The following is a 56,065-nucleotide window of genomic DNA, read 5'->3' as shown; positions in this document are numbered from 1 at the left end:
CAGGTCAAATTTACCAACATCACGACATCCCCTAACGATATCGTGATCACCACGCCGTTCCAGGTAGAGATTGGCAACCTGGTGGGTGAGTTCAATATCTGCATCCCGTTCAGCATGATTGAGCCGCTGCGCGAAACGCTGGTGAACCCGCCGCTGGAGAACTCCCGTCAGGAGGACCAGAACTGGCGCGACACGCTGGTGAAGCAGGTTCAGCACTCCGAACTGGAGCTGATTGCCAACTTCGGCGAAGTGTCGATGCGTATTTCACGTCTGCTGGCCCTGAAGCCGGGTGACGTATTACCGATTGAAAAACCGGACCGTATTATCGCTCATGTCGATGGCGTGCCGGTATTAACCAGCCAGTACGGCACCCTGAACGGGCAGTATGCGCTGCGAGTGGAACATCTGATTAACCCGATTTTGAATTCGATGAACGAGGAACAGCCCGATGAGTGACACCAAGAAGCCGTCCGAAGACGACATCTCCGCGGACGACCTGTGGGCTGACGCGATGAACGAACAGACCACTGCCTCATCCGAAGGGGTGTTTAAGGCGCTGGAGAGCAATGATATTGCCGGGTCGCTGCAGGATATCGACCTGATTATGGATATTCCGGTTAAGCTGACCGTAGAGCTGGGCCGTACCAAGATGACCATTAAAGAACTGCTGCGGCTGACGCAGGGTTCCGTGGTGGCGCTGGAAGGGCTGGCCGGGGAGCCGCTGGATATTCTGATCAACGGCTACCTGATTGCACAGGGTGAAGTTGTGGTCGTGGCCGATAAATATGGCGTGCGTATCACCGATATCATCACTCCTTCCGAACGTATGCGTCGTCTGAGTCGCTAAATGAACACAGCCCAGGTACAGTCACAGCCGGTGGGTCAGCCCGCGGTTTCTACAGGATCGATGCTGACCCAGGTCAGCAGCGTATTAGCCGTTATCATTCTACTTATCCTGGCCTGTGCCTGGCTGGCAAAACGTCTCGGCTTTACGCCAAAACGGGGCGTACGTGGCAGCGACCTGACCGTCAGCGCCAGTTGCCAGGTTGGGCAGCGCGAACGCGTGGTGATTGTCGATGTAGAGGATGCCCGCCTGGTGCTGGGTGTGACCGGACAGCAGATCACCCATTTGCATACCCTGCCGCCTAAACCGCAGCAGGAGAATCCGGAACTTCCGGCTGCGACGGCAGATTTCCGTCAGGTGCTGCAAACGTTACTCAAACGCCCCGGTAAGCCAAAATGAAACGCTTTCTTCCCTTGCTGACGCTGTTTCTGCTGATTGCGCCCGATGTCCATGCTCAGCTTCCAGGCCTGATGAGCCATCCGACCGCCAATGGTGGCCAGAGCTGGTCACTGCCGGTACAGACTTTAGTCTTTCTGACCTCGCTGACGTTCCTGCCGGCGATCCTGCTGATGATGACCAGCTTCACCCGCATCATTATTGTATTTGGATTACTGCGAAATGCGCTGGGCACCCCTTCCGCACCGCCAAACCAGGTACTGTTAGGCCTGGCGCTGTTTCTGACCTTCTTTATTATGGGGCCGGTGTTCGACAAAATTTATCAGGATGCTTATCTGCCGTTCAGTGAGGATAAAATCAGCATGCAGGAGGCGATTGATAAAGGCGCCCAGCCGCTGCGCGAGTTTATGCTTCGCCAGACGCGTGAAGCTGACCTGGCATTGTTCGCCCGTCTTTCCAACTCCCCGCCTTTGCAGGGACCAGAAGCGGTGCCGATGCGTATTTTGTTACCGGCCTACGTCACCAGCGAACTGAAAACGGCGTTTCAGATTGGCTTTACCGTGTTTATTCCGTTTTTGATTATTGACCTGGTGGTAGCCAGCGTATTAATGGCGCTGGGGATGATGATGGTGCCGCCAGCGACTATCTCACTGCCCTTTAAGCTGATGCTGTTTGTGCTGGTTGATGGCTGGCAACTGCTGGTGAGTTCGCTGGCGCAAAGTTTTTATACCTAGATCCGAGGGCGAACCTCATTCGCCCCGAAAAAATAACATCTCTTCTCTTTTTCTCCGGAGTCACTATGACACCTGAATCGGTTATGGTTATCGGGCACGACGCTATGCAGGTCGCCCTGGCAGTTGCTGCCCCGCTGTTGCTCGCGGCTCTGGCTAGCGGGCTGGTTATCAGCCTGCTGCAGGCAGCTACGCAGATCAATGAACAAACGCTTTCCTTTATTCCCAAAATCCTCGCCGTGGTCGCCACTATGGTTATCGCCGGTCCGTGGATGCTGAATCTGGTACTCGACTATATGCGTACCCTGTTTACTAACCTGCCTTACATGATCGGTTAATGATTAACGTCGACAGCAGTCAACTGGTGTTCTGGATCAGCCAACTTTTCTGGCCGCTGGCGCGCGTGCTGGCGCTGATCATGACTGCGCCTCTGTTAAGTGAAAAGGCAATCAGTAAAAAAGTCAAAATCGGCCTGGGCGTGATGATCACCTACGCGCTGGTACCCTCTTTGCCACCCACAAATGTGACGTTGTTCTCGGTTGGTGGCTTCTGGCTGCTGATTCAGCAAATTCTGATTGGCATCGCTATAGGTTTTACGATGCAATTCGCTTTCGCTGCGGTAAGAACAGCGGGGGAAGTGATTGGCTTGCAGATGGGACTCTCTTTTGCCACCTTCTTTGATCCCGCCAGCCGACTGAACATGCCGGTACTGGCCAGATTTTTAGATATGCTGGCTATGTTACTGTTTCTCTCCTTTAACGGTCACCTGTGGTTAATTTCCATGGTGGCGGACAGTTTTCATACTTTACCTATCGGTGGCGATCCGGTAAACGGCAACGCTTTCCTGGCTCTGACCAAAGCCGCCAGTCTGATTTTCCTTAATGGTCTGCGATTAGCGCTACCGTTGATCACTTTGCTGCTCACCCTTAATTTGGCCCTGGGTTTGTTAAACCGTGTTTCACCTCAGCTCTCCGTTTTTGCCATCGGCTTCCCTGTCACCTTATCGATAGGGATCATCTTCATTAGCCTGATGATGCCCCTGTTAGCCCCTTTCTGTGAGCATTTGTTTAGCGAAGTATTTGATTTACTCGCCAGCGTGCTTAGTGAAATGCCCGCAAGATAAACTTAACTATTGGTTGAATGTAAGATCACCATTGTTAAGCATACGAAATCTTTCAGTGCATTTTTCGAACCAAATTTATCAGAATTTCATTAAGGAAATTCTGATAAATGCGACGAGACGATGAAAATTATTCTTATTAAATCCCAGTTAGCGTATTTTGATTCCTGAAATGGAAGGAATGTTGCGTGAACGTTAATGTTCACAAAACAAACAACCAACTGTTTTTAATGGAATTTTTATTTTTTCTGGTTTATCTTGTGCTTCACCGCATTTTACGGCATTGTCAACACGCCGCAGAGAGGCACACATTCGTGTAATGAATGTTTTTTAGGAATCGTCCTATCAGACTTTTCTGTGTTTTGCGCGATAGTGGCGTAGCTCACAAAAAGTACGCTGTAAGCTATGCTAAGACAATTTGCCAGTGAGTTACGCTGAAAGCCCGTTTTAAGCGTTTATTAACCGGTCATTATATCGACCAAACTCAAATAACCCTTCGGGCATGGATAAGTCTGACCGGGCGTCTCCCGCTCTTGCAGATTAAATGCCTGATAATAATAAGACACTTATAAGACTACTTTACTCTCGTACTACACAAACGCGTAATTCATCGTTGATTTAAACGGATAACAATTTGGTGAGGGTCGCTACAATGCCAACGATTATTATGGATTCATGCAGCTATACACGGCTTGGGCTTACAGATTATATGACAGTGAAGGGTGTTAAAAAGAAAAACATCACTTCCGTCACTGACATAGATCAATTACAAGCAAAATGCCAGCAGTATCAGCCAGGCGTGGTTTTTATTAACGAAGACTGTTTTATTCATGAAGCAGACGCAAGTCAGCGCATAAGAACCATTATTATGCAGAACCCTGACACGCTGTTTTTCATATTTATGGCCATCTCTAACATCCATTTTGAGGAATATCTCTACGTTCGTAAGAACCTGATTATTACATCAAAATCGATTAAACCGGCCACACTTGATAACTTGCTCGTCTCTTATTTTCAAAAGAAACTCAATGTTTCTCCGCGGTATTCCGCAGGCTTCGACGTTCACCCATTAACGTTAAGCCAAACAGAATCAAACATGTTGAAGATGTGGATGTCTGGCCACGATACGATTCAGATATCGGATAAAATGCAAATTAAGGCCAAGACCGTTTCCTCTCATAAAGGAAACATTAAACGTAAAATTAAGACACACAACAAACAAGTTATTTACCATGTGGTTCGTTTAACGGATAATGTCACCAGTGGCATCTACGTTAACGTGAGATAAGCTCACTCCCGCACTAAGAAAGCCGGCCTTGCCGGCTTTTTTAGTTAAAAGCGTTAAGCAGATCTCACTTTCTCATTAAGCCTTTCTCTTCTGCTGCCGATGTTCTGTAGACAGACCGAAGCTCCCCGCTTCGTTTACCCTACAGAGAGCAAAAGGACATGAAATCATCAAACCTCAATGCCGATCGGATCAGTTTTTGGCAGCATTTACGCCTGGTGCCCCTCTTTTCCGTTATCCTCGGCGGCATTCTGCTGCTGTTTGCCCTTTGTATTGGCATGGCCAGCTATTTTTTAATTCAAAGTAACCAGTCGCTGCAGGACGTGACGGAAGAAATTCAGGTCCGTATGGCTATTTCCAACAGCTCAAACCATTTACGTACTGCCCGCCTGAACGTTATTCACGCCGGGGCCTCTGCACGTATTGGTGAGATGGATGCGTTTAACGATAACCTGAAGCAGACTGAAAAACGTATTAAGCAGGCTACGGCCAGCTTTAACGACTATCTTAATCGTCGGGTAAAAACGCCGGCAGATGTCGCCCTGGATACTGAACTCAAAAGCCGTTTTGATGCTTATGTGACTCAGGGATTGCTGCCCATGGTGAAGAGCGCCAAAGATGGCAGCTTTGAAGGGGTGATTGCTCAGGAGACGGATTATACCCGCAAGTTTGATGATGCTTATAATGCCGTTCTGCTAAAAGCTATTGCGATACGCACTCAGCGTGCCGATGCCATTAATAAAGAGGCGGCAGCACAAACCCGTCTCGGCTTTATTATGATGGCCTGCGCCTTTGCCGCTGCCCTGTTACTGACCCTTGCCACCTTTATTTTCCTGCGCCGGGTGGTTATCACTCCTCTGCGCCAGGCAGTAGAGCGAATTGAACATATTTCTCGTGGCGATCTGACCGCGCCGCTGCAAAGTTGGGGACGGAGTGAAATCGGCACGCTTAGCAGTAATCTGCAAACTATGCAGCAGTCGCTGGTGAAAACGGTGGGAACCGTTCGCGAAGGTGCCGTGGCGATCTACCAGGGCTCCAGTGAAATCTCAGCGGGCAACACTGACCTCTCTTCCCGTACCGAGCAGCAGGCTGCCGCGCTGGAAGAGACCGCTGCCAGCATGGAACAGCTGACCGCTACCGTGAAACAGAACGCCGAAAATGCTCATCATGCCAGCCAGCTGGCGTCTGATGCTTCCGGTAAAGCGCGCCAGGGTGGTGATATCGTAAGTGGCGTAATCAGCACCATGAACAATATTTCCACCAGCTCGAAGAAGATTGCTGAGATTACTACGGTGATCAACAGTATCGCCTTCCAGACCAACATCCTGGCACTGAATGCGGCGGTAGAAGCTGCCAGGGCGGGAGAACAGGGTCGTGGCTTTGCGGTCGTTGCCAGCGAAGTGCGCAATCTGGCGCAGCGCAGTGCCGGTGCGGCGAAAGAGATTGAAGGTTTGATCGCTGAATCGGTCAATCTGATAGGTCAGGGATCGTCTCAGGTTAGCCATGCCGGCGATACCATGACAGGTATTGTGGATGCCGTGCGGCGCGTAACGGATATTATGGCTGAAATTGCCGCCGCGTCAGATGAGCAGAGCCGCGGTATTCAGCAGGTAAGCCTGGCGGTAACAGAGATGGATAACGTGACTCAGCAGAACGCCTCGCTGGTTGAGGAAGCCTCTGCGGCCGCCTCCTCTCTGGAAGAGCAGGCTTCTCGCCTGACCCAGGCCGTTGCCGCTTTCCACTTAAGTGACAGCACGCCACGCCGTGTAGCGGCAGCGCCTGTTCAGGCTAAAGCGCCTGTATTACGCCCTGCCCTTGCTAACAATAGTGAAAACTGGGAAACCTTCTGACCGATAAAAAGGGGCGATTTTCGCCCCTTTATCTTTTCTGCTACTCGCGCTGCATCTGCTTACGGATAAGGTAACAAGCGATCAAATCAGGGGGCCGGATGAGGCTCGACAAAAATGCCGTCATCATGTCCCTGTTCATTAAAGAACCAGATCCCCATCGGGTAATCCTCTAAAGCGACCAGATACATGGTCCCTTCGCTAAAGTCTTCCACCGCCAGTACCGTGCCGGGACGACGAGGCCCTCCATCGGTTTTGACCGTGACCCGTTCATTGACTTTCATGACGCTTCTCCCAGGCTGAATAGTGGGCTAAGTTTACCTTAAAATCCCGCAGACGGAAGAGTACCTAACGGCGGGCAATCACCCAGACAGCATGTACGATACCCGGAATATAGCCACAAAGGGTCAGCAGGATATTCAGCCAGAACGCGCCGCCGAATCCTACCTGCATAAACACGCCTACCGGGGGTAAAATAATAGCAATAATGATGCGTAATAAGTCCATGTCGCCTCCATAGCGTGGAAAAGTGATTATAGTGTAATCAGTTGATAATTATAGCACTGGAGCGCGGAGCACTCCTTGTGCGCTGTGTAAATCCTCGTAATTTCGCCCCGCTACTGGTTTTTCGTTTTCTTAACGTTTCACAGCGAGACTTCTGACATCATCCCCGCTTACACTCTTCCCACTGCACCAACCCCAAAGGCGCAGTCAACCTAAAAAGTAACAAGGATTTTTGCCCGCGCAGCGCGGGCTTTTTTTCGTCCGTTTCCTGCCCGCCAACTTATTTTTCGCCATCTATACTTAGTTCATTTAGTGAACTGGGGAAGGGATTATGGCTACTGCAAAAGAGTACAGCGACATCGTTCAGCGCGAAGTCAGTATCGATATCGAAGCTTTACTGGAAGCTATTCACGATCGATCAACGGGCGAGGTAACAACCTTTACGGATGACAAACAGGCGCATAAGGTTCGGGTAGATGGACGTGAATACCACTCCTATACCGAACTGGCCGATGCTTTTGAACTCGATATCCGGGATTTTACGGTTTCAGAAGTTAATCGCTAAAAAAATCCCGGCGGTTAGCCGGGAATCAAATTTGATTAATGAAATTCGTTACACAGGAAATTCTCTGACCTGCTAATAGTACCCTAAGTTATTGCCAGGAAAAATCCTAACTTGTACCTGAAGTTGTACAGCCCCTGAAAAACTGTACATGCAAATATCACTGAAGCCGCGCTGGCCCTGATGTGAGACAGCAATCTTGTTTTGTCCCCTTGCCCCCCTCTCTCTTATCATTTTAAGAATATTCCTGGCTGTTCCGGGCCGGTTCCGGGCGGTTTAAACGCGGGCAGGCCGTCAGAGTTACAGGGCTTCGTTATACTCTATGATTATGCTGATCTTTTCAGGCAGTCCGAGGAGGAAGAGTCATGCCTACGCTACAAGATCCCCTGATGATAGTGACGGATTTAGACGGTTCCCTGCTCGATCATCATACTTACAGCTGGGAGCCGGCTCAGCCCTGGCTTGAGCGCCTGAACGAAGAAGGCATTCCGGTGGTGATCTGCTCCAGCAAAACGGCGGCTGAGATCCTGCCGCTGCAGCGCCTGTTAGGGATTATCAGCTCACCTTATATTGCTGAAAACGGCGCTGTCGTGCACTGGGAAGAGTTTAACGGATCGGTCGATCGTGCCGCAAATAAGGGCTATACGGAGATTTGTCAGACGTTGCAAAAACTGCGCGATCGTCTCGGCTTCAAATTTATCGGTTTTGCCGATGTTACGGAGAAAGAGGTGGCCGAGTGGACCGGGCTGACGCCACACAACGCCGCCTTAGCCAAAATGCGGGAGGGTTCTGAAAGCCTTATCTGGCGGGATTCCGCCGCCCGGTTCGACGATTTCAGCGAAGCGCTGGCAGCAGAAGAGCTGACGTTGGTTCAGGGTGGACGATTCTGGAGCGTAATGAATCGGGGCGCCGGAAAAGGCGCCGCGTTGGATCTTCTTCTCCGTCACTATACCCATCCTGTGGGGCATAAATGGCTGACCATTGGTCTTGGAGATGGGCCTAACGATGGCCCTATGCTGGATAAAGTCGATTATGCCGTCATTATTAAAGGCTACAGTAAAACGCCCGTCACGCTGCAACGCGAGGGACGGGACGTTGAGGAGAGGGTGTTTCATAGTACCCATTTTGGCCCTGAAGGGTGGAGTGAAGGTTTGTCGCATTTCATCACTCAGGGTTAGGTTGTATTCGGTTGTTGCGTGCCCAAAGGGCAGCAAATAAAGGGGAAGGTAATGAGTGATTTTTTCCAGAACGGCGTGATTACAACTTTTCATAACCTCACCGATCGTCCGGTAGAGGAGCTTGAGAAGGATCTGGTAAGATTTTCCGCGAAGCGCAAGATGGCATTAATTCTGCCATCACTTTTTTCCGAACTGGAAGGTCCCGCTCTTAGCAACATTGTCGATGAGTTGGCAAAAGTGCCCTATCTTGAGGAAATTGTGATTGGTCTCGACAAGGCCGATCGCGACCAGTTCCTCTATGCCCGTGAGTTCTTTTCACGTCTGCCGCAGCGCCACCGGATTTTGTGGAACGATGGCCCGCGTTTAAAAGCGCTGGATGCCGAACTGGATAAAGAGGGTCTCTCCCCTACTCAGCCGGGCAAAGGTCGTAACGTCTGGTTCTGTACCGGCTATACCCTTGCGTCTGATAAATCCTCCTGCGTAGCGCTGCACGACTGCGACATCGTGACTTACGAACGCGGCATGCTGGCCCGACTGCTCTACCCGCTGGCCAATCCCTCGTTCCAGTATGAATTTTGCAAAGGGTTCTATGCGCGCGTGGCGGATAACAAGCTTAACGGCCGGGTTGGCCGGTTGCTGGTTGGGCCATTGCTTCGCTCGCTGCAGAAAGTGTACGGTCATTCGGAGTATCTCGATTACCTCACCAGCTTCCGCTATCCCTTATCCGGAGAGTTTGCGATGCGCACTCACGTCCTGAATGGGATAAAAATACCGGGCGACTGGGGGCTGGAGATCGGTGTTCTTTCAGAGATCTACCGTAATTACACCACACGACAGAGCTGTCAGGTGGAAATTGCCCATAACTATGACCACAAGCATCAGCCCCTTTCGGAAGAGGATGGTACGGGCGGACTCCGCAGGATGAGTAATGATATTGTTCAGTCGCTGCTGCGTAAGATGGCGACAATGGGGGTAAACCTGACCAGCGACTCTTTCCGCGTATTGAAAGCGACCTATTACCGCAACGCGCTGGACATGATGGAATTTTACAGCCATGAGGCCGCGCTTAATGGTCTGAAATTTGACCAGCATGCGGAGGAAGCGGCGGTAGAGATGTTTACCCAGGCCATTCTGGAGGCGGGTGCGTCGTTTATCGAACGTCCGAACGAGAAGCCGTTTATTCCCAGCTGGAGTCGTGTCCAGTCAGCGTTTCCTGACATCCTGCACCGTATTCATGAAGCGGTAGAAGAAGATAACAAAGGAAACGTTTAATCTTCTGCGCAAACCCGATTACGTCCGGCTGTTTTTGCCTGATAAAGCCTGCTGTCGGCCACCGATTGCAGGCTTTCAAACTGATATACCTGCTGCTCCTCGCTGGAAGCCACACCGATTGACACGGTAATGGTCAGCGTCCGCGTAGTGTCAATCAGTACCTCTTTACTGGCCAGCTTTTGCCTGACCCGTTCAGCAATTTCAACGGCTTCTTCCAGTCCCGTTGCAGGCAGCGCCAGGCAAAACTCCTCGCCCCCTATCCGTCCAGCCACATCTTTCGTGCGAATAGCCGACTGGATAGTTGCCGCAGCATGACTTAATACCAGATCGCCAGCCTGATGCCCCCAGGTGTCGTTGACGGATTTGAAGCGGTCCAGATCCATCTGGATCACCGAGAAGGGAAGCTGCGCGTGTTTGCAGTGATGAGCGAGCTGTTCAGCCTTTTCAAAAAAAGCCCCACGGTTCAGCAACCGGGTCAGACTGTCATAGTTGGCCCGCCAGCTTAACGTATCCTGTAATGTCAGCATGCGGTCAAACAGGCGGATAATCAGCTGGTGGCATAAAATCAGCCCAGCCCCAAACAGCAGCCACATCACGATCAACACCATCGACGCCCGCCCGGTTTCCTCTGCGACGCCCTCCTTCAGGGTCTGAATATTGACCAGCACCCAATGGAACTGATGACTGCGGGTCCAGATAACAAAACGTGAGCCAAAGCGCAGCGTACCCTGTTTGCGGTCAGCCACTGCGGAAAGCATTTTCTTGCGCTCCTCCGGCGAAAAAGAGTGGCCAGGGAGCGGCAACCGGTCGCTCTCCACCACCAGCTCCATATTTCTGTTAAAGATCATGACATTGCCGCTTATTCCTGGCGGCAGAGCCTGCTGTAAACAGGCTCTCAGCCGCGCCAGCGAGAAATCCATGGCCAGAACGCCATACCAGTAGCCATGATGATCGAGAGGAATGCTGGTGGTGATCGCTTTTCCCTGATTATTGAGTCCGTCATAGACCCCGGTCCAGAGCATTTTGCGCTCAGGATTTGCCTGCGGCGTCATGCGGGTGAAATAGGGGCGCGACACCATGCGGGCGTAGCTTTCAAGCGTATTGACCCCTGTAGGCGAGGAACTCAGAAAAAAACCTCCGCGTGAGATGTACCATATGCGGGAGTGAAAATTTCTGCGGGGGTCTTCGATTTGCAGCAGCATACTGATGCCAAGCGTCGCGGTCAGTTCATCCTGAAGTCGCAACGCGTCGTCGCGGTTCAGCAAATCATGCTGTTTCACCCATCTGTCAGCCACCCCTTCCACGGGAATTGCCTGCGGATTGCCAGGACTAAGATGCCAGACTTCGTGATCACGCTGCTGCTCAAACTGAGCCAGTAGCTGAGCGATCTCGCTGTTCTTTACCGGGCTTTGCAGCGCCCGCCTCATAAGATTTCGGTAAAAGATTAACTCATCAGTACTGCGCTGACCAAAGCGTTCGAGGGTATTCGAGGTTGTTTCCAGCTGGTCCCGCTTTGTGATCTCATAATCTTCTTTTAAGATCACCGCTTCCCGCCACGTCAGCAGAGTCAGGAGGAGAAAGACCAGCAGGAAACAGCCATGCACCACCCTTTTTGGGGCAGCGGACAAGGCGCGCAATCGAATCAAACAAGCTCTCCGGAGGGTAATCATCCATGCAGAGAGTGTAAAGGTGAGAGGAGGTTCCTGCCATCAACAGGATCAAGAGATGTGAAAGCCACTAAAGAGCAGGACAAAATAAACAGCTGTCCCGCTCTCAGTCATTAACCGGCAAGTTGTCTCTGGCCGGTGAGCAGAGGGGCAAGCTCTTCTTCTCTGAACGCTTCGCGCCGGACGCTGTAGCCGTCATACCAGCGGCATTCAACCATGCCACTTGCATAACCCGTCACCACCATCGCCGGACCACCGTTTTTAAGCTGAACTTCATCACTGACCATGATCATGACACACCTCACCATTTGGGTTAACAGACCCTACACAGGGAACTTCAGGTATAGCAGGCCAGGCCGCGCAATTCTGTTAACGAGTGGTAAAAGTTATGTTAAATAATACTAAGGTATTAAAATATGAAGAAATAAAAAAGCGAGTGAAGTGGCTCACTCGCTTTTAAACAGGAAAAACTGGCGCTCTGGCGTCAGATTTTGCAACCTTCACAATCCGCTTCGTCACCTGACTCGGCAGGCACTTCACTGGCCTTTTTTTCCGCGTTGGCTTCAGCCTGTTCCAGTTCGGCATCAATATCAAATTCAAAAATGTCGTCTTTCATTTTCACTCCAGAGTGCATAGCGTTAACAAGCTGCCTTTATACTTATTTACCGCGCATTTTGGCAATCAAATTTACCCCCAACAGCACAATTGCCCCCACAATCAGTCCCAGAACTAGGTTAGCCAGATTGTTGATCAGCGATGCCATCAGGCCGGAATAGTCCGCACTGTAATGGCTGATAAAGTGGTGAATAGCCGGTACGCCATGGGCAATAATGCCGCCCCCCACCAGGAACATCGCAATGGTGCCCACCACGGTAAGGATCTTCATCATCCAGGGCGCCATCGCCAGCAGCGCGCCGCCAATACCTTTTGCCACTGATGAGGATTTTTCCTGCAGCCACATACCCAGATCGTCAATTTTAACGATACAGGCCACAATGCCGTAAACGCCCACGGTGACCAGGATGGCAATGCCGGCGAGGATCAGCACCTGATTCATCAGAGGCGCTTCGGAGACGATCCCCAGCGTAATGGCCACAATTTCCGCAGAGAGAATAAAGTCAGTGCGTATCGCCCCTTTGACCTTTTTCTTTTCAAATTCAGCGGCGTTTTGTTGTGCCAGACTCTTTATGCGCTTCTCTCTGGCCTCGGGGCTTTGCTCCGCTTTGTCTTTATGCAGACTATGCAGAACTTTCTCGAAGCCCTCATAGCAGAGGTAGGCACCGCCCACCATCAACAATGGGGTAATCGCCCAGGGTGCCCAGGCACTAATCACCAGCGCCAGCGGGACCAGAATCAGCTTATTAAGAAATGAGCCTTTCGCTACGCCCCAGACCACCGGAAGTTCCCGATTCGCTTTTACGCCGCTCACCTGCTGAGCATTTAACGACAGGTCATCGCCCAATACACCTGCGGTCTTTTTTGCCGCAATTTTGCCCATGACGGAAATATCGTCCAGCAGTGTGGCAATGTCATCTAACAGTGTCAGTAAACTCGTTCCCGCCAAAATTCCGTTCCTTATGGTTGTTAATCGTGCTGGCAACAGGGACAAATCTGCACGTCGGTCACCACCATATCGGCAATGCCGTCGCAATCCCACTCAACGCGTATCCTCTGCCCGTCTGCTTCATGATGATGCAGGTATTTACTTACCGGGCTTTCGGTGAGGCCAGCGATCTCTTCAGTAGCAATCAGCTTTTCCCCGACATAAATACGTGCGGTAGCCTGGGTGTTAACCATGCGCTCGCCGCTGATTTTGTAGAGCCGTTTAACGGTGAGTTTGATACTGGCCATGATTTGCCCTGCGCAAAGATGTTAAAGAGTGTGATCTAACCAATTATGAACGAGGAGAGCAAATTGTGTGACCACAATCGTCCTCTTGTGAAAAAAAAGCGTACTTTCATCTGGTTGAAACTTTTTTTTAGCGTTAACTTAACCCAACTTTTACATTTTGCGAGAAAAAACATGTTACGCCGTGCCCCTGCCCTGCTGCCCTTGCTGTCAGCGCTGTTTGCCCTCTATTTTATCTGGGGTTCGACCTACTTCGTTATCAAGCTTGGCGTTGAAAGCTGGCCACCAATGATGCTGGCTGGCCTGCGTTTTCTGCTGGCTGGCACCGTGCTGATGGTCTTTCTGTTACTGCGCGGCGAGCGGCTTCCCGGCTGGCGACCAGCGCTTAATGCAGCGCTGGTAGGCATTATGCTGCTGGCCGTGGGCAACGGTGCCGTTACCGTGGCTGAACATCAGAACGTGCCTTCCGGCATTGCGGCTGTGATGGTCGCGACCGTACCGCTGTTTGCTATGTGCTTCAGCAGACTATTTGGTATTCAGACGCGCTGGATAGAGTGGCTGGGGATCGCTGTCGGGCTGGTGGGGATTATTATGCTAAACAGCGGTGGGCATCTGGGTGGCAACCCTTGGGGAGCGGTGATGATTCTGGTAGGGTCTCTCAGCTGGGCATTTGGCTCCGTCTGGGGTTCACGGATAACCCTTCCGCACGGCATGATGGCAGGGGCCATTGAGATGCTGACAGCCGGTGTGGTGCTGTTGATTGCCAGCACGTTGAGCGGCGAACATCTCACCTCCCGCCCTGGCTTACAGGGCTTACTGGCGCTGGCTTATCTGAGCCTGTTCGGCTCGGTGATTGCCATTAATGCCTACATGTATCTGATCCGTAACGTAACGCCAGCCATTGCTACCAGCTACGCCTATGTCAATCCGATCGTTGCCGTATTGCTGGGTATTAGTTTCGGCGGCGAAAGCCTGACTTCCAGAGAGTGGCTGGCACTGGCGGTGATTATTCTGGCGGTGGTGCTGGTGACGTTAGGTAAGTACCTTTTCCCGGCAAAGCCCTCGGTAAAACCCTGCACGCTGGATGAGTAACAGCGCCGGGTAGCAGCAGTTACAGGGTGCCTGAAACCGTTATCACTCTGTTAAACCAGGCAAATGCGGGCCAGGTCAGGGCGCGGCTCTTAAAGAGAATTAAGAATCATCTTCCGTTGAGATCGGCGCGCCAGCTTGCCTGATGCCCTGATAATCAATCTCTGCGTTTCCCGTGGAGGCACAAATCCACTCTTCCAGCCGGCTGGAGAGGGCTTCCTCTTCCAGCCGTGTTTTACCGCGCAGCGCGCATTCCCATACCAGCAGGACTTTCCATCCCGCTGCCGTAAGTTCGGCGATATAACGCTTATCACGGGCGACATTACTGTCAATTTTCCCCAGCCAGAAGGCGGTGCGGGTGGCCGGAACCTTAAACAGATGGCAATGATGCTTATGCCAGAAACAGCCGTGAACGAAAATAATCGCTTTGTACTGTTCCAGAATAAAATCAGGGCGGCCGGGCAGCGTTTTATCCTGCACGCGATAGCCAAGCCCCAGCTCTGTCAGCAGTTCAGCCAGCCGGGTTTCAATAGCGGTATCACGCGTGCGGATAGCGCGCATGTTTTTACTGCGGATTTCAGAAGAGTGGACGTCAGCCATCGTTATCATCCTTTATGCTTTGGCTAAGTATAGACAACGCTGCTGCAGCCTGGCTCTGTTTTCGTCAGCAACAGCGTGCGCCGGGCGGGTGCTTCTCCCTGAGAACTCCCCCGGCTATCAGGCCTGAGGTTCGCTGCGCGCTTTAACCGCTTTCGCAATCCATGGTTGCAGAAGTTTAGCCACTGCGGCAAAAGCCGGGACTACAACCGAGTTGCCAAACTGTCGGTAAGACTGGGTATCCGAGACGGGAATGCGGAAGCGATACTCGCCGGGCGCTTCGAACCCCATCAGTCTGGCGCACTCTCTTGGCGTCAGGCGGCGTGGCCGTCGCTGCTGATTTTCCGCATGGTCAAAATCAGCTTCGCCCTGCTGGCGATCCCATCCACGGTCGATCAGGATCTCAGATCCATCTTTGTAATAGCGCGCAGAAAGGGTACGCACTACTCCCTTCTCTACCTCAGGATCTACCAGCCCGTAACCAAAACCATTGCCTTTCGCCTGGTGCTTTTTGGCATAGTTATAAAGGTACTTCCACAGCGTGGGGGTAAGAATATATTTTGCATCAACCTCCGGTTCCAGCAGCGCTTTCAGGGGTGTGCGCTGCTGCGGATAGAGGCTTGCCAGAGATTTAAGGGTGAAAGCTGGCAGTTGCAGATCGCGGCGAAAACCGACCAGAACAATACGCTCTCTGTGCTGTGGCAGGAAATATTTGCCATCAACAATCTTCGGGTCCGCCGCACCGCTGACGTCAGCATCCGCCACGTCGTAGCCCAGTTCATCCAGCGTATCCATGATGATGCGGAACGTTTTCCCCTTATCATGGCTTTTGAGGTTTTTGACGTTTTCCAGCACAAAGATCGCCGGTTTTTTGGCGGTGATGATGCGCGCGACGTCAAAAAACAGCGTCCCCTGCGCTTCACACTCAAAGCCGTGCGCCCGGCCAAGCGCATTTTTTTTCGATACGCCCGCCAGCGAGAAGGGCTGACAGGGGAAACCCGCCAGCAGCACATCATGGTCAGGGACCTGCCGATCGATATGTTGATAAGCCTGCTCTTCACTGACTGCCGGATTAGCGCTCAGCGTGACATCGCGGATATCCTGATTGAAAGTATGCGTATCGGGGTCGCAATACCAATTGGCTTTATAGGTGCGTACTGAATACTTATTCCATTCGCTGGTGAAAACGCACTCTCCACCTATCGCCTCAAAGCCGCTACGAATACCGCCGATACCGGCAAACAAATCGACAAAACGAAAGGCATAATGGGGATGATGAGCAGGCGGTTCGGGCAGCATCTTACGCAACGCCTGATGTTCCGCTTCAGTCAGGGGTGATGCGGTACCATCACCCTTCAGCCAACGGTTAAGGGCTGCCCGCGTCCAGGAATGGTGACCGGCCTGCTGTAGCCTGGCCAGCACGCTTTTGTGGTCATAGACTTCCAGTATCTTTTTCACCAGTTGGCAGTCATCACTGTATTTCTGCGCTGCCTGCTGGCCCGCCTGGACTGCCGTCGGCAATGCCATGCTCTCTAACTCGCTCATAATCACCCGACATCAAAAAGGAAACGCGGGCAGTTTATCACTTCACGCTTACCATGCCAGGCCGAATCCAGCAGTAAGGCATGTAATGACTCAGCTGTAATCCACTTCATGCTCTTTTAAAGCCCAGAAACCCGACCCCTCCCTGAATATATCAGCCGCTGTGTGAACTCGTCAGGAAGGTGAAAAAATTACCCACGTTGCATCGCTATTTGTCTTAATAACGGATGTAAAACCATTACTGCTCTGAGGAGAGTTTTGTAACACCACTGAAATAATCCAGGAGAATACTCTCTTTTTTTTGAGGGTAGTTTATGTCGCTGCTTACTATTTTGCCTCTACGTTGGTTTCATCGCCGCCCCCGCTCTTTTGCCCTGCCAGAGTGGCTGTGTTGAAAGCATATGGCTGGGACAGCATAAAAATGAGATCGCGAGAGCCGTTTAAGCTCAATTTGAATAAGTAAATTTTTAGGATGGTCTGCCCCTCACCTGTGTGAGGAGCAGGCAAAAGTCGTTTATTTCTTCTTTTTAGACTTTTTCAACAAAGCCCGGATCTGTTTCAGCTCGCTGGCATTCAGCTGCCCCACCTCTTCCTCCTCACTACTCTGATTATCCAAAACAGAGGGCTGAGGCGTGGTCAGACTCTCCTGCAGACGCTGGCAAACTTCCTGACTTAACGAAATTTGATTTTCAAGGGCCAGCGATTTCAGCGTTTCCTTTAAGGCAGGATCGATCTTTATTGTCAGGCTTACATTGTCGGTCATAGTTGATTCTCCTGAAAAATGTTCCAGACAACCTAGCCTGTTTGGTGCGATTTAACTATCCATTCATAAAAATTTAATATTTCTCTGAAATCGGGCTGAACTCTCGCAACACCTCTTCATCCAGCGCGCAGAAATCCCCTTTCAGTTCAGCGCAGAGCTTAGCCATATAGGTCACGAGGAAACGCGCATTATGCTCGGCCAGACGCTTGCCCTCGGCGGTTTGCATCGTAGCAGGCAGCGTAAGCAGTTTTTTCTGAAAATGGTCCAGCGCCCATTCGGTGTCGTTAAGCTGACGTTCACGCCCCAGCGGATCGGCGCTGTCGAACAGCGAGCGGCCCAGGGCACCAGAGACATAAAACACGCGCGCCAAGCCAATGGCGCCCAGGGATTCAAGCCGATCGGCATCCTGCACGATTTTCGCCTCAAGGGTTTCCGCCGTCACACCTGCGCTAAAACTGTGAGCATGGACGGCATGAGCAACCGCTGCCCGCTTTTCAACCGGGAAATCAGGGAATACCTCCAGCAAGATGCGCTGCGTTTCTACAGCTGCTTTTGCGGAAGCAAGATGTCGTTCCGGATGGTTTTTTGGCAGGTTAACAATATCGTGGAAATAGCAGCCGGAAAGCACAACCAGTTCATCAGCCTCGCTCCCTTTCATTATCCTTTGCGCTGTCTGCCAGACACGGCGCAAGTGGGCAACATCATGCGCTTTATCATCCTGAGGCCAGGTTTCATGTAGCCAGCTTTCAAAACGCATTTGCCAGTTAATAAGCGACATAGACTTCTCCTTATTGTTTGGACTTATCGGGATGTCAGTGGTTCGGGACGCTCCAGTGGGGAGCCATCGGGATGAAATCTTTGGTCAAAATGCGATCCCCATCATGTTTATAGCTTTAATTTTAACGAAATCACAACATTTTTCCCTTTTTCAGCCTTTTGCTATAGAAAAATTTGTGATTAATTTTCAGACAAATGGTTAAACAGAGATAATGAACGCGGTGAAATTAACTTTCAGCTTTTTTAGCCGGAGTAAGATAGAATTACCGACACCCGGTAATCGCTTACCTGACTGCTTTCCAGCCTGTTAAATGCAGCTGGCTTCAGCCCTGTCACTGTAAGAGATTGTAAAGGCAACATATGTCAAATTTGTTAACCCGCTACTATTCAGGGTATATTTAATGGGGAAGGCCGGAAAGGGCCCCCCACTATTTTGGCAGTAAAAGCGGGCCTTACCGGGCCGCAAGATCTACAAGCACAGCTTATGATTAACTAAAATTTTGACGCACATCTTTTTTTTCAGGTTAATGTTCAGATTAATCTGTATTGTCTTTTTAGCGTTGCTGTGATTAGCAGTTTCACATGTAAGTAACAGAGGTCAAACCATGAAAGAACGCCCGATTTTGTTTAGCGATCAACGGGTGCGAGCGCTGCTCTCAGGCCAACAGAGCCAAACTCGGCGCATTATGAAGTCACAACTCTTTGGTCCCGGACAGGACAACCATGAGGGGTGCTATGGTATTGATGTGTTGAATAATCACCTGCAGGGTAACCGCGTGGTGGGGATGGAAAACTTAAGTTACCATTGCCCTTACGGTCAGCCTGGCGATAAATTGTGGGTGAGAGAAACCTGGCGCGGTCCCGTTATCGCTCCGGATCAGATGGCTGAGTATCAGCGCTCACCGGCGCAATTTAAAACGCCTCAATTTTGCCAGTATCGCTCCGATACCAGCCAGTTTTCTACTGCAGAAGATGAAAACGAACAGTTTGGCTGGCAGGCCGGTATTCATATGCCACGCTGGGCAAGCCGCATCGACCTGCTGGTGAAGGGGATCCGGGTGGAGAAAATTCAGGATATCAGCGACGACGATGTGATTGCAGAAGGCGTGCAGACTGACTCCCATTTTCTGAATAACTTCTTTACCATGCACAGTGAAGCCGTCTCCTCCAAGGATGCTTACCGTAAGCAGTGGGCGCTTCAGTATGGCGGCACCAGTTGGGAAGTGAATCCCTGGGTCTGGGTCATTGAATTTGAACGCATCTGAAGTTTGCCGGGCACTTTATGTGCCCGATCACAGACAGCGACAGCATTAACTGGTTGAATACGCTTCTTAAAGCTGGCGCGCCTCCCACTTTATTCCTTCCGCTTGCGCACTGCTGCCAAAAGCAGCAGTTGCGCAATGCTGTGCGCTACGGCATGGTAATGTTCTCTTCAGCGAACAGGGTTGCATGATGATCAAATGGCCGTGGAAAACCGAAGAAGATGCCCGTGAAAGCTTTCCATGGCAGCAGGCGATGGCGATTCCTCTGCTTGGTACGCTTTCAGAAGCGGAGCAGCACTCCCTCATACACCTTGCAACCCGTTTTCTGCAGCAAAAAAGGCTGGTCCCCTTACAAGATTTTGAGCTGGATGACCTGAAGCGTTGCCGGCTGGCGTTAATTTTTTGCCTCCCCGTACTGAATCTTGGCTATGAGTGGCTCGATGGCTTTCATGAAGTGCTGCTCTACCCTACTCCCTTTATGGTGGATGATGAGTGGCAGGATGAGTTTGGCCTGGTTCACCATGAGCGTATGGTGCATTCAGGTCAGAGCTGGCTGCAAGGCCCCGTTGTGCTGAACTGGCTGGATGTGCAGGACTCTTTTGATCTTTCCGGCTATAACCTGATCGTGCATGAAGTGGCCCACAAACTCGACAGCCGTGGCAGCGGCCATACTAACGGCATTCCTTCTGTTTCGTTGCGGGATGTAGCCGGTTGGGAACAGGATCTGCTGAGGGCAATGCAGAATATTCAGGATGAGATAGATGCCGTGGGTGAGAATGCCGCGAGCATTGATGCCTATGCGGCCAGCGATGCCGCCGAGTGTTTTGCGGTGCTTTCAGAATATTTTTTCACGGCCCCCCAGATCCTGCTGGAGCGCTTCCCTGCCCTCTATGCCCGGTTTATGCATTTTTATCGTCAGGACCCTGCCCGGCGTGAAGCCAACGCGCAAACCCGGCTGACGGGCGGCGGGATCGTTCATTAAAACAACGGGTTGATTCAAACGTAGCCAGTTGAAAGCTAGCATGTTTTTTGCTGTTGACAGCATTGGGCGGCATCGCTATTATGCGCCCCATCGAAACCGATTCCTCTGTAGTTCAGTCGGTAGAACGGCGGACTGTTAATCCGTATGTCACTGGTTCGAGTCCAGTCAGAGGAGCCATATTAAAGAAAGCAGACGTCCACGGGCGTCTGCTTTTTTGCATTTTAAACTGTAGTGACTCACTCTTTTCTCCACTGACTCTACTAAAACGCCCTGCTTACCCTAATTCATTGTGATTTATGTTGGCACCATCGGTTCAGGTGTTCTGTCCGAACCTCGCCTGATTGACAGATACGTTATGACTACCAGCCTGCGCTGAAGAGATCCAACATAACGGCCAGTTGGAAATAATTTTCCAGCTGGCCGGAACGCATTATCGAATGATTACTCAGGAATGCGTAAAACCTGACCGGCAACGATTTGATCCGGACTGCTCAATGTCTCTTTATTGGCCTCAAAGATTTTCATATATTCAGCAGAGTCATTGTAAAATTGTTTAGCTATTGCACTTAATGTATCACCCGATTTAACGGTATAAACCCGGCCATCAGCAGAATCTGTTGCTTTTTTATCTTCAACATTATTATCCACAGAATGTAACAACTCGTCACCAATATTTTTAATGTTATCCAGAATGCTCATAATTAACCCTCTGTTGTTTCTGTTACGTTTACTTTGTTTAATTGCCAGATATGCACTGCGTAGCGTACGATACACCTGCTTTTAATCTGTGAATTAAATAAATACTAAACAGCATCGTTATAAAAAAGAGATAAGGAAGGTAACAGATGGGTATATTGTCCTGGGTAATATTTGGTTTGCTTGCTGGCGTTATTGCCAGATGTATTATGCCCGGCAAGGAACATATGGGGATTATTATGACCATCATTCTTGGCATCATCGGCGCCCTGATTGGTGGTGTCGTCAGCACGGCCCTGGGTTTTGGCAAGATTAACGGTTTCAATATTTACAGCATTGCCATTGCCACAGCGGGGTCAATTGTTGTCTTGTTTGCGATTCATAAAATCAGAGCATGTAAAAAGGCCTGAAATAGTTAATTTTAAAGGTTAATGGTATGAGTTTACTGGAAAAAGTATTGGGGATGTGCGGTCTTAACGATCAAACCAGCCAGGAGGTCAAAGGCGTGCTCGAATGGGTTGAGCAGCAAGGAGGCGTGCATGCGATCGTGGAGCATCTCCAGAGTGGTGAGTTTAGTGAAGTGGTTAACTCCTGGCTTGGTGATGAAAAAAATGTTGCCCTCAGCAAGGATATTGTGGAAAAGATGTTTAATTCAGAGGCAATTCAACAATTAGCCAACGGGATGGGCATCAATACCAATGATGCACTGGCTCTGCTGGTAAAATATTTGCCTCAACTGGTTGATAAAGCCTCCCCTGCTGGCACAGTTGATAAACAAGCAGACCTCGCATCCATTGTGAGCCAGTTGGTACACTAAGCATGAATTAATCAAAAGATAAAAGCCTGCTCAATTTATATAAGGCTTTTATCTTTTTAAAACCAACGGATAAAGCGAGGGTGACCATCCAGATGCCACTATTCAACTTTTCCTGTATAAAAATATCCTTTCAAAGAACTCAGATAAGCAGTACGCAGGCGTTAACATTATTATCACCAGGCTTAACCAAAATAGCATAAACGGGTTTATATACTGTTTTACTATATTGCTGTAAGGGAGTGAACGAGAACAGTCAAAATGAATATAACGTAAATTATAGCGCTTAGCTAAACTCAGTCACTATTTTTCTGGTTGCGCAACTCCAGAGTATAGAAGCATCAACCATTGTCCCACCGCCCCTGCCACTCTCTGTTCTATCTTATTTTCCTCCAGCCCGTGCTGCGGCATACAGCATAGCTTCCGGGCAGCGCATTACTTGCAGTAAGAGCCTGGAGCCCTTCTCCCTATTCCACGGCATTGCAGGCTGATAAATAAAGGAAGTCTGCTCAATTTCATTGATTAGCCTGTCCGCAAGTTCGCCGTTTTTCACCGAGGCGCTACGCCACAAACTTTCCCGATTCCTCGATCCGCGAATCGGGAAAGGCCGCTTTGTCCGGTTATTACCGGATGCGATGACCGCCAGAGACAGGCGTGGTCGGCGGCTTGGTCGGTTTCAAAGGATAAACTTTCCTCTCACGTTCTTTGGGTCAGCTTAAATCACCGCCACGCCGCCCGTAACGGCAACCGTAGCGCCAGAGATATAGCTTGCCTCATCGCTCGCCAGCATCACATAGGCGGGTGCCACTTCCGCTGGTTGACCCATGCGTTGCAGCGGGACCTCTTCACCGAAGCTCTCCACCTTTTCCGGCGGCATGGTCGAAGGGATCAGCGGCGTCCAGATAGGGCCGGGTGCAACGGCATTGGCGCGGATACCTTTTTCAGCCAATAGCGCAGCCAGGCTGCCGGAGAAGTTAACAATCGCCGCTTTCGTCGCCGAATAAGCAATCAGTAAAGGCTTCGGCTGGTCAGCATTCACCGAGGCAGTATTGATAATCGAGCCGCCAGCAGGCATATGCGGCACCGCCGCCTTACAGATATGGAACATGGCGTAAAGGTTGGTTTTCATGGTGCGATCGAACTCATCATCGCTGATCTCATCCAGCGAATTGCGCGTCATCTGATACGCCGCGTTATTGACCACGATATCGATTTTGCCAAAACGTTCAGCCGCCTGCGCCACAATGCTGCGGCAGTGATCGGCGTCGGTCACATCGCCTGCAATCAGCAGCGCCTTCTGACCCGCTTCTTCAACCAGCTGCGCTGTATCCCTGGCATCCTCATGCTCATCCAGATAGGAGATCACCACATCTGCCCCTTCACGGGCGTAGGCGATGGCGACGGCGCGGCCAATCCCGGAATCGCCGCCGGTAATCAGTGCCGTTTTCCCTTTCAGGCGGCCAGAGCCTTTATAGCTGGTTTCACCATGATCGGGCTTCGGCTGCATTTGCAGAAAACTGCCGGGCCAGGTTTGCTGTTGCGCCTGCTGCGGATGTTGTGGACGGTCGGTCATACGCTGTCTCCTTTATACAATGCTGTAACGCCAGACTAAATCAGGCGTTTTGACTGGGAAAAGAGCCGAATCGTTATCAGCTGTGTAGAAATAAGTGTAGCAGCCGTCATCAAAGCGCAAGAGAATTTGCCCCAGCCAACACTTTTCAGGAAAGCGTTTTGTAATGTGTATCTTCACTACCTGCATACAAAAACACCGCTTCTGCTTCCATGAAATCGCGCTAATCAGGATAAACCTGCGCAGTAGAGAGGCGGGGTATGGCTTGCCATAAAGTGCATCGATAATGCCATTTTAACCTGCTGATTACGCTGATATTACTGGCATTATCCTGAAAATGGCGTCCGCCTGATTTTCCGCAGGGAAACTTATGCCATACTCATTGCTTCTGTACAGGTTCAATGCACCCTGTCTCCCTCCGATAACGAGAATCCCCATGAGCAATTTCCTCAGCCCTGCCGCAGCTTACCTGAACCGACGCAATGAACTGCTGGCGGAGCGCTCTGTGGTGCAGTCACCAGCGGTTATCCAGACAATCAATAAAGCGTTGCTGGCCAGCGAGATCGCTATGGCAACGTTTCACGATCTCGAGGCGCTTAAAACGTTGCAGCAGCGCAAAGCCCGGCTGATTGAGTGGCATGAACCGGAAAGCCTGCAGGAGCTGCAATCCTTTGAACTGGCGAGTAATAAGCTGGCGTTTACTGACGAAACCGATGAACAGGTTTATCTGCAGTATCACCAGGACTTTGCCCGCCTTGCGTCCTCTTTCACCTGGCAACATGCCAGCCTGGAGATGGTGCAAAACGATCTCTTTACCACCACCTTTAATCTGTGGCTGGAGACGTTAGAAGAGCTGTTTTCAACGCCTGGCAGAAAACAGCTGTTTATTCGTATCGAAAAAATCCTGGCCTTCTCGATTGGCAAGATCCCACTGCTGGGTGACGCTATTGACGTCTACCGCATGTTACTCGCCGTGATGACCTCCAGTCAGGAGAAAGCCGGCAGCAGTGATGACTATTTTCAAACGCTGGAGAGCTATACCGAAGCGGCTAACCTTTGCAGTAAAGGTATTTTGATTTTCTGCTTCACCACCGAAGCCATTCTTCGTGGACGTGAGTTGCCTGGAGAAGCGTTACTGACTGAAAAAATAAAAGGTCATTACGACAGTGTGATTGATGGCACCCACCCCTACTTCTGACCTCATTATTGCTGGCAACCCGATCCGTCACTGATTCTCTTCCCGCCGAAGCCGCAGATTTTCTGTGGTAATATGGTTGATGTTAACCCTGTAAAGGGTCCCTGAGACGATGGATTAATCAATTGCTATGCCCGCTACTGCCAAAAGAAAAAACGACCCGGAAGGGTTGAAGAAACGCATCCTTGCCGGTGCGCTTGCGGTGTTTGCTGAATTTGGCCTGCAGGGCGCGCGCATGGAGCAGATTGCCGACCATGCGCAAACCACTAAACGCATGGTGGTTTATCACTTCAGTAGTAAAGAAAATCTCTATGTTGAGGTGCTGGAACAGGTTTATCAGGCTATCCGTCAGCATGAAACCGGCCTTAACCTGGCAGAGATGCCGCCGGTAATTGCGATGGCGCGTCTGGCTGAAGCCAGCTTTGACTATCACATATCGCATCCCGACTTTATGCGCCTGGTCTGCAGCGAAAACCTGATGCGTGGCCGCTATATCAGTCAGTCAACCCGCATCAAAACGTTGAACCAGAGTGCGCTTGATGTGCTGGCGGATATTCTTCGTCGTGGCAAAGATTCAGGTGTTTTTGACGCTAAAGCTGAGACGGTAGACGTCCATCGCCTGATCAGCAGCATCTGCACGCACAATGTCGCTAATCGTTATACCTTTCACACGCTGTTTGGCGGAAATGAAAACGAGCAGCAAAGTCTCGCCCGTAACCGCCAGCTGGTTGTAGACGCTACGCTACGTTACCTGCGTCCGGTCTGAAGCTTTAATTTGTACAGACCATTAACACCTTGTACAACTTTTTACGCCCCGGAAGCTGTTGTTCTGGGGCGATTCATCTATGCTTAGGGCTAACTACAGAAGCTCAACTCTGCGCTTTCCCCCCTTTTTTGAATTGTTATTGTCCTTTTGGAAGGAGTCGTCGATGACGCGTGAAAATACCGGATACCCCATTCGTGAACCTCAGCCTGATGCCGATGGCAAAGTGTGGAACTGGGCGCAAAATGCCACCCTGGGGAACAAAAATGCGGTGAGCGCGCCGGAAACGGAAGCAGAGCTACAGGCTCTGGTTGCTTCCAGCCAGGGTAAAATCCGCATGATGGGCAGTAAAATGTCCCCGGGCCGGATGATTGAACTGGTTGAAAGAGGCGATACCTTGCTCGATATGAGCCGCCTTCGTGGGCTGCTGGCGATAACGGATGACAGCGCTACCTTTGCTGGCGGCACGCCACTTCATGAGGTGTATGAAATTCTCTCGGGCGTCGGCAGAGTGCTGCCAGCTTCACCCGGTGTTATCGCCTCTCAGTCGCTGGCCGGTGCGCTGGCGACCGGCACCCACGGTCAGGGTTTACAGCAAAGTTCCATTGCCGATGAGGCGTTAAGTATCCGGATGGTGCTGGCAGATGGCAGCATTGAAGAGTTTGACCGTGACCACCGCTGGTTTGCTGCGGTGCAACTTGGCCTGGGATCGCTGGGTGTGGTCACGCAGGTCACTCTGCGTACGCAACCTTCGCTGGTCTATACCTGCTTTAAAAATGCCGTCACCGCCGATACGCTTGAACAGGATCTTATTAACTGGAACAAAAACTATGCATTGAGTAAGGCCTGGTGGTTCCCTGCTGAGAATCAGGTTCATGTCTGGGCGGCCAGGGAAGCGACCTCTGAAGAAGAGGAGCGCTACCACGATAACAATGACGAGTTGGTTAAGCAGGAGGAGACCAGCGACGCGATGAACCAGACCATTGAACAAACCCTGGAGCATATGCGCAACGACACCAAAATCGTGGACGAGGAGGGAAAACCTTTCCGTACCGTCACGCGGTTTAAAGATTTTTCAGATGTGACTGGCGACGTGTATCAGGTCTTCTGCCGCGGTATTGCCACACCGCAAATTAATGTTGAAATTGGTATCCCTCTGGCACGTGCCGGTGAGGTCATTGCTAAAATTAAAGCCTGGCATGCCGATACTCAACCCCATATGCACTATCCCATTATCCTGCGCTGTACGGGCGCCTCTTCCTGCTGGCTTAGCCCGTCTTATGGCGAGGAAACCTGCTACTTTGGTTTTGTTGTTTACTATGCCGAAGACGGCACGCTCTCTGAAGAGGGCGTCAACTTCTTGCGTGCAGTGGAAGAGGTGCTGGTGGCCGAAGGCGGCAGGCCGCACTGGGGAAAATATTTTGAAGCGCCGCTCTATGACTGGGCAGCGCTCTATCCTCACTGGGGCGATTTTGCCGCAGTGCGTGCGGCGCTCGATCCCCAGCATAAATTTGACAATGCGTTTACGGCCGCATTATTTGACTGATTATAAAGGAGATTGCCAATGAAGGCATGGGCCACTCTGCTGACGCAGCCGAACTATCTGCCAGGCGTACAGACACTCAAAAAATCATTAACCCGTGTGGGCAGCGACTGGCCGCTGGTGGTAATGGTAACGGAAAATATTGATAAGGCCGCGCGCCAGACGCTGGAAGCGGAAGGCTGCCTGCTGCGCGACGTGCAGCCGATTAGCCCGGACAGCAACCTGCAGCATAATTACGCCAACGCCCGCTTTTCAGAAGTCTGGACCAAACTTGCCGTCTGGAAGCTGACTGAATTTGAACGCATTGTGTTTCTGGATGCCGATATGCTGGTCACGCAAAACATGGATGAGCTGTTTGAACTGGCGCTTGCAGAAGATGAAATTGCCGCCTGCCATGCCTGCCGCTGTAATCCCAATAAGATCCCGAGTTATCCCAAAAGCTGGCGGCCGGAGAACTGTTTTTACAGCTACTGCCGCGGTGTGGAACACACTCAGGAGCTGGAGGAAGTGGACAACTATCTTAACGGCGGCTTTCTGGTCCTGACGCCGGACCAGGCTGTGTTTGAAGAGATGGTACAACAGCTGGCTGAGCTGGACGATCTCTCACGCTATCTGTTTGCCGAGCAGGACTTCCTGAACGACTTTTTCCATCAGCGCTGGAAACCCCTGCCCTACATCTACAATGCGCTGAAGACGCTGCCTTTCCAGCATGCCGCGATGTGGGATCCTGATGAGGTGAAGAACATTCATTTCATTATCGATAAGCCCTGGGAGAAGGCGCTGGATAAGAACGACAGATACTACGCGTTGAACAAGATGTGGTGGGATATAGCCAAATAACGGCCCGGCTTCTGTTACGCGAGGTGCCGGAGTGTCAGTAGCTCTGCCCCAATGTCGGCTGCTAAGCCAATATTGGGGGAATAATGCGTTTATCGCCTCCGGCAGTGCCGCGTGCTTATCGCTACACCTTTAATAACGTCCGGATGCCCCTTATTCGGACGCCTTGTTACTCTGACGGAAGCGCTGCTTTCTTCCTGCAGCGCTTTACTTTGCAGGGGCTGTTTTGCGCAGCACTTCAAGACAATGCTTTAACTCTTTATCAAGAGGCGCTTCAACCCGCATTACTTCGCCAGTAGCAGGATGAGTAAACTTCAGGGCAGCGGCATGCAGGAACAGTCTCTTCAGACCGGTGCCTGAAAGTTGTGCATCAAAATCCCGTTCGCCGTAACGATCGTCAAACGCAATCGGATGTCCCGCATGTAGCGTGTGAACGCGTATCTGGTGCGTGCGCCCCGTAATCGGGCTGGCTTTGATCAGTGTGGCGTGGGCGTAGCGCTCTTCCACTTTAAAACGTGTTTCTGAAGGCTTACCTTCACTGTTAACCCGCACAATGCGCTCACCGCTCTGAAGGATATTCTTCAGCAAAGGCGCCTGAACCGCTTTGATATGTGAAGGCCACTGCCCACGCACCAGCGCCAGATAATCTTTCTGCATCCCCTTTTCTCGCAACTGTTCATGTAGCGAGCGCAGAGCCGAGCGCTTTTTAGCCACCAGCAGAATGCCGGAGGTATCACGGTCAAGACGGTGAACAAGCTCAAGAAAGCGCGCTTCCGGACGAAGTGCACGAAGCCCTTCAATCACGCCGAAGCTCAATCCGCTTCCGCCGTGCACGGCGGTGCCAGAGGGCTTATTCATCACCAGAATATGGTCATCTTCAAACAGAATGGCATGGGCTAACGCCGCCACTTTATCAAGCTTGGGTGAAACCGCCTCGTCATCACGCTCCGCCACGCGAACCGGGGGAATACGCACTTCGTCGCCGGGTTCAAGCTTATATTCCGGCTTGATGCGGCCTTTATTCACGCGCACTTCACCCTTACGCAAAATGCGATAAATCATGCTTTTCGGCACCCCTTTCAACTGGGTGCGTAAAAAGTTATCGATGCGCTGTCCTGCCTCATCGGCAGAAATCGTCACCATTCGGACTGCAGGAGTATTGGTTTTCATGGTTCGCGATTCTAAATAGAGCGCCAGGATAGCGCCACCTCTTTTTCTGTGCTTAACTGACAGTGACTCGATTGCGTGATGATTAATGTCCAGTTTTTGGGCAATTTGAAGAAATGCGATGCAAATCGCCTTAAAAGGGGCAATAAACTTCACAGAGCAACCAAAGTCACCTTGCTATCACAAGGTTAGCAATGGAATAATGAAACTGTTTTCCACGCTTAACACTTGTGAAACATGGATAAAGCGTAATAAGAAATTTTGCCGGATAGCCCATACACGCAGCAATGGCGTAAGACGTATTGTGAAATCAGGCATTTAGCGGGCTGCGGGTTGCAGCCTGGACGACAAGACGGGATTGGTTCACTCAGGTTTACACTGGCGGTTCCCCCTTTTTTTAAAAGCGCTGTTTTTCCAAATGAAAAACAGGCTACCGAGATTTTGCGCCCCTTAGCAGGCCACAACCGTGAGGTTGACGTCTTTGCGATGAGACTCGGGGCCATCGGTTATTCGCGTCCAGCGTTACTATTGCCCGTAGCTTTGTCACTAATGTAAGAATAATGAGTAAGTTACGATGAAAAGAATGTTGATAAACGCGACTCAGCAGGAGGAGTTGCGTGTCGCCCTTGTGGATGGACAGCGCCTGTACGACCTGGACATTGAAAGCCCTGGACACGAACAGAAAAAAGCCAACATCTATAAAGGCAAGATCACCCGCATTGAACCCAGTCTTGAAGCCGCCTTTGTGGATTATGGTGCTGAAAGACATGGCTTCCTCCCCCTGAAAGAAATCTCCCGCGAATACTTTCCCAGCAACTATTCCAACCACGGTCGCCCGAATATCAAGGACGTACTGCGTGAAGGACAGGAAGTTATCGTTCAGATTGATAAAGAAGAGCGTGGCAATAAAGGCGCAGCCTTAACCACCTTTATCAGCCTGGCGGGCAGCTATCTGGTGCTGATGCCGAACAATCCTCGTGCTGGCGGTATCTCCCGTCGTATCGAAGGTGATGACCGTACTGAGCTGAAAGAAGCGCTCTCCGCACTTGAGTTGCCGGAAGGTATGGGTCTGATCGTTCGTACCGCAGGCGTGGGTAAATCTGCCGAAGCGCTGCAGTGGGATCTCAGCTTCCGTATGAAGCACTGGGAAGCGATTAAGAAAGCCGCCGAGAGCCGCCCTGCTCCGTTCCTGATCCATCAGGAGAGCAACGTCATTGTTCGCGCCTTCCGCGATTATCTGCGTCAGGATATCGGTGAGATCCTTATCGATAACCCGAAAGTTCTGGAGCTGGCGCGTCAGCACATCGCTGCGCTGGGTCGTCCCGATTTCAGCAGTAAAATCAAGCTTTACACCGGCGAAATCCCGCTTTTCAGCCATTATCAAATCGAATCGCAAATTGAATCCGCTTTCCAGCGCGAAGTTCGTCTGCCTTCCGGCGGCTCGATTGTTATCGACACCACCGAAGCGCTGACCGCTATTGATATCAACTCCGCACGGGCAACACGCGGTGGCGATATCGAAGAAACGGCATTCAATACCAACCTTGAAGCGGCCGATGAAATTGCCCGTCAGCTGCGCCTGCGCGATCTCGGCGGCCTGATTGTTATCGACTTTATCGATATGACGCCGGTACGCCACCAGCGCGCGGTGGAAAATCGTCTGCGTGAAGCGGTTCGTCAGGATCGTGCACGTATTCAGATCAGCCATATCTCCCGTTTTGGCCTGCTGGAGATGTCCCGTCAGCGCCTGAGCCCTTCTCTTGGCGAGTCCAGCCATCACGTTTGCCCACGCTGTAGCGGTACCGGCACTATCCGTGATAACGAGTCGCTCTCCCTCTCTATTCTGCGTCTGATTGAAGAAGAAGCGCTGAAAGAGAACACCAAAGAAGTTCACGCTATCGTTCCGGTACAGGTTGCCTCTTACCTGCTGAACGAAAAGCGCGAAGCGGTAAGCGCAATTGAAAAACGCCAGGGCGGCGTGCGGGCGATCATCGTGCCAAACGATCAGATGCAGACCCCACACTACTCTGTGCTGCGCGTGCGCAGCGGCGAAGAGACGCAAACCCTGAGCTACCATCTGCCGAAGTTGCATGAAGCGGAAATGGCGCTGCCTTCTGAAGAAGAGCATGCCGAGCGCAAACGTCCTGAGCAACCTGCTCTGGCCGCGTTTGTGATGCCTGATGCCCCGCCAGCGCCGCAGGAATCTGCCCCTGTTGCCGCCCCTGCTGAAGCTGCTGCGCCTGCCGCGGCGCCTGCACAGGCTCCGGCTGCTGCAGAACCTGGCCTGATGAGCCGCTTCTTCCGTGGTCTGAAGAAAATGTTTGCCGGTGAAGAGAAGCCAGCAGAACAGCCTCAGCCTGCCGTGGTGGAAGAAAAAGCCGCTGAAGCAGCTGCGCCTCGTGGCGAGCGTCGCAACAACCGTCGTCAAAATAACCGTCGCGACCGTAATAACGGTGAACGTGGTGAACGCTATGGCGATCGCAGCGAACGTAATGCCGATCGTGGCGCAGAGCGTAATGACCGCAACGGCGAGCGTAACGGCGAACGCAACGACCGCACTGCAGAACGTGGCGATCGTCAGGAGCGCGGTGCACGCAATGACCGTAACCCGCGTAGCGATCGTAATCCAAACCGCAATGAGCGCATGACTCGCGACCGCGATCCTGCTGCGGAGAGCCGTGAAGAAGACCGCCGTAACAAGCGTAACAATCCTGTTACCCCTGAAGCACGCGATGATCTGCAGCCTGTTGCTGAAGAGATCCAGCAGCAGCCGCGTCGTGAGCGTCAGCCACGTCGTCGTCAGGATGAGAAGCGCCCGCCTGCTCAGGAAGAGAAAGTTGTTGATATCGCGCCAGTAGCGGAAGAAGCGATTGAAAGCGATGAGCATGTGCAGGTGATGCCGCGTCGTAAGCCACGCCAGCTCAATCAGAAAGTGCGTATCGAAACGGCTGAGCAAACGGCTGCCCGCTCCTTCGCTCCGGCAGAAGAGACGGCACCGGTTCAGGAACAGTCTCCTGAATTGCCAACCGCCGATACCCACAGCGAAGCGGAGGAAGGCGAAGATCGTGACAACAACAGCATGCCACGTCGCTCTCGTCGTTCACCTCGTCATCTGCGCGTAAGCGGACAACGCCGTCGTCGCTATCGTGATGAGCGTTACCCTAACCAGTCGCCGATGCCGCTGACCTTTGCAGCTGCCTCGCCGGAAATGGCCTCAGGTAAAGTGTGGATCACCTATCCGGTTGCCCAGGCAACAGATGAGCACGAGCATGAGCAATCCGTGGTGCCTGAGTATGGTCATCAGGATACGGCTGATGCGGTTGCTGTTGCGGCCGCCGCTTCATCTGCCGAAGTTGCAGATGAAGCCCAACCGGTTCACCACGCCGATCCACAACCGGAAAACAGCCCGGAAGTGACGGTGGTCAATACCGATGAGACAGCTGCAATCGAGACGCCGGTAAATCAGGAACCTGCCGTGGTCTCTGCTGCCGATGAGCCTGTGGCCGATGCGGTTGCTCAGCAAGCCGTGCCAGCTAAAGAGAGTCAGCCTGCTGTCGAAGCGGTGAATGAAGTTGAAGAGATCGTGGCACAAGCTAAGCAGGCAGACGACCAGCGCCAGGCAGAAGAGGCGAGCCATCAGGCTGCCGATGCTGCTGCTGATGTCAGCCCGTCAACGGAACAGCAGGTAGAAGAAGTTCTCTCTGCACCTGTTGCAGTAGCCGAACCTGTGGTGACTTCCGAGCCGCATGCACCCGTTCCAGCCCGTGATGAGCCTGTAGAGGCATCAGCTTCAGCTGACCAGGAGTCTACTGTAACTGAAGCTGCGCCAGCACCGGTTGCTCAGACTGCTGTAACTGAAGCTGCGCCAGCACCAGTTGCCCAGCCTGCTGCGACTGAAGTTGCGCCAGCACCGGTTGCCGAGCCTGCTGCACCTGAAGCTGCGCCAGTACCGATTGCCCAGCCTGCTGCGACTGAAGTTGCGCCAGCACCGGTTGCCGAGCCTGCTGCGACTGAAGCTGTGCCAGCACCGGTTGCTCAGACTGCTGCACCTGAAGCTGCGCCAGCACCGATTGCTCAGACTGCTGCACCTGAAGTTGCGCCAGCACCGGTTGCTCAGACCGCTGCGACTGAAGCTGCGCCAGCACCTGTAGCCGCTTCTCACGCTGAGCCGCTCTATAAGCATCACGCCACCGCTCCAATGACTAAAGCGCCTGCGCCGGCTTACCAGCCAGAACCAGCACGCCACAGTGATTGGGTACGTCCTGCCTTCGACTTTGAAGGTCAGGGCTCTGCAGGCGGTCACGCTGCTACCCATCATGCTACTGCTCCGGCTACCCGCCCGGAATAAGTCAGGCCTGACTGAAAAAGCCCTGGTCTTATGACCGGGGCTTTTTTTTATATCCGCTCACAGGTCTACCGTTCTGCCCCAGCATCTCCTGCCTTAATATCCGCATACGGTTCTGCCGTTCCGCTCCAGCCTCTCCTGCCTTATCCGATGTTTACTTTCTTTGACTCTCAGGCGGTTTACCTTCGCTCTGCACCCGATTATTTACCTCTGGTGAACCCAATGCTCTGGCTCCCCGCTGTTACAAGCTGCTGGAGGAGTCTGATTGAGGGTGCTTTTTCAGGATCGACAGGTTTATCCCCTCTCCTCTGCGACGCCATGGGCAGGAGGTCAAAGGAGATATAAAGGAGAAAGAGAGCATGGTGCGAGGACAAAAAAAACCCGCTATCAGAAGGTTAATGCTGATAGCGGGAGAAACTGAACGCACCCGGTTTAAGCGCGTCCAAAAGTAGTAAAGCTTTAAGAATTCATTTTGAACAGTGACATGCCGGACATATCGCTGAAGACCTGGTAAGAAGCCTGAAGCGCTGCCTGCTGCATGGTGTAGGTCGAAATGGCGCTGGTGTAGTCTACATCCACCAGGTTACTCATTTGCGTAGCCTGGTTCAGCTTGGTGTCGTCTCCTTTGGAGTCGAGATTGTCCAGCTCGGTGAGCTGAGTTCCCAGCTCTGAACGGACTTTCAGCACGTTGTTCAGCGAATTTTTCAGGCCACGGTTGGTTTTATCCAGCGCAGCAGACTGCACATCTTTCGCCGCATCATCTGCATCTGCAACCGGCGTATTCAGCGAGTTGATAGCGGTGTTGAGCGTAGTGAAGATATTGCTTTCACTGGCGCTGCCATCCGGCTCGGCCACAGGGTTGCTGGTCAGGGACATAAAGACCTGGCTGCCGGTGTGGTTGGTCGTCATTGTACGGTTGGCATCCACCTTCTGCGAGATGGGTGTTTCCCCCCCGACATAACTCACGTCACCATTGGCATCCTGAACAAAGGGTGCCGTATCCGTCTTATAACCCGCAAACATGTAGCGACCGTTGCCATCGGTGGTATTGGCCAGGTTGAGCAGCTGGTCACGAATACCGGTTAACTGCTGCGCATAAGAGGCTCGGTCATCATCCGATAAGGTGCCGTTCGCGGCAGCAACCACAAGCGTCTGCGCCTGCTGGACGACGCTGGTCACCTGCTGCAGGTTGGTCTCTTCCTGCGAAATATTATTGGTAGCAAACCCGCGTGCCGAGGCGTACTGGCTGGTTTGCGCCTGAGCCTGAGAAAGCACCACCGCCTGCGCTGCCGCGACAGGATCGTCAGAGGGTTTAACCACGCGTTTGCCGGAGGAGAGTTGCTCACCGGCATTCAGCCAGGTTGCCTGGGAATTTGAGATCCCACGCATCTGCTGATCGTAGATTTGAGCGGTACTGAGACGCATTGTGGACTCCTTATTCTGTTATCAGCTGACGGCGCTGATCAGCGCGTTAAAAATGGTGCTCGCGGTCTGGATCACCTGAGCATTTGCCGTGTAATACTGCTGATAACGGGTCAGATTGCCATACTCTTCATCCAGGTTGACCCCGGAGATGGACTGCTGCTGGTTGGTCAGCTGTGTCACCACGTTATTCTGGGTGGTACTGGTAGTTTCCAGATTAGTGGTTTTGTTACCAATGTTGGCTACCATGCTGGCATAGCCTTCAGTCAGCGAGCTGGAGCCGTTAATCACCTTTTTGGTCTGCAAATCCAGCAGCGACTGGGCGTTGGTATTATCACTTACACCATCATCGGCACCGGCGGCGGCAACTTTAGACTCATCGCTGATATTTACGTCCATATTGACGATGGCATCAGAGACGGGTTTGACCAGGAAGCTGTCATTGACATCCGGGGTGCTGCTTAGGGTCACCTTCAGTCCATCAAAGCTTAACGAACCGTCTGCGGCTGCCGTCACGGTGCTTTTGGCATTATCTGAAAGACGCGTAACGTCCCAGCTGGTGCCGTTATAGGTCATTTTGTAGTCGGATGCCTGCACCTTGCTGGTGTCATCCCACACCGCCGTCATGGAAGCGTCGCCGGTATTTTTGGCGTTAGAGATGGTCGCCGGGCTACCCAGGGCAAAGAAGGCTTCACCGGCATCACCGTTACTGTCATAACCGGCTTCATGCTGCGCGTTAAAGCTACTGCCCAGCGCCATTGCCATCTGACCCAGCTGATTACGGGTATTGTCGAGGTCGCTACGGAAGGAAATTAACCCGCCCAGCGAGCCGGTGGTCAGCAGTTTTTCATTAATTTCAGAAGTCGCGCCGGTGGTGGCATTCACTGTTGCAACGGTGGTTCTGCGCGGATCGCTGCTGGAAGGAACGGCGGCGAGCTGGCTGTAGCTGCTGCCCTGCACCAGCGAAATGCCGTTGCCCATACTGATGTTATAGCTGCCGCCATCCTGCTGACTCACGGTCACGCCAACCAGTTTATTCAGGTCGCTGACCAGCTGATCGCGCTGGTCCATCAAATCGTTTGGCTCGGTCCCGCCGCTTGCGCCTTTCAGCTTGGCAATCTGCTGGTTGACGTTAGCAATCTGTTTGGCATAGCCATTGATTTGATCAACGGTTGAAGTAATAGAGGTGTTCAGGCCGCTGTCCAGGTTGCGCAGATAAGTATCCGTCACCTGGAACTGGTTAACCAGGCCATCAGCCTTACCTAACACAGCCTGACGTGCGGAAGCGTCGTCGGCGTTGCTGACCAGCGTCTGGATAGAAGAGAAGAAATCCTGAATGTTGGTCGACAAAGTGTTGGTAGTGCTGGAAAACATGTCATCAATGTTCGACAGCTGATTATACTGCGTGGTCAGCGCGCTGGACTGCGTGCTGGCTGCGCGAAGCTGGTTGGTGATAAACGCGTCATACTCGCGGTTGACGCTGGCGACCGATACGCCGTTACCATAATAATTGGTGCCGCTAAGCGTGCTGTTGGCCTGAGCAAGTACGGTAGTCTGACGGTTATAGCCAGTAACGCTGTAGTTGCTGATGTTGTTACCGGTGGTATTCAACGCCGCCGAAGCCGCATTTATTCCGCTTAACGCGGTATTAATTAAGTTAGACATGTCGGTTCCTTGTTTACCCTGACACAGCACGGGCCGGCATTAAGAGTCTGCCGGCGTGCTTTAACACAAATCCGGCCTGAAAAGGTTATCGGTAAAACCGGGATAAACTTGAGTAAAAATCAGAACAAATCGCCAATATCCTGGGTGTAGGCTTTTACCACTTTTTCACCCATATTTTTAAATTGCTGAATCATCCCCACCAGCTTCTGCGCATACTTAGGGTCCGTTGCGTATCCCGCTTCCTGCAATGCTTTTGCGCCCTGTTCCGGGGTTGTGGCCGTGGTCACCGCGCTGTAGCGCGGATTATTGCTGAGGAGTTTTACGTAGTCGTTCAGGGCGTCGAAATAGGAGTCGTAGACGCGGAACTTAGCCACCACTTTTTTGGCCTGACCATTCTCATACTCGGTGGTCAGCACTTCGGTGGTTTTACCCTGCCAACTACCGGTAGCTTTAATTCCAAAGACGTTATAGCTGGGCTTACCCTGCGAGGTGAGGATCTGCCGCTGACCCCAGCCTGATTCCAGCGCGGCCTGCGCCAGGATCAGATGATGAGGAATACCGCTTTCCGCACTGGCCATTTTGGCTGGCTGGGAAAGCTGCGCGATAAAGTCGCTGCTGTCACCGCTTAACGGCGTATCGGATGAAGGCAGCCGCGGAACTGCCTTACGGATAATCTGTTCCATAGCCAGCGGCGGCAGCGTATTGATAAAGTTTTTGTCCAGCATCATCGGCACGGTGCCCGCTTTTTCATCCAGCGGTGCGGCCTGCTCCATCTGCTTGACCATCATGTCGGCCAGTCCCAGCCCTTTTGACGCGATCTGCTGCCCAATCTGCTGATCGTACATTGAGGTATAAAGCCGCGTTTGTTCCGTGCTCAGCAGACCATCCTGCGGCAGCGCCTGGCGCATGCTTTTCAACATCATCTGTACAAACATCCCTTCGACCTGCTTTGCCACTTCCCGCGCATGCGCTTTCGGGTCGCCGCTGGCCTGGCGTTTCAGGTTGTTCAACGAGCGGCTGTCGTAAGCCGCTCCCATCAGAGATTGGGAATCACTCATCAGATAATTTCCAGTTTGGCGTGCAGACAGCCCGCACTCTGCATTGACTGCAGGATGGACATCAGATCAATCGGCGTTGCGCCCAGCGCATTCAGGGCACGTACCACGCTGTTCAGGTTGGCGCTGGCATTTACGCTCTGCAGCGCACCGCCGCTCTGACGCAGGTCGATTTGCGTCTGCGGGGTAACCACAGTTTGTCCGCCACCAAACGGCGTGTTCGGCTGGCTGACGTTCTGCGACTGGTTAACGGTGACCGAGAGGTTGCCCTGCGCGATGGCACAGCTGCTGAGCTGAACTTCACGGTTCATCACCACCGAGCCGGTACGCGAGTTGATAATCACTTTGGCGTCCATAATCGGTACAGAGACATCAATATTCTGAATATCGGCCAGCAGGCGAACCTGCGAGGTTCCGTTGGCGGAAACCTGCACCTGCACGGTACGGCCATCCAGCGCCTGGGCAGAACCGTAGCCGCTGCGAGCGTTGATTGCGTCGGTGATCCGCTGCGCCATGCTGAAGTCTTCTTCGTTCAGGAACAGATTGATCACGCTTGAAGTACCGAAATTGTTCGGCAATTCGCGCTCAATCGTTGCGCCGCCGGTGATACGTCCACCGTTAACCTGGTTGACCGTCACGCTGCTGCCACCCGCCGAAGCGCCCGCGCCGCCCACCAGGATGTTTCCCTGAGCCAGCGCATAAACCTGGTTATCCACGCCTTTCAGCGGGGTCATCAGCAGCGTACCGCCACGCAGACTTTTGGCATTACCCATCGAGGAAACCACCACGTCGATGACCTGTCCCTGGCGGCCAAATGCCGGAAGCTTACCGGTAACCATTACCGCCGCCACGTTTTTCAGCTGCATGTTGGTGCCCGCAGGCACCGTAATCCCTAACTGGGATAACATGTTGTTCAGACTTTGCGTGGTGAAGGGTGTCTGGGTGGTCTGGTCACCGGAGCCATCCAGCCCCACGACCAGGCCATAGCCGATCAGCTGGTTTTCACGCACGCCACCCACGGTGGTTAAATCGCGAATACGGTCAGCGTGGGCGAAGGCGCTAAGGCCAGCCAGCAGCAGCAGGGTGAAACGAAAAATCATCTTACGCATTGGAACCTCTTAATACGGTGACAGGTTCAGGAAGAACCTTTGCAGCCAGCCCATGGTCTGCGCCTCATTGATATAGCCGTTACCGACATATTCAATGCGGGCATCCGCCACCTGCGTCGACACAACACTGTTGCTGCCGCTGATGGTGCGAGGGTTAACCACGCCCGAGAAGCGAATAAATTCCGTTCCCTGGTTGATCTCAATCTGTTTCTCACCCACGACTTTCAGGTTGCCGTTCGGCAGGACCTGATTCACCGTCACGGTGATGGTGCCGGTAAAGGTGTTATTAGCCGTTGCGCCGCCTTTACCTGCAAAATCGGTCTTGCCGCTGGCATCGATATTGGTTTTATCGCCGCCCAACAGACCGGTCAGCGAGGTTGGCACGGTCAGACCGAGCGTGGTGCTGCCGTCACGTCCTGCGGAGGCAGTCGAGCTTTTGCTCGCACTGACGTTTTCCTGCAGGGTAATGGTCAGCGTATCGCCGATATTACGTGGACGTCGATCCTCAAACAGCGGCTGATAGCCGTAGTTCATCGGCATCACGCCCTGAAAAATGGAGCCGTTAACAACCGGCGGCGAAGCAGGCAGCGGCTGGGCCGTTGTCGAACCTTCAACCAGTGGCGTACGGGGAACTAAAGCACAACCGTTAAGCGTCAGGAGCAGCGTGGCTACCAACAAACGTCCAGGCATTGGGATTTGCTTCGCCATGGAATCACTACCTTTAATAATGAAAGTTTTTTATTCAGGGTCGGGCAAGCCCGACCGCTGTGGTATTACAACTGCGTCAGTTTGGCCAGCATCTGATCGGAGGTGCTGATAGCTTTACTGTTGATCTCGTAGGCGCGCTGGGTCTGGATCATGCTGACCAGCTCTTCGGCCACGTTAACGTTAGAAGTCTCAACATAACCCTGATAGAGCAAACCGGCGCCGTTGTTGCCTGGCGTACTGTCGGTTGGCGCACCAGAAGCCTGGGTTTCCTGATAAAGGTTTTCACCTTTGCTTTCCAGGCCCGCATCGTTAATAAAGGTGCTAAGCGTCAGCTGTCCGACCTGAACCGGCTGAGTCTGACCCTGCTGGGTCACGCTCACCACACCGTCACGACCGATGGTCATGCTCAGAGCGTTGGCTGGAACAGTGATGGCTGGCTGAACCGGGAAACCGCCGTTGGTCACTAACTGGCCATTCTGATCGGTCTGGAACGAGCCGTCACGGGTGTAAGCCAGGGTGCCGTCTGGCATCTGCACCTGGAAGAAGCCCTGGCCGCTGATAGCTACATCTTTCGAGGAGTCGGTTTTGTTCAGGTTACCCTGAGTATGCAGACGCTCGGTAGCTACCGGGCGCGTACCTGTACCCAACTGCATGCCTGAAGGCAGCGTGGTCTGCTCGGAAGACTGCGCGCCTGGCTGGCGGATAGTCTGGTACATCAGATCTTCGAACACCGCACGCTGACGCTTAAAGCCGTTAGTGCTTACGTTGGCAAGGTTGTTCGAGATGACGTCCATATTGGTTTGCTGGGCGTCAAGACCGGTTTTGGCAATCCAGAGAGAGCGGATCATTATAGTTTCCTCTGCACTCAGCTCATCGACAGCAGCTGGTTAGCGCGTTGTTCATTCTCATCGACGCTGGAGATGACTTTCATCTGCATCTCGAAGCGGCGTGCGTTAGCGATCATATCGACCATGGTTTCTACCGGCTTAACGTTGCTGCCTTCCAGCACGCCGGGCATCACCTGAATGGTCGGATCGTTCTGCAAAACGGCACCGCGCTGTGCCTGCGCGGTCGCGTTCAGGCGGAACAAGCCGTCATCTCCGCGCACCACTTCGGAGCCGATGGCTTTCACCAGCTTCAGTCGGCCCAGCTGGACAGTGGCATTCGGCGGATCGCCCGGGTTCAGCGCGGTAATAGAGCCATCAGCGGCGATGGTGACTTCCGAGCCTTGCGGCACGGCAATCGGGCCACCGTCGCCCATCACCAGGTTCCCCTGGATAGTGAGCTGCCCTGCCGGATCGAGTTCCATATTCCCGTTACGGGTGTAGGCCTCGGTACCATCCGGCGCCCGCACGGCCAGCCAGCCGTTTTCACGCACGGCGACGTCCAGCGGGCGCTCGGTATAGTCCAGCGTTCCCTGTGACATGTCTGCGCCAGGCGTTGACGCTGTTACCAGCGTACGGGTAGGCAGTGAAAGACCTTCCACCGGCACGGCGCGCAACGCATTAAGCTGCGCACGGAAGCCCGGCGTGGAGGCGTTGGCGAGGTTGCTCGCCGTCACGGCCTGCTGGTCGAGGGTCTGGCTGGCAGCCCCCATTGCGGTATATATCGCGTGATCCATAAGACGATCCTGTTAGCCGAATTAACGCAGGTTGACCAGGGTGTTGAGGATCTGGTCCTGAGTTTTGATGGTCTGGGCGTTAGACTGGTAGTTACGCTGTGCCACAATCATGTTCACCAGCTCTTTGCTCAGATCCACGTTGGAGGACTCCAGCGCACCTGCGGTCAGAGTACCGAGGTTACCGGTCCCTGCCAGTCCCACCAGCGCCTGGCCGGATGAGCTGGTTGCAGACCAGACGTTGTTACCTTCAGACTTCAGACCTTCCGGGTTAGCAAAGTTAGCCAGCGCGATCTGCCCCAGAACCTGAGTTTTCTCGTTGGAGTAGTTGCCTACCAGGGTGCCGTCATCGTTGATCTGATAGCTGGTCAGCTCGCCAGGCTTATAACCATCCTGCGTCGGGTTACCGAAGGTACTGGTGCCGGTGTTCTGCTGCTGACTGTTCAGCATGCTGATATTGAAGGTGGTAGGCGCAGAACCGTTCAGGGAAGTGAGCGTAACCGGCTGTTCAGCGGTCGAGGTCATCTGGCCATTCTGGTCAAACGTCATGGTGAAGCTGCCGACGTCAGCGGTAGGATCGGCCGCGCTGCCATCTTTAACGTTTACGTTCCAGGTACCGTCTGCTGTTTTACTGAAATAGAGGTTCAGGTTGTGTTCGTTGCCCAATGAGTCATAGGTGGTCATTGAAGCCTTGCTGCTGTAGGTATCGGTATCATTGATATCCAGCGGCGTTTTGGTAATCACAGCATCCGTTGAGTTCAGGTTCGCCACAATGGCCGCTGCACTGGTCGCCCTGGCAGACATCGCGGTAGTAGGAACACTCAGAGCCACTGGGTTAGCACCGGTCTGTACAGTTGGAGGCGTGCCGGTTGCCGGATAGCCGGTCAGCTGCAGGCCGTTGGCGTTAACGATATTACGGTTTGCGTCCAGGGTGAACTGGCCGTTACGGCTGTAGTAGACCGCGCCGCTGGTGTCCGCCATGCGGAAGAAGCCAGACTGGCTGATCGCCACGTCCAGTCCACGGCTGGTAGAGGTGGTGGTACCGTCATTAAAGTCCTGAGTAACCGCAGCCACTTTAACGCCCAGGCCCACTTTGGAATCAGCAAACATATCTGCGAAGGAGACGGTTGCAGACTTAAAGCCTACCGTCGCGGAGTTGGCGATGTTGTTGCCGATTACATCAAGGTTGCTGGACGCGGCGTTTAAGCCACTGACTGCCTGTGAAAATGCCATGTGTTTACTCCTGAAAAAAGTTAGGTGTTAAATAATCTGACGAACATTTGCGAGGGTGGTGCTACCCATCGTGCCGAGGTCTAAAACGGCACCGCTCGTGTCGTTAGTCACCCCATTAACCAGCGCATAATTCAGCGGCTGCGTAACCAGTTGTCCGGTTGCGTTGCTGGCGCTCAGAGAAACGCTGTATTTACCGTCAGCGGCGGTAGTGCCATCGGTGGTGCTGCCATCCCAGGAGAAGGTATGCACACCGGCGCTCAGTCCGCCAAGATTGATGGTTTGCACCACCTTGCCGGTTGAATCTGTGATTGTTGCGGTAGTCGCAGTAGACGCCTGCTCCAGGCTGACGCCAAACGGTGTAGTCTGCCCGCTACCTACCAGAACCTGTGAACCGTCCACCATCACACCATGACCAATCAGCGTGGTCGCCTGCAAAGACTGTCCGCTGTTGATCTGGCCGGAAATCGATCCCAGCGTGGTGTTCAGTTTCTCAATGCCGCTCAGGGTATTGATCTGCGCCAGCTGGGTGGTGAGCTGGCTGTTATCCATTGGATTGGTCGGGTCCTGGTTTTGTAACTGCGTGACTAACAGCGTCAGGAAGTTATTCTGCAGATCCGCAGCCGAGGTATCTGTTGTCGACGAAGCCGCAATGGATGAGTTATCTAGTTTCTCGTTAATGCCTACTGCAATGCCCATCAGCCTGCTCCTTATTGACCCATCGTCAGGGTTTTCATCATCATCTGTTTCACGGTGTTCAACACTTCCACGTTGGCCTGATAGCTGCGCGACGCGGACATGGTGTTAACCGTTTCCCCTACGACATCAACGTTAGGCATTTTCACGTAGCCTTTGGCATCGGCCATGGGATTGCCCGGCTCGTAGACCAATTTGGCTGGCGTAGGGTCGTCAATGACCTGCGCCACACGCACACCACCGGTCGGTGAACCCGGCAGGGCATTGGTCTGAAAGACAACCTGTTTGGCGACGTAAGGCTGACCATCTGGCCCGGTTACGCTGTCGGCGTTGGCCAGGTTACTGGCGCTGACGTTCAGACGCTGAGACTGGGCGTTCATTGCCGATCCGGCGATATCAAAAATATTCAGTAAAGCCATAAATTATTGCCCCTGTAGCACGGACATCATGCCCTTGATCTGACTGCTGATAAGCGTCAGATCGGTCTGGTATTTCAGGCTGTTGTCCGCAAATTGCGTACGTTCACGGTCCATATCGACCGTGTTACCGTCCATCGCTGGCTGATCCGGGATCCGGTACATCAGGTCGATGGACGCTGGCTGCAGCGTTTCCGCGGGAATATGGCGTGCTGACGTCACCGCCAGCGACAGTCCCGATCCTTCCGCCCGCCCCTGCTCCATCACCTTATTCAGCTGACTGGCGAAATCGATATCGCGAGCCTGGTAGCCTGGCGTATCAGCATTGGCGATATTGGATGCCAGGATCTCCTGCCGCTGGGCACGCAGGTTTAAAGCTTCGGTATTAAACCGTAGTGCCGCGTCCAGTTTGTCGAGCATGCTTCCTCCGCAAAATGAAAATTCAGAGCTGACAGCATAATCGGGGCGCGCAATAGTCATCGTCTGAATAGCGCTAAATTTTGTTGCTATTTTGCGCCTTGACCTGAACGCACCAGGAGTAGAATCAGGGCCAGTTTGATTTATGGGAGAATCCCGATGCGGCACATTGTTGTTTTAGTCAGCCTGCTGGCTCTGCTGAGTCTCTCTGCCAGCGCGGCCGATCTCACAGCTCAGCTCAATCAGTTTTTCCAGTCCCGCTATGGAGAAACCGGCCAGAGCGCCGATACTCTTTCCGTGGTGGTGAAAACCCCGCAATCGCAGTGGCCCGAGTGCGAGGCGCCGCAATTCTCGCTGCCCGGCAACAGCCGCATCTGGGGAAACATGAGCGTGGCGGCCAACTGCGACCAGAACCGTCGCTACATCCAGGTTCAGGTGCAGGTCACCGGTGATTACATCGTGGCGGCCCGACCGGTGATGCGCGGCGGCACGATAACGGCAGAGGATATAAAAATTCAGCACGGCAGGCTTGATACCCTGCCAGCGAGAACGGTGATGTCGGCAGAGCAAATTACCGATGCGGTAACGCTAAGAGATATCGTTCCAGGTCAACCCATTACGTTGATGATGGTGCGGCAGCCCTGGCGGGTGAAAGCGGGACAGAACGTGACCGTCACCGCCAGCGGCGGCGGATTTAGCGTCAGCAGCGAAGGCCGGGCGATGAACAATGCCACGACGGCCCAGTTGGTTCGGGTGAGGATGAGCTCTGGTCAGATTGTCAGTGGAAAAGTCGGGGCGGATGGGATAATTCTTATAACGCTATAAAACACTAAAGAAGGGTTCAGTTCTGCCGATAGTGTTAATAACAGACATAGTACACTTAGCTTATCAGGCCGTAATAACGCCTGAGCATACAGGAGCCAGATTATGAGCATTGACAGAACTCAACCGCTGAACCCGGCCAGCACCGTACAGACTCGCGACACCGGCGAAACCGCTGCCCCTAAAGCGCGCCCGGCAGAAAGCAAAACCACGCAGGCCGGTACGCAGGTAGTCCTGAGCGGCGCGCAGTCGCAGCTGACTAAAGCCAGCTCACAAGATATCAACACCGCTCGTGTTGAAGAGTTAAAAACAGCCATTCGTAATGGCGAGCTGAAGATGGATACCGGCAAAATCGCCGATGCTCTGATCCAGCAGGCCAAAGATTCTTTAGAAGGTAACTAAGTAAATGCAAAAGCTGCTGACCGCGCTTAATAAAATGTTGGAAGTGCTGAACAGTCTGGCCGACGTGATGACGGCGGAGCAACAACAGCTCTCAGGCGGTCAGATTAACAGCAGCTTACTGCAACGCATTACCGAAGATAAAAGTTCGCTGCTGGCCACGCTCAATTTTATTGAGCAGATGCGCCGCGATGCAGAAAAAGAGGCGGGGTTGCACGCGCCCTACAGCCTCAATCCTGATATGGCTCGTCGCTGGGCCGCTATCCAGGAGCAGACCGTGAAGCTGCGCGATACCAATTTACATAATGGATTGCTGCTGAATCACCAAATCGGCTTTACCGAGCAGGCGCTGGAAGTGTTGAAGCCGCATCAGACGCAGAAGTTTTATGGCCCGGATGGCCAGGCAACCACCAGCAGTTTTATCAGCCGTAAAGCTTAAGCTCCGCTCGCCCCAGATCCAGCTTCAGTAAGCCCCAATGCGCTCTGCGCCCTGGGGCTTTACCCGATCACGCCAGCGTTTTGCGGGCGAAGTCCTTCACCCGGAAGCCCAGCGCTGCCAGTACGGCAAAGAACACGCCGCCGCCAACCGCACAAACAGCCGCCAGACGCAGCAGACGCCAGACCATATTGCCCGTAGCCCAGTCAGGCATAACCTGTAGCATCCCCACCAGCGCAGCGGCCATTACCGCAACGGCGATAAACAGCCGCACGAGAAATGCGCTCCAGCCAGGCTGCGGATGGAAAATCTGCTGTTTACGCAGCTGCCAATAGAGCAGTGCGGCATTAAGACAGGCACCAAGCCCGATTGAGAGCGACAGCCCGGCATGTTTCAGTGGCCCAATAAAGGCCAGGTTCATCAGCTGCGTCATCACCAGCGTGACGATGGCGATCCTGACCGGCGTTTTAATGTCCTGACGGGAGTAGAATCCTGGCGCCAGCACTTTCACCACAATGATGCCCATCAGCCCCACTGAGTAAGCCACCAGCGCGCGCTGCGTCATCGCCGCGTCAAACGCATTGAATTTACCATACTGGAAAAGCGCCACGGTCAGCGGTTTAGCCAGAATCCCCAGCGCGACGGCGCACGGCAGCGCCAGCAGGAAGCAGAGGCGCAGTCCCCAGTCCATCAGGCGGGAATACTCATCATGGTTGCCGCTGGAAAAGCTTTTTGCCAGCGAAGGCAGCAGAATGGTGCCTAACGCCACGCCGAGCACGCCGGAGGGAAACTCCATCAGGCGGTCAGCATAATACATCCAGGAAACCGAACCGGAGACCAGGAAAGAGGCGAAAATGGTATTGATAATCAATGATATCTGGCTGACCGAGACGCCGAGGATCGCCGGCCCCATTTGCCGCATGACCCGCCAGACGCCTGCGTCTTTCAGGTTCAGCCTGGGCAGTACCAGCATGCCAATCTTTTTCAGATGGGGAAGCTGATAGCCGAGTTGCAGTACGCCACCCGCCACTACCGCCCACGCCAGCGCCATTACCGGCGGATGAAAATGGGGAGCGGCAAACAGCGCAAAGCCAATCATACTGACGTTAAGCAGCGTTGGCGCAAATGCCGGAACGGAGAAGCGGTTCCAGGTATTGAGAATGGCCCCAGCCAGCGAGGCGAGCGAGATCAGGAAAATATAGGGGAAGGTCACGCGTAAAAGCGCAGAGGTAAGCGCAAATTTATCGGCGGTATCCGCAAAGCCGGGAGCCGTAATCATAATCACCCAGGGCGCAGCTAACATGCCCAGAATGGTGATAATCGCCAGCGCCAGCGTCAGCAGACCGGAAACGTAAGCGACAAACACTTTTGTCGCCTCTTCGCCCTGCTTGCTTTTATATTCGGCGAGGATCGGCACAAAAGCCTGAGAAAACGCCCCTTCAGCAAAGATACGGCGCAGCAAATTAGGCAGTTTAAAAGCGACAAAGAAGGCGTCCGTTGCCATCCCGGCCCCAAAAACTCTTGCCACAATGGCATCGCGGGCAAATCCCAGCACGCGCGAAAACAGGGTCATAGAGCTGACCGCTGCCAACGATTTCAACAGGTTCATGTTCTTCCTGACTGTTCTGGCGGTAAAGTGGCGGCACCAGAGGGCCGCCAGGGTGGGCATAGTCTACTGATATAGAATGAAATAACCAGATTCGTTTGTTATAGCCGATTATTCACGCTCGATATCCCGCCAGAGTTTCTCCACTACGCGCTGTGCCAACAGCGCCTGCTCTCCCGAGGTTTGCGGCATTGTCTGATTTTGCACACAGGCAATAAAATGGTGAGCGGCACCGGCAAAGCCTCGCTGTTCCAGCGTGGTTTGCCAGCCGGGGAGCGGGTCCACAATCAGTTTACCGGCAGATTCCTGTTGATAGTCACGCATATCATTCACCTGCAAAAGACGGCCCTCCGTCACGGCGCAAACGGATTCCCGCTGGCTACCCGCACGGCGATGCATGCTGGTGGTGATCTGTATTTCTCCCCGGCAGAAATGGTGTTCGGCGTAGAGCATCTCCCCTGAGTCATTGGTCAGTAGTGTGCCGCTTTGCAGGCTGTCATAACCGCCGCTCAGCCACAGCGCAGTGTCCACCACATGCAGATAATCATCCAGCAGCGTAAAGAAGAGATCGTGAGGCCCGACGCTGTCACTGCGATGCTTATCCATTCGCAGAGAAGCGAGGCGGCCAAGCTCCGCTTTCAACTGAAGATAGCGCGGAGCAAATCGCCGGTTAAAGGCCACCATCAGCTTGCGTCCCAGCTTGTGCGCCAGCTCAACCAGCTGTTCAGCCTCGCTCAGGCGGGCAGCCAGCGGTTTATCCACGCAGACATCCACACCAGCCAGCAGCAGCTCTTTCACAATGGCGAAATGGCTGGCGGTGGAAGTGTGAACAAATACCGCATCGCTCGCAGCGGCAAGCTCCGCCACGCTGGAGAAGAGCGGGATACGATAGCTGTCGCAAATGACCCGCGCTTTTTGCTGATTAGGGGAGAATGCACCGGCGATTTGCCAGCCCTCCGTGCGGGTCACCACGGGCAGCCATGCTTTCTGTGCGATGCTGCCCAGCCCAACGATACCAATGCGTAATACCATCTCAGACGCTCCCGCTCAGCTGGGCCAGTTGTTGTTTGATTTGCGCCATTTCACGTTCCAGTTCAGCCACGCGCGCTGATAAATCATCACTCTCCTGCGTGCTCTCAGCCACGGGCGAAGCGGCTTCATCCACCTCTCCACTGAAAAGGTGCATATAGCGGCTTTCCCGCTTGCCCGACTCACGCGCCAGCCGCACCACAAAGGGTCCATCTTCCCGCGAAGCGAGCGTTTCCAGCGCCTGCTCCACTTCATTCATGTCGGCAAATTCATGCAGACGTGTGCTGCGGGTCCGCAGTTCACCGGGCGTTTGCGCGCCCCGCAGCAACAGCGTGGTTATTAACGCCAGTTCGCCCGCTGAAAATCTGAGCTGGCCGAATTCGGTGTTGCAGAAGCGATGCTCATATTTCACCACGCGGTTGCCAAACCCACTCTGCGACGTTACCAGATGCTTTTTTACCAGTGCATCAAGCGTATTCTGGACCGCAGAGTCGCTCAGCGACAGTACCGGTTCACGGTTCGACTTTTGATTACAGGCTGTTACCACACCGTTCAGCGACATCGGGTACTGTTCGGGAGTGGTGACCTGCTTTTCCAGCAGGCAGCCAACAGTGCGGGCCTCAAGGGCCGAAAGAAGAATTTTCATCAGGTTATGCGCGACGCTCCGGTATCCATTCTTTAGCAGTAAGCGCGGTCAGGACATGATCCTGCCAGCGACCATCAATCAGCAAATACTCTTTGGCATAGCCCTCTTTTTCAAACCCCAGGCGGGCCAGTAAATTGCCGCTTCGTTGGTTATGCGGCATGTAATTAGCCATGATGCGATGGATGCGCTGCTGGCGCTGCATATAACGAATAGCTGACTGCAGGGCTTCAAACATCATGCCCTGCCCCTGCCACTTTTCACCCAGCGAGTAGCCCAGATAGCAGGCGTGAAAGGATCCGCGCACCACGTTACTGAAATTCGCTACGCCACGGATCTCATTTTCATCAGGGTCCATCACCGCGAAATAGAAGGCATTCCCCTGTTTATGCATCTCTGCGATCAGCCCCAGACGCGCCTGCCAGCCGGAGGGATAGCAGTGACTCTCATCGCGGATCGGTTCCCAGGGTTTAAGAAAAAGGCGGTTTTCGCCGTAGTAGTCAGCCAGACGCCAGGCGTCGCGTTCATGGACAAGGCGAACTACCAGCCTGTCAGTAGTCAGGCGGATTTTCGGGACAGCGGAGCGGTAGCCAAACATCTTCTCTCCTGTGTTGGCCGACAAAGAGTAAAACGGATGCGCGTTGACGCTAACGGAGCGACTCCCGGTTAATGTTCGTCAACAGGCGCTTATAAACCACTATAACCGCCTGTACCCCGACGGGTAAAACAGTGCGTTTAAAAATATCATAAATGGCACGCATCTACGTTTTCCCGCTGCGGTTGCCCTGTTGAGCGATCTCTTCCATACTTATTTATGCATTCAAAAAGATTGAGGGTGACACCGTTCACGCTCAGCGCTTTAAGGAGGCGTTCTTGAAACTCTATATCTACGATCACTGCCCGTTCTGCGTTAAAGCCCGTATGATCTTCGGCTTGAAGGATCTGCCAGTCGAACTGGTGGTCATGCTGAATGATGATGAAGCGACCCCCAAAAAGTTAATTGGCCAGAAAATGGCGCCCATTTTGATGAAAGATGATGGCAGCTGTATGCCTGAAAGTCTGGAGATCGTGAACTATGTCGATAAATCAGATCGCAAACCGCTGTTAACCGGCAGAACTAACCCGGCCATTTCTGACTGGCTGCGCCACATCAACGGTTATCTTAATAAGCTGCTGCTTCCCCGCATCGCTCAGGCCTCGTTTGCTGAGTTCGCCACGCCGGAAGCCCGACGCTACTTTAAAGATAAGAAAGAAGCCAATGCAGGCAGTTTTGACGAGCTTAAGCTGCATGCGGAAGGTTACATCAAGAATGTGAATGATGACCTGCGTAAGCTGGATAAACTTATCGTGAAACCCAATGCCGTAAATGGTGAATTGTCGCTGGATGATATTCATCTGTTCCCGGTGCTGCGCTCCCTGACGCTGATCTCCGGCATCGACTATCCCAGCCGCGTTGCCGATTACCGCGACAATATGGCCAAACAGACGCAAATCAATTTATTGTCCTCGATTGCCGTCTGATCCTCTCCGGGCCGCAGCGGCCCGGTTTTATTTCGTCCCGTATGACTCCCTTTCCCGGTTATCCTGGTGACTCTCAGAGCAGAGTCGTGCACTCTATTGCCTCCCGTCAGAAGGGTTACTGACGGAAGATGATAAGAGGAACACGATGAACAAAGTATTTTCCGGGCTTTATGCCCTTCTGCTGGTGGGCTTACTCTCCGGCTGTAATCAGTTAACGCAGTACACTATCAGCGAACAGGAAGTGAATCAGGCGCTGGCAAAACACAACAATTACGAAAAGCAGATTGGCGTCGCAGGTTTAGTGGATGCCCACATTGTTCTGACCGACCTCAGCAGCAAAATTGGTCGTGAAGAGCCGAATAAAGTGACGCTTTCAGGGAATGCGAAGGTCAATATCAGTTCTCTCTTTGGTCCTCAGCAGGCGGATATGAAGCTGACAATGAAGGCCCAGCCGGTGTTTGATAAAGAGAAAGGTGCTATTTTTCTGAGAGATATGGAGCTGTCAGACGTCCAGGTTCAGCCTGAAAAAATGCAGGGGCTGTTAAAAAGCCTGACGCCTTATCTTAATCAGTCACTGAAAGATTATTTTAATCAGAAACCGGCTTACATATTGAGTAGTGACCGCAGTAAAGCCGAATCGCTGGCTAAGCGATTTGCAAAAGGGCTTGAAGTTAAGCCGGGTGAACTGGTGATCCCCTTTACCAATCCTTGATCCTTAGCGCCTTTACCAGGCGTTTTCCCACGGCGGAGAACGCCTGCCATTTACCGCCAGGTTAACAAACCAGGTGCATTCCCGCCGCTTTATCCCTATGCTTAGTACCCGGCTAAATCCCTTAGCGATTTCACTTCTGCCGGAGCACTCAGATGACAGCACAACCTCAGGAACTTCTCATTCGCCGCCCAGACGACTGGCATATCCATCTTCGTGATGATGAGATGCTGAAAACCGTGCTGCCCTTTACCAGTGAGGTTAACGGTCGGGCAATTGTGATGCCGAATCTGGTTCCTCCGGTGACCAGCGTGGCGGCAGCCGTCGCCTATCGTGACCGCATTATGGCCGCTATTCCTGCGGGACATAATTTTACCCCGCTGATGACCTGCTATCTCACCGACTCTTTGGATGCAGATGAAGTGGAAAAGGGATTTACCGCAGGGGTGTTTACGGCCGCAAAACTCTATCCGGCCCATGCCACTACTAACTCCAGTCACGGTGTCACCAATATTGCCAGCATCGCCAGCGTGCTTGAACGCATGCAGAAAATCGGCATGCCGCTGTTGATCCACGGTGAAGTGACTTCAGCAGAGATTGATATCTTTGACCGTGAGGCTCGCTTCATTGAAACCGTGATGGACCCGCTGCGTAAGCGCTATCCTGAGCTGAAGGTAGTATTTGAACATATCACTACCAAAGAAGCGGCAGCCTACGTGGAAGAAGGTAACCATCTGCTGGCGGCGACCGTGACGCCGCAACATCTGATGTTTAACCGCAACCATATGCTGGCAGGCGGTATCCGTCCCCATCTCTACTGCCTGCCGATCCTGAAGCGTAACGTGCATCAGGAGGCGCTGCGTAAAGTCGTGGCTTCCGGCAACAATCGCTTCTTCCTGGGGACGGATACTGCCCCCCACCTGCGGCACTTAAAGGAAGCGAGCTGCGGCTGTGCAGGCGTGTTCAATGCCCCCTCTTCACTGCCAGCGTACGCCACCGTTTTCGAAGAGATGGATGCGTTGCAGCACTTTGAAGCCTTCTGTTCTGAAAATGGCCCGCGCTTTTATGGCCTGCCACTGAACGAAGGCCGGATCAAACTGGTACGCAAGCCCTGGAAAGTGGCTGAAAGCATCACGCTGGGCGAGCACGCCCTGACGCCGTTCCTGGCCGGCGAAACGCTGAACTGGACCGTATCGCTCTGAATCCATCAGGAAAATAACATAAACTGATTGCCTTCGGATCTGACACTGTATATATTCACAGTATCTTATCCGGAGGCTTTTATGCGTATTGAAGTCACTGTAGCAAAAACCACATCCCTGCCCGCTGGCGCTATTGATGCGCTGTCGTCAGAACTCATTAAACGTATTGACCAGCACTTTCCTGAAGTCACTAACAGCGTCTCTGTTCGCTACGCGGCTGCCAATAACCTCACCGTGATGGGAGGTGGCAAAGAAGCCAAAGATCGTATTACCGAGATCCTGCAGGAAACCTGGGAGAGCGCCGACGACTGGTTCATCACGGATTAGCCCGGCGGGTCACTCTTTTTGCCGTTGTTTGCCGGGTTTCGCCACCCGGCTTTTTTGTTTTTGTCACCAGGACTCGCCGATTTCGCGCTGAGGTTGTAGACTGATTGACTTCAGCTATAAGCGGGGACGGCACCATGAACAGTGAAAATCCTGAAGAAGCGATGACGTTTGGGGAACTGCTGGCGCTGATTGCCGATCAGCAACGTCGCCTGAGCGTACTGGAAAGCGCCTTTGCCAACCTCTCTTTCTGTCTGGATGAGAAGGCGGCTTCGTTGCTGATCCACAGCCTGCGGCTGGAAGCGCAAAATCAGGAGCGCGATGAAAATATGCAGCAGCATTTTTCCCATTTAGCCGAGGCGTTGGTAAAACGGCACGGGGTGATTAATATTCAGCCAGACGTTGAGCGCTGACGGAACTTTTCTTTATTCCCTGTGCGTTATTTTTTTGTGCGGCTTACGCTTATTTAAAAACTTTAATCAATCTCTCTTCTCCTGGCCCGCTAAAATTTCGTTCTGCGTCAAGCTAAAATCCTGTTATAATTACTTTGCTCTATGAAAAAAAGGCCGCATTGAACCTCGATAAATCACTTCGTTATCAATATTAATACGAGTAATAAGGGGGTTATAATGGACAGAAACAAAGATGTAATCCAGACACATCCCCTCATCGGGTGGGATATCAGTACTGTAGATACGTATGATGCCATGATGATCCGCCTGCACTCGCTTACGTCTAATGAACAGCAATCTGACGAAGCAGAAGTGGGACAGACGTACTGGTTAACCACTGATGTTGCCAGACAGTTCATCTCGATTCTGGAAGCTGGCATAGCCAAAATAGAAGCAACAGATTACCTGGACAGAGATTACCAGAAGCATTAAGTTCTCACGCTTGAAGGCACCCTTGTGGTGCCTTTTTCATTACCGCGACATTTTGCTATTCTGCACCCTTAACCTGATCAACAAAGGAGCCAGGTGCAGATGGTTTATGACTTAATTGTGGTAGGAAGTGGTTCAGTGGGCGCCGCAGCCGGCTGGTATGCCACTCAGGCTGGCCTGAAGGTGCTGATGATTGACGGCGCCCATCCGCCACATACTCAAGGCAGCCATCATGGGGAAACCCGTCTGATTCGCCATGCCTATGGCGAAGGGGCGCGATATGTCCCGCTGGTGCTTCGGGCACAGGCGCTATGGGACGAGCTGGAAAAACAGTGTGGCGATCGAATTATGCATCGCTGCGGCGTGATTAACCTGGCTCCGGCAACCTCTGAATTTATCCGCAACGTAGAGCAAAGCGCTGAAACCTATGCGCTCCCCGTAGAGAAGCTGAGCGGCGCTGAAGCGAAAGCTCGCTGGCCTCAACTCACTGTTCCCGATGACTATACCGGCATTTTCGAGCCGCAATCCGGCTACCTGAAATCAGAAGTGGCTATCCGGCACTACATCCGTCTGGCTGAAGAGGCGGGATGCGCGCAGCTGTTTAATTGTGCCGTGAGTGCGATTGAAGAGCAGGACGGATTGCAGCTGGTCCAGACGCCGGAAGGCCCCTTCAAAGCCCGTAAGCTTCTGCTGAGTGCCGGAACCTGGGTAAAAACATTGCTGCCTGAGCTGCCCGTTACGCCGGTGCGCAAAGTATTTGCCTGGCATCAGGCGGATGGTCGCTACAGCGAAAATAATAAATTCCCCGCGTTTACCGTAGAGATGACTGACGGATCGCATTTTTATGGCTTTCCGGCGGACAATAACGCCATTAAAATCGGGCGGCATGATGGCGGGCAACCCATTACCTCTCCAGAACAGCGTAAACCCTTTGGTACTGTGGCTGACGATGGCAGCGAGCTTTTTTCTTTCCTGCGGCACGTATTGCCGGGCGTGGGCGTTTGCCTGCGGGGAGAAGCCTGCACTTATGATAATACCAGCGATGAAGATTTTATTATCGATACGCTGCCAGGCTCGCCAGACCGGCTTATTATTACCGGCCTTAGCGGTCACGGTTTTAAATTTGCCAGCGTGCTGGGAGAAATTGCAGCCGGTTTTGCGCAAAATAAAACGGCTGAGTTTGATTTATCTCCGTTCTCACTATCACGGTTTTAATTATTAAGGGCAGAAATAAAAAACCGGGCCTGGCCCGGTTTTTTATTTCAGAAATTTATTCAGGCCTATTTAACGCGGCGGCATCTTTCTTCTGTTGACGGAGCCGTAGCTTTTTCACCAGCTTGTGCGCCTCGGCTTCATTCGCCACCGCGGGTGCAGAACCGGTCAGCGGCTTGCGGGCCGTCTCACGTAACGTGAAGACGGTTATCACTCCGATCACCCCGGCGCCCATCAGATAATAGGCAGGCATCATCAGGTTATGCGTCGTCGCTACCAGCCAGGTGGTGATCAGTGGCGTGGTGCCGCCAAACAGCGAGACCGACAGGTTGAAACCAATCGCCAGCGCGCTGTAGCGAATATCCGTAGCGAACAAAGCGGGCAGCGTGGCAGGCATGGAGCCGCTGAAACAGGTGTGGATCACCCCGAGCACGATCAGGCCAAGGAACACCAGCCACATATTGCCGGAGCCAATCATCATCATGCAGGGAACCGCCAGCACAATAAGGCCAATTGCCCCCGCCCAAATCACCGGACGGCGTCCCAGGCGGTCGTTCCAGTGGCCCCAGAACAGGGTCAGCGGCATCATCACGAACATCACCACCAGAATCAACAGCAGGCTGCTCATCTCGCTGAGGCCCAGTATCCCGGTCAGGTAGCTCGGCATATAGGAGGTCAGCATATAGTTAGAGACGTTAAACAGCAGGACCAGGCCGATACATTTCAGCATCTGCGCACGGTACTTGCTCAGCATCTGGAACAGCGTCAGGCGTGGTTTGCTGTGCTCCAGCGCTTCCTGCTTTTCCATATGCTTCTGAAACGCAGGCGTCTCTTCCAGCTTGAGTCGCACATAAAGCCCGAACAGGCCTAAGGGTGCGGCGATAAAGAAGGGAATACGCCAGCCCCAGCCAAGCAGCGTCTCTTCACTCATCACCGCCGTCAGGATGGTGACCAGACCGGCACCAAGCAGATACCCTCCCAGCGTACCAAACTCCAGGAAGCTGCCCATAAATCCACGACGATTATCTGTGGAATACTCAGCAATGAAGGTAGCAGCACCGCCATACTCACCGCCGGTAGAGAAGCCCTGTACCAGACGAGCAACCAGCAGCAGCACCGGAGCAAATATCCCAATGCTGTCATAGCCGGGAATGATGCCTATACAGAATGTCCCTATCGACATCATGATCATGGTGATCGCCAGCACTTTCTGCCGACCAATCCTGTCGCCTAATGGGCCAAAGACCAGACCGCCGACGGGACGAACCAGAAACGCCGCCGCAAAAGCGCCGAAAGTAGCCAGTAACTGCGCGGCGGCATTACCACCGGGGAAGAAGACTTTCCCCAGCGTGACGGCAAGGTAGCTGTAAACGCCGAAGTCGAACCACTCCATCGCATTGCCTAACGCAGCCGCACCTACGGCGCGCTTCAACATGTCAGCATCAACAATGGTGATATCATCAACGGTGAGTTCTTTCTGTTTTTTACGCCAGAAATGCTTCTTTGGCGGTTGGCTGGACTCTGAATCAGTGCTCATAATTTCTCCGTGGTGCCTGAGGGTAGTGAGCAGCGTCATAGCTTTCGTTGCCAGCGAGGGAAGTAAAGAAGGGAATGAAAGCTATAAAGCAGCAAAATAATCCGGGGATTTACACATTAACAACATCTCTTTACGCTTACTGACTCTATACGACAGTCTGTTAATTATCAAGTTTGTGACAGTTATCGCTTTTATTGCGCATAATTTTTATT

The 56,065-nt window shown here is 52.8% G+C and carries 61 protein-coding genes and 1 tRNA gene (1 of these 62 only partly in view); 32 read left to right on the top strand and 30 right to left on the bottom strand.

What is annotated here, in order from left to right; translation table 11 throughout:
* The 8 genes from fliM to SD961_RS12525 form a co-directional block, all read left to right on the top strand.
* Positions 1–456, top strand: the final stretch of a protein-coding gene (gene fliM / locus SD961_RS12560) for a flagellar motor switch protein FliM (protein WP_318790691.1). It extends 552 nt beyond the left edge of the window; 456 of the gene's 1,008 nt are visible here — the last part of the coding sequence; its start codon lies off the left edge, out of view; the stop codon is at positions 454–456.
* Positions 449–847 (top strand): flagellar motor switch protein FliN, encoded by a 399-nt coding sequence (gene fliN, locus SD961_RS12555; RefSeq protein WP_306206294.1) that lies wholly within the window; start codon positions 449–451, stop codon positions 845–847. The genes fliM and fliN overlap by 8 nt, the downstream gene beginning before the upstream one ends.
* Positions 848–1,243: a flagellar biosynthetic protein FliO gene (gene fliO, locus SD961_RS12550; protein ID WP_318790690.1), complete on the top strand. Its 396-nt coding sequence runs from the start codon at positions 848–850 to the stop codon at positions 1,241–1,243.
* Positions 1,240–1,974, top strand: coding sequence for a flagellar type III secretion system pore protein FliP (fliP, locus tag SD961_RS12545; protein ID WP_318790689.1), 735 nt, complete (start codon positions 1,240–1,242; stop codon positions 1,972–1,974). The genes fliO and fliP overlap by 4 nt, the downstream gene beginning before the upstream one ends.
* Before the next feature lie 65 nt (positions 1,975–2,039).
* The gene (gene fliQ / locus SD961_RS12540) at positions 2,040–2,309 is read left to right on the top strand and encodes a flagellar biosynthesis protein FliQ (protein ID WP_306206301.1); all 270 of its coding nucleotides are present in this window, start codon (positions 2,040–2,042) and stop codon (positions 2,307–2,309) included.
* A complete protein-coding gene (gene fliR / locus SD961_RS12535) occupies positions 2,309–3,094 on the top strand; it encodes a flagellar biosynthetic protein FliR (protein ID WP_306206303.1) in 786 nt (261 codons plus the stop codon). The genes fliQ and fliR overlap by 1 nt, the downstream gene beginning before the upstream one ends.
* Positions 3,095–3,743: 649 nt before the next feature.
* A complete protein-coding gene (gene rcsA, locus SD961_RS12530) occupies positions 3,744–4,379 on the top strand; it encodes a transcriptional regulator RcsA (RefSeq protein WP_318790688.1) in 636 nt (211 codons plus the stop codon).
* A 158-nt stretch (positions 4,380–4,537) separates the two neighbouring features.
* Positions 4,538–6,226, top strand: a complete 1,689-nt coding sequence (locus SD961_RS12525; protein WP_318790687.1) for a methyl-accepting chemotaxis protein — start codon at positions 4,538–4,540, stop codon at positions 6,224–6,226.
* An 86-nt stretch (positions 6,227–6,312) separates the two neighbouring features.
* Here the strand turns inward: SD961_RS12525 and dsrB are convergent, their stop codons facing one another.
* Entirely contained in the window at positions 6,313–6,507 is a 195-nt protein-coding gene (gene dsrB, locus SD961_RS12520; protein WP_318790686.1) for a protein DsrB, read from the bottom strand.
* 64 nt (positions 6,508–6,571) lie between these two features.
* Positions 6,572–6,730: a YqaE/Pmp3 family membrane protein gene (locus SD961_RS12515; RefSeq protein WP_038381456.1), complete on the bottom strand. Its 159-nt coding sequence runs from the start codon at positions 6,728–6,730 to the stop codon at positions 6,572–6,574.
* 328 nt (positions 6,731–7,058) lie between these two features.
* On the opposite strand from SD961_RS12515, the gene yodD reads away from it, so the two are divergent.
* From yodD to SD961_RS12500, 3 genes are all read left to right on the top strand, one after another.
* Positions 7,059–7,292: a YodD family peroxide/acid resistance protein gene (gene yodD, locus SD961_RS12510; protein ID WP_318790685.1), complete on the top strand. Its 234-nt coding sequence runs from the start codon at positions 7,059–7,061 to the stop codon at positions 7,290–7,292.
* 362 nt (positions 7,293–7,654) lie between these two features.
* Positions 7,655–8,467 carry a mannosyl-3-phosphoglycerate phosphatase-related protein gene (locus SD961_RS12505; protein WP_318790684.1) on the top strand — a complete coding sequence of 271 codons (813 nt, stop codon included), beginning with the start codon at positions 7,655–7,657 and terminating at the stop codon, positions 8,465–8,467.
* A gap of 51 nt (positions 8,468–8,518) precedes the next feature.
* Positions 8,519–9,739, top strand: coding sequence for a glycosyl transferase (locus SD961_RS12500; protein WP_318790683.1), 1,221 nt, complete (start codon positions 8,519–8,521; stop codon positions 9,737–9,739).
* Here the strand turns inward: SD961_RS12500 and dgcQ are convergent.
* The 5 genes from dgcQ to SD961_RS12475 all read right to left on the bottom strand — a co-directional run bounded on the left by dgcQ (position 9,736) and on the right by SD961_RS12475 (position 13,257).
* Positions 9,736–11,385, bottom strand: a complete 1,650-nt coding sequence (gene dgcQ, locus SD961_RS12495) for a cellulose biosynthesis regulator diguanylate cyclase DgcQ (RefSeq protein WP_318790682.1) — start codon at positions 11,383–11,385, stop codon at positions 9,736–9,738. The genes SD961_RS12500 and dgcQ overlap by 4 nt on opposite strands.
* Before the next feature lie 134 nt (positions 11,386–11,519).
* Complete coding sequence (locus SD961_RS12490) at positions 11,520–11,699, bottom strand: YodC family protein (RefSeq protein WP_318790681.1); 180 nt, start codon at positions 11,697–11,699, stop codon at positions 11,520–11,522.
* A 191-nt stretch (positions 11,700–11,890) separates the two neighbouring features.
* Positions 11,891–12,022: a hypothetical protein gene (locus tag SD961_RS12485; protein WP_318790680.1), complete on the bottom strand. Its 132-nt coding sequence runs from the start codon at positions 12,020–12,022 to the stop codon at positions 11,891–11,893.
* 42 nt (positions 12,023–12,064) lie between these two features.
* A complete protein-coding gene (locus SD961_RS12480; RefSeq protein WP_318790679.1) occupies positions 12,065–12,970 on the bottom strand; it encodes a DUF808 domain-containing protein in 906 nt (301 codons plus the stop codon).
* 20 nt (positions 12,971–12,990) lie between these two features.
* The gene (locus SD961_RS12475; protein ID WP_318790678.1) at positions 12,991–13,257 is read right to left on the bottom strand and encodes a hypothetical protein; all 267 of its coding nucleotides are present in this window, start codon (positions 13,255–13,257) and stop codon (positions 12,991–12,993) included.
* Positions 13,258–13,428: 171 nt separating this feature from the next.
* Here SD961_RS12475 and yedA point away from each other — a divergent pair, with 171 nt between their 5' ends.
* Positions 13,429–14,346, top strand: coding sequence for a drug/metabolite exporter YedA (gene yedA, locus SD961_RS12470; protein WP_318790677.1), 918 nt, complete (start codon positions 13,429–13,431; stop codon positions 14,344–14,346).
* Between the two features lie 99 nt (positions 14,347–14,445).
* Here the strand turns inward: yedA and SD961_RS12465 are convergent, their stop codons facing one another.
* The 4 genes from SD961_RS12465 to SD961_RS12450 form a co-directional block, all read right to left on the bottom strand.
* Complete coding sequence (locus SD961_RS12465) at positions 14,446–14,943, bottom strand: DNA mismatch endonuclease Vsr (protein ID WP_318790676.1); 498 nt, start codon at positions 14,941–14,943, stop codon at positions 14,446–14,448.
* A gap of 117 nt (positions 14,944–15,060) precedes the next feature.
* Positions 15,061–16,485 (bottom strand): DNA cytosine methyltransferase, encoded by a 1,425-nt coding sequence (locus tag SD961_RS12460; RefSeq protein ID WP_318790675.1) that lies wholly within the window; start codon positions 16,483–16,485, stop codon positions 15,061–15,063.
* 511 nt (positions 16,486–16,996) lie between these two features.
* Complete coding sequence (locus SD961_RS12455; RefSeq protein ID WP_318790674.1) at positions 16,997–17,245, bottom strand: hypothetical protein; 249 nt, start codon at positions 17,243–17,245, stop codon at positions 16,997–16,999.
* Between the two features lie 73 nt (positions 17,246–17,318).
* Positions 17,319–18,023 (bottom strand): phosphohydrolase, encoded by a 705-nt coding sequence (locus SD961_RS12450; protein ID WP_318790673.1) that lies wholly within the window; start codon positions 18,021–18,023, stop codon positions 17,319–17,321.
* A 604-nt stretch (positions 18,024–18,627) separates the two neighbouring features.
* Here SD961_RS12450 and SD961_RS12445 point away from each other — a divergent pair.
* The 3 genes from SD961_RS12445 (at position 18,628) to SD961_RS12435 (ending at position 20,443) form a co-directional block, all read left to right on the top strand.
* The gene (locus SD961_RS12445) at positions 18,628–19,287 is read left to right on the top strand and encodes a hypothetical protein (RefSeq protein WP_318790672.1); all 660 of its coding nucleotides are present in this window, start codon (positions 18,628–18,630) and stop codon (positions 19,285–19,287) included.
* Positions 19,288–19,474: 187 nt separating this feature from the next.
* On the top strand, positions 19,475–20,266 hold the full coding sequence (gene mtfA, locus SD961_RS12440) for a DgsA anti-repressor MtfA (RefSeq protein ID WP_318790742.1): 792 nt from the start codon (positions 19,475–19,477) through the stop codon (positions 20,264–20,266).
* Between the two features lie 101 nt (positions 20,267–20,367).
* Positions 20,368–20,443, top strand: a tRNA-Asn gene (locus SD961_RS12435).
* Between the two features lie 264 nt (positions 20,444–20,707).
* Here the strand turns inward: SD961_RS12435 and SD961_RS21710 are convergent.
* Complete coding sequence (locus tag SD961_RS21710; RefSeq protein ID WP_412916678.1) at positions 20,708–20,965, bottom strand: LysM peptidoglycan-binding domain-containing protein; 258 nt, start codon at positions 20,963–20,965, stop codon at positions 20,708–20,710.
* A gap of 146 nt (positions 20,966–21,111) precedes the next feature.
* Here SD961_RS21710 and SD961_RS12425 point away from each other — a divergent pair, with 146 nt between their 5' ends.
* Entirely contained in the window at positions 21,112–21,372 is a 261-nt protein-coding gene (locus tag SD961_RS12425) for a GlsB/YeaQ/YmgE family stress response membrane protein (RefSeq protein WP_318790671.1), read from the top strand.
* A 26-nt stretch (positions 21,373–21,398) separates the two neighbouring features.
* Positions 21,399–21,779, top strand: coding sequence for a YidB family protein (locus SD961_RS12420; protein WP_318790670.1), 381 nt, complete (start codon positions 21,399–21,401; stop codon positions 21,777–21,779).
* A 712-nt stretch (positions 21,780–22,491) separates the two neighbouring features.
* Here SD961_RS12420 and SD961_RS12415 read toward each other — a convergent pair.
* Positions 22,492–23,349: an SDR family oxidoreductase gene (locus SD961_RS12415; protein ID WP_318790669.1), complete on the bottom strand. Its 858-nt coding sequence runs from the start codon at positions 23,347–23,349 to the stop codon at positions 22,492–22,494.
* 433 nt (positions 23,350–23,782) lie between these two features.
* On the opposite strand from SD961_RS12415, the gene SD961_RS12410 reads away from it, so the two are divergent.
* From SD961_RS12410 to SD961_RS12395, 4 genes are all read left to right on the top strand, one after another.
* Positions 23,783–24,544, top strand: coding sequence for a hypothetical protein (locus SD961_RS12410; protein ID WP_318790668.1), 762 nt, complete (start codon positions 23,783–23,785; stop codon positions 24,542–24,544).
* Between the two features lie 127 nt (positions 24,545–24,671).
* Positions 24,672–25,307 carry a TetR family transcriptional regulator gene (locus SD961_RS12405; protein ID WP_318790667.1) on the top strand — a complete coding sequence of 212 codons (636 nt, stop codon included), beginning with the start codon at positions 24,672–24,674 and terminating at the stop codon, positions 25,305–25,307.
* Between the two features lie 163 nt (positions 25,308–25,470).
* The gene (locus tag SD961_RS12400) at positions 25,471–26,850 is read left to right on the top strand and encodes a D-arabinono-1,4-lactone oxidase (RefSeq protein ID WP_318790666.1); all 1,380 of its coding nucleotides are present in this window, start codon (positions 25,471–25,473) and stop codon (positions 26,848–26,850) included.
* Positions 26,851–26,868: 18 nt separating this feature from the next.
* Positions 26,869–27,687: a glycosyltransferase family 8 protein gene (locus SD961_RS12395; protein ID WP_318790665.1), complete on the top strand. Its 819-nt coding sequence runs from the start codon at positions 26,869–26,871 to the stop codon at positions 27,685–27,687.
* Positions 27,688–27,891: 204 nt separating this feature from the next.
* Here SD961_RS12395 and rluC read toward each other — a convergent pair whose 3' ends face one another.
* The gene (gene rluC / locus SD961_RS12390) at positions 27,892–28,854 is read right to left on the bottom strand and encodes a 23S rRNA pseudouridine(955/2504/2580) synthase RluC (protein ID WP_318790664.1); all 963 of its coding nucleotides are present in this window, start codon (positions 28,852–28,854) and stop codon (positions 27,892–27,894) included.
* Between the two features lie 571 nt (positions 28,855–29,425).
* On the opposite strand from rluC, the gene rne reads away from it, so the two are divergent.
* Positions 29,426–33,199 (top strand): ribonuclease E, encoded by a 3,774-nt coding sequence (gene rne, locus SD961_RS12385; RefSeq protein ID WP_318790663.1) that lies wholly within the window; start codon positions 29,426–29,428, stop codon positions 33,197–33,199.
* Positions 33,200–33,655: 456 nt separating this feature from the next.
* On the opposite strand, the gene flgL is transcribed toward rne, so the two are convergent.
* The 11 genes from flgL to flgB all read right to left on the bottom strand — a co-directional run bounded on the left by flgL (position 33,656) and on the right by flgB (position 43,535).
* A complete protein-coding gene (gene flgL, locus SD961_RS12380) occupies positions 33,656–34,621 on the bottom strand; it encodes a flagellar hook-associated protein FlgL (protein WP_318790662.1) in 966 nt (321 codons plus the stop codon).
* 21 nt (positions 34,622–34,642) lie between these two features.
* Positions 34,643–36,283 (bottom strand): flagellar hook-associated protein FlgK, encoded by a 1,641-nt coding sequence (gene flgK / locus SD961_RS12375; RefSeq protein ID WP_318790661.1) that lies wholly within the window; start codon positions 36,281–36,283, stop codon positions 34,643–34,645.
* Between the two features lie 119 nt (positions 36,284–36,402).
* Positions 36,403–37,341 carry a flagellar assembly peptidoglycan hydrolase FlgJ gene (gene flgJ / locus SD961_RS12370; RefSeq protein ID WP_318790660.1) on the bottom strand — a complete coding sequence of 313 codons (939 nt, stop codon included), beginning with the start codon at positions 37,339–37,341 and terminating at the stop codon, positions 36,403–36,405.
* Positions 37,341–38,447, bottom strand: a complete 1,107-nt coding sequence (locus tag SD961_RS12365) for a flagellar basal body P-ring protein FlgI (protein ID WP_318790659.1) — start codon at positions 38,445–38,447, stop codon at positions 37,341–37,343. The genes flgJ and SD961_RS12365 overlap by 1 nt, the downstream gene beginning before the upstream one ends.
* Positions 38,448–38,456: 9 nt before the next feature.
* On the bottom strand, positions 38,457–39,155 hold the full coding sequence (locus SD961_RS12360; RefSeq protein WP_318790658.1) for a flagellar basal body L-ring protein FlgH: 699 nt from the start codon (positions 39,153–39,155) through the stop codon (positions 38,457–38,459).
* Between the two features lie 65 nt (positions 39,156–39,220).
* Entirely contained in the window at positions 39,221–40,003 is a 783-nt protein-coding gene (flgG, locus tag SD961_RS12355; RefSeq protein ID WP_306206400.1) for a flagellar basal-body rod protein FlgG, read from the bottom strand.
* A 17-nt stretch (positions 40,004–40,020) separates the two neighbouring features.
* Positions 40,021–40,776 carry a flagellar basal body rod protein FlgF gene (locus SD961_RS12350; RefSeq protein WP_306206402.1) on the bottom strand — a complete coding sequence of 252 codons (756 nt, stop codon included), beginning with the start codon at positions 40,774–40,776 and terminating at the stop codon, positions 40,021–40,023.
* Between the two features lie 21 nt (positions 40,777–40,797).
* Entirely contained in the window at positions 40,798–42,006 is a 1,209-nt protein-coding gene (flgE, locus tag SD961_RS12345; RefSeq protein ID WP_318790657.1) for a flagellar hook protein FlgE, read from the bottom strand.
* 27 nt (positions 42,007–42,033) lie between these two features.
* Positions 42,034–42,702: a flagellar hook assembly protein FlgD gene (gene flgD / locus SD961_RS12340; RefSeq protein WP_318790656.1), complete on the bottom strand. Its 669-nt coding sequence runs from the start codon at positions 42,700–42,702 to the stop codon at positions 42,034–42,036.
* Positions 42,703–42,713: 11 nt separating this feature from the next.
* Positions 42,714–43,118 (bottom strand): flagellar basal body rod protein FlgC, encoded by a 405-nt coding sequence (flgC, locus tag SD961_RS12335; RefSeq protein WP_318790655.1) that lies wholly within the window; start codon positions 43,116–43,118, stop codon positions 42,714–42,716.
* Between the two features lie 3 nt (positions 43,119–43,121).
* A complete protein-coding gene (gene flgB, locus SD961_RS12330; RefSeq protein ID WP_306206410.1) occupies positions 43,122–43,535 on the bottom strand; it encodes a flagellar basal body rod protein FlgB in 414 nt (137 codons plus the stop codon).
* Between the two features lie 156 nt (positions 43,536–43,691).
* On the opposite strand from flgB, the gene flgA reads away from it, so the two are divergent.
* The 3 genes from flgA (at position 43,692) to flgN (ending at position 45,192) form a co-directional block, all read left to right on the top strand.
* A complete protein-coding gene (flgA, locus tag SD961_RS12325) occupies positions 43,692–44,357 on the top strand; it encodes a flagellar basal body P-ring formation chaperone FlgA (protein ID WP_318790654.1) in 666 nt (221 codons plus the stop codon).
* A gap of 102 nt (positions 44,358–44,459) precedes the next feature.
* Positions 44,460–44,756: a flagellar biosynthesis anti-sigma factor FlgM gene (flgM, locus tag SD961_RS12320; RefSeq protein WP_318790653.1), complete on the top strand. Its 297-nt coding sequence runs from the start codon at positions 44,460–44,462 to the stop codon at positions 44,754–44,756.
* Between the two features lie 4 nt (positions 44,757–44,760).
* Positions 44,761–45,192 (top strand): flagellar export chaperone FlgN, encoded by a 432-nt coding sequence (gene flgN / locus SD961_RS12315; RefSeq protein ID WP_318790652.1) that lies wholly within the window; start codon positions 44,761–44,763, stop codon positions 45,190–45,192.
* Positions 45,193–45,259: 67 nt separating this feature from the next.
* Here the strand turns inward: flgN and murJ are convergent, their stop codons facing one another.
* The 4 genes from murJ to rimJ all read right to left on the bottom strand — a co-directional run bounded on the left by murJ (position 45,260) and on the right by rimJ (position 49,065).
* On the bottom strand, positions 45,260–46,798 hold the full coding sequence (murJ, locus tag SD961_RS12310) for a murein biosynthesis integral membrane protein MurJ (RefSeq protein WP_318790651.1): 1,539 nt from the start codon (positions 46,796–46,798) through the stop codon (positions 45,260–45,262).
* 108 nt (positions 46,799–46,906) lie between these two features.
* Entirely contained in the window at positions 46,907–47,827 is a 921-nt protein-coding gene (locus SD961_RS12305; protein WP_318790650.1) for a Gfo/Idh/MocA family oxidoreductase, read from the bottom strand.
* 1 nt (position 47,828) lies between these two features.
* The gene (locus SD961_RS12300; protein ID WP_318790649.1) at positions 47,829–48,470 is read right to left on the bottom strand and encodes a DUF480 domain-containing protein; all 642 of its coding nucleotides are present in this window, start codon (positions 48,468–48,470) and stop codon (positions 47,829–47,831) included.
* 4 nt (positions 48,471–48,474) lie between these two features.
* The gene (gene rimJ / locus SD961_RS12295) at positions 48,475–49,065 is read right to left on the bottom strand and encodes a ribosomal protein S5-alanine N-acetyltransferase (protein WP_318790648.1); all 591 of its coding nucleotides are present in this window, start codon (positions 49,063–49,065) and stop codon (positions 48,475–48,477) included.
* 275 nt (positions 49,066–49,340) lie between these two features.
* Between rimJ and grxB the strand changes: the two genes are divergently transcribed.
* From grxB to solA, 7 genes are all read left to right on the top strand, one after another.
* Positions 49,341–49,988: a glutaredoxin 2 gene (grxB, locus tag SD961_RS12290; protein ID WP_318790647.1), complete on the top strand. Its 648-nt coding sequence runs from the start codon at positions 49,341–49,343 to the stop codon at positions 49,986–49,988.
* Between the two features lie 145 nt (positions 49,989–50,133).
* Positions 50,134–50,700, top strand: coding sequence for a lipoprotein (locus tag SD961_RS12285; RefSeq protein WP_318790646.1), 567 nt, complete (start codon positions 50,134–50,136; stop codon positions 50,698–50,700).
* A gap of 152 nt (positions 50,701–50,852) precedes the next feature.
* Positions 50,853–51,899, top strand: a complete 1,047-nt coding sequence (pyrC, locus tag SD961_RS12280; protein ID WP_318790645.1) for a dihydroorotase — start codon at positions 50,853–50,855, stop codon at positions 51,897–51,899.
* Between the two features lie 81 nt (positions 51,900–51,980).
* A complete protein-coding gene (dinI, locus tag SD961_RS12275; RefSeq protein WP_306206432.1) occupies positions 51,981–52,226 on the top strand; it encodes a DNA damage-inducible protein I in 246 nt (81 codons plus the stop codon).
* Positions 52,227–52,360: 134 nt separating this feature from the next.
* Complete coding sequence (locus SD961_RS12270; protein WP_318790644.1) at positions 52,361–52,636, top strand: hypothetical protein; 276 nt, start codon at positions 52,361–52,363, stop codon at positions 52,634–52,636.
* A gap of 216 nt (positions 52,637–52,852) precedes the next feature.
* Complete coding sequence (gene bssS, locus SD961_RS12265) at positions 52,853–53,107, top strand: biofilm formation regulator BssS (protein WP_318790643.1); 255 nt, start codon at positions 52,853–52,855, stop codon at positions 53,105–53,107.
* A 99-nt stretch (positions 53,108–53,206) separates the two neighbouring features.
* Complete coding sequence (gene solA / locus SD961_RS12260) at positions 53,207–54,319, top strand: N-methyl-L-tryptophan oxidase (RefSeq protein ID WP_318790642.1); 1,113 nt, start codon at positions 53,207–53,209, stop codon at positions 54,317–54,319.
* A gap of 55 nt (positions 54,320–54,374) precedes the next feature.
* Here solA and proP read toward each other — a convergent pair whose 3' ends face one another.
* Entirely contained in the window at positions 54,375–55,853 is a 1,479-nt protein-coding gene (gene proP / locus SD961_RS12255; protein ID WP_318790641.1) for a glycine betaine/L-proline transporter ProP, read from the bottom strand.
* Positions 55,854–56,065 lie beyond the last annotated feature (212 nt).

This window comes from Erwinia sp. MMLR14_017 (assembly GCF_033657285.1).
Lineage (GTDB): Bacteria > Pseudomonadota > Gammaproteobacteria > Enterobacterales > Enterobacteriaceae > Erwinia.
The sequence above is the reverse complement of the archived record's forward strand: the minus strand, read 5'-3'. Positions and strand labels throughout refer to the sequence as shown.

Bases quoted from the DNA above. Each gene is read 5' to 3' on its own strand.
- fliN (WP_306206294.1), top strand. From the start codon at position 449: ATGAGTGACACCAAGAAGCCGTCCGAAGACGACATCTCCGCGGACGAC.
- fliO (WP_318790690.1), top strand. From the start codon at position 848: ATGAACACAGCCCAGGTACAGTCACAGCCGGTGGGTCAGCCCGCGGTT.
- fliP (WP_318790689.1), top strand. From the start codon at position 1,240: ATGAAACGCTTTCTTCCCTTGCTGACGCTGTTTCTGCTGATTGCGCCC.
- fliQ (WP_306206301.1), top strand. From the start codon at position 2,040: ATGACACCTGAATCGGTTATGGTTATCGGGCACGACGCTATGCAGGTC.
- fliR (WP_306206303.1), top strand. From the start codon at position 2,309: ATGATTAACGTCGACAGCAGTCAACTGGTGTTCTGGATCAGCCAACTT.
- rcsA (WP_318790688.1), top strand. From the start codon at position 3,744: ATGCCAACGATTATTATGGATTCATGCAGCTATACACGGCTTGGGCTT.
- SD961_RS12525 (WP_318790687.1), top strand. From the start codon at position 4,538: ATGAAATCATCAAACCTCAATGCCGATCGGATCAGTTTTTGGCAGCAT.
- dsrB (WP_318790686.1), bottom strand. From the start codon at position 6,507: ATGAAAGTCAATGAACGGGTCACGGTCAAAACCGATGGAGGGCCTCGT.
- SD961_RS12515 (WP_038381456.1), bottom strand. From the start codon at position 6,730: ATGGACTTATTACGCATCATTATTGCTATTATTTTACCCCCGGTAGGC.
- yodD (WP_318790685.1), top strand. From the start codon at position 7,059: ATGGCTACTGCAAAAGAGTACAGCGACATCGTTCAGCGCGAAGTCAGT.
- SD961_RS12505 (WP_318790684.1), top strand. From the start codon at position 7,655: ATGCCTACGCTACAAGATCCCCTGATGATAGTGACGGATTTAGACGGT.
- SD961_RS12500 (WP_318790683.1), top strand. From the start codon at position 8,519: ATGAGTGATTTTTTCCAGAACGGCGTGATTACAACTTTTCATAACCTC.
- SD961_RS12490 (WP_318790681.1), bottom strand. From the start codon at position 11,699: ATGATCATGGTCAGTGATGAAGTTCAGCTTAAAAACGGTGGTCCGGCG.
- SD961_RS12485 (WP_318790680.1), bottom strand. From the start codon at position 12,022: ATGAAAGACGACATTTTTGAATTTGATATTGATGCCGAACTGGAACAG.
- SD961_RS12475 (WP_318790678.1), bottom strand. From the start codon at position 13,257: ATGGCCAGTATCAAACTCACCGTTAAACGGCTCTACAAAATCAGCGGC.
- yedA (WP_318790677.1), top strand. From the start codon at position 13,429: ATGTTACGCCGTGCCCCTGCCCTGCTGCCCTTGCTGTCAGCGCTGTTT.
- SD961_RS12465 (WP_318790676.1), bottom strand. From the start codon at position 14,943: ATGGCTGACGTCCACTCTTCTGAAATCCGCAGTAAAAACATGCGCGCT.
- SD961_RS12460 (WP_318790675.1), bottom strand. From the start codon at position 16,485: ATGAGCGAGTTAGAGAGCATGGCATTGCCGACGGCAGTCCAGGCGGGC.
- SD961_RS12455 (WP_318790674.1), bottom strand. From the start codon at position 17,245: ATGACCGACAATGTAAGCCTGACAATAAAGATCGATCCTGCCTTAAAG.
- SD961_RS12450 (WP_318790673.1), bottom strand. From the start codon at position 18,023: ATGTCGCTTATTAACTGGCAAATGCGTTTTGAAAGCTGGCTACATGAA.
- SD961_RS12445 (WP_318790672.1), top strand. From the start codon at position 18,628: ATGAAAGAACGCCCGATTTTGTTTAGCGATCAACGGGTGCGAGCGCTG.
- mtfA (WP_318790742.1), top strand. From the start codon at position 19,475: ATGATCAAATGGCCGTGGAAAACCGAAGAAGATGCCCGTGAAAGCTTT.
- SD961_RS21710 (WP_412916678.1), bottom strand. From the start codon at position 20,965: ATGAGCATTCTGGATAACATTAAAAATATTGGTGACGAGTTGTTACAT.
- SD961_RS12425 (WP_318790671.1), top strand. From the start codon at position 21,112: ATGGGTATATTGTCCTGGGTAATATTTGGTTTGCTTGCTGGCGTTATT.
- SD961_RS12420 (WP_318790670.1), top strand. From the start codon at position 21,399: ATGAGTTTACTGGAAAAAGTATTGGGGATGTGCGGTCTTAACGATCAA.
- SD961_RS12415 (WP_318790669.1), bottom strand. From the start codon at position 23,349: ATGACCGACCGTCCACAACATCCGCAGCAGGCGCAACAGCAAACCTGG.
- SD961_RS12410 (WP_318790668.1), top strand. From the start codon at position 23,783: ATGAGCAATTTCCTCAGCCCTGCCGCAGCTTACCTGAACCGACGCAAT.
- SD961_RS12405 (WP_318790667.1), top strand. From the start codon at position 24,672: ATGCCCGCTACTGCCAAAAGAAAAAACGACCCGGAAGGGTTGAAGAAA.
- SD961_RS12400 (WP_318790666.1), top strand. From the start codon at position 25,471: ATGACGCGTGAAAATACCGGATACCCCATTCGTGAACCTCAGCCTGAT.
- SD961_RS12395 (WP_318790665.1), top strand. From the start codon at position 26,869: ATGAAGGCATGGGCCACTCTGCTGACGCAGCCGAACTATCTGCCAGGC.
- rluC (WP_318790664.1), bottom strand. From the start codon at position 28,854: ATGAAAACCAATACTCCTGCAGTCCGAATGGTGACGATTTCTGCCGAT.
- rne (WP_318790663.1), top strand. From the start codon at position 29,426: ATGAAAAGAATGTTGATAAACGCGACTCAGCAGGAGGAGTTGCGTGTC.
- flgL (WP_318790662.1), bottom strand. From the start codon at position 34,621: ATGCGTCTCAGTACCGCTCAAATCTACGATCAGCAGATGCGTGGGATC.
- flgK (WP_318790661.1), bottom strand. From the start codon at position 36,283: ATGTCTAACTTAATTAATACCGCGTTAAGCGGAATAAATGCGGCTTCG.
- flgJ (WP_318790660.1), bottom strand. From the start codon at position 37,341: ATGAGTGATTCCCAATCTCTGATGGGAGCGGCTTACGACAGCCGCTCG.
- SD961_RS12365 (WP_318790659.1), bottom strand. From the start codon at position 38,447: ATGCGTAAGATGATTTTTCGTTTCACCCTGCTGCTGCTGGCTGGCCTT.
- SD961_RS12360 (WP_318790658.1), bottom strand. From the start codon at position 39,155: ATGGCGAAGCAAATCCCAATGCCTGGACGTTTGTTGGTAGCCACGCTG.
- flgG (WP_306206400.1), bottom strand. From the start codon at position 40,003: ATGATCCGCTCTCTCTGGATTGCCAAAACCGGTCTTGACGCCCAGCAA.
- SD961_RS12350 (WP_306206402.1), bottom strand. From the start codon at position 40,776: ATGGATCACGCGATATATACCGCAATGGGGGCTGCCAGCCAGACCCTC.
- flgE (WP_318790657.1), bottom strand. From the start codon at position 42,006: ATGGCATTTTCACAGGCAGTCAGTGGCTTAAACGCCGCGTCCAGCAAC.
- flgD (WP_318790656.1), bottom strand. From the start codon at position 42,702: ATGGGCATTGCAGTAGGCATTAACGAGAAACTAGATAACTCATCCATT.
- flgC (WP_318790655.1), bottom strand. From the start codon at position 43,118: ATGGCTTTACTGAATATTTTTGATATCGCCGGATCGGCAATGAACGCC.
- flgB (WP_306206410.1), bottom strand. From the start codon at position 43,535: ATGCTCGACAAACTGGACGCGGCACTACGGTTTAATACCGAAGCTTTA.
- flgA (WP_318790654.1), top strand. From the start codon at position 43,692: ATGCGGCACATTGTTGTTTTAGTCAGCCTGCTGGCTCTGCTGAGTCTC.
- flgM (WP_318790653.1), top strand. From the start codon at position 44,460: ATGAGCATTGACAGAACTCAACCGCTGAACCCGGCCAGCACCGTACAG.
- flgN (WP_318790652.1), top strand. From the start codon at position 44,761: ATGCAAAAGCTGCTGACCGCGCTTAATAAAATGTTGGAAGTGCTGAAC.
- murJ (WP_318790651.1), bottom strand. From the start codon at position 46,798: ATGAACCTGTTGAAATCGTTGGCAGCGGTCAGCTCTATGACCCTGTTT.
- SD961_RS12305 (WP_318790650.1), bottom strand. From the start codon at position 47,827: ATGGTATTACGCATTGGTATCGTTGGGCTGGGCAGCATCGCACAGAAA.
- SD961_RS12300 (WP_318790649.1), bottom strand. From the start codon at position 48,470: ATGAAAATTCTTCTTTCGGCCCTTGAGGCCCGCACTGTTGGCTGCCTG.
- rimJ (WP_318790648.1), bottom strand. From the start codon at position 49,065: ATGTTTGGCTACCGCTCCGCTGTCCCGAAAATCCGCCTGACTACTGAC.
- SD961_RS12285 (WP_318790646.1), top strand. From the start codon at position 50,134: ATGAACAAAGTATTTTCCGGGCTTTATGCCCTTCTGCTGGTGGGCTTA.
- pyrC (WP_318790645.1), top strand. From the start codon at position 50,853: ATGACAGCACAACCTCAGGAACTTCTCATTCGCCGCCCAGACGACTGG.
- dinI (WP_306206432.1), top strand. From the start codon at position 51,981: ATGCGTATTGAAGTCACTGTAGCAAAAACCACATCCCTGCCCGCTGGC.
- SD961_RS12270 (WP_318790644.1), top strand. From the start codon at position 52,361: ATGAACAGTGAAAATCCTGAAGAAGCGATGACGTTTGGGGAACTGCTG.
- bssS (WP_318790643.1), top strand. From the start codon at position 52,853: ATGGACAGAAACAAAGATGTAATCCAGACACATCCCCTCATCGGGTGG.
- solA (WP_318790642.1), top strand. From the start codon at position 53,207: ATGGTTTATGACTTAATTGTGGTAGGAAGTGGTTCAGTGGGCGCCGCA.
- proP (WP_318790641.1), bottom strand. From the start codon at position 55,853: ATGAGCACTGATTCAGAGTCCAGCCAACCGCCAAAGAAGCATTTCTGG.